38 protein-coding genes (1 of these 38 running past the window's edge) are annotated in these 57,671 nt (G+C 74.1%); 19 read left to right on the top strand and 19 right to left on the bottom strand.

Translation table 11 applies throughout. The features are described 5' to 3' along the window. Positions 1-1,979 carry the 3' portion of a SpoIIE family protein phosphatase gene (locus ACH4S9_RS20045; RefSeq protein WP_398373360.1) on the top strand. Its footprint begins 1,474 nt before the window's first position, so only the last 1,979 of its 3,453 coding nucleotides appear in the window; its start codon lies beyond the left edge, outside the window; it ends in the stop codon at positions 1,977-1,979. A gap of 622 nt (positions 1,980-2,601) precedes the next feature. On the opposite strand, the gene ACH4S9_RS20040 is transcribed toward ACH4S9_RS20045, so the two are convergent. From ACH4S9_RS20040 to ACH4S9_RS20030, 3 genes are read right to left on the bottom strand one after another with little or no spacing between them, the layout of a single operon-like run. Continuing rightward, positions 2,602-3,606, bottom strand: coding sequence for a MauE/DoxX family redox-associated membrane protein (locus ACH4S9_RS20040; RefSeq protein ID WP_398373358.1), 1,005 nt, complete (start codon positions 3,604-3,606; stop codon positions 2,602-2,604). Continuing rightward, complete coding sequence (locus tag ACH4S9_RS20035) at positions 3,603-4,250, bottom strand: cell wall protein (protein ID WP_311725432.1); 648 nt, start codon at positions 4,248-4,250, stop codon at positions 3,603-3,605. Before ACH4S9_RS20035 ends, ACH4S9_RS20040 begins: the two co-directional genes overlap by 4 nt. A gap of 13 nt (positions 4,251-4,263) precedes the next feature. Next, the gene (locus ACH4S9_RS20030; RefSeq protein ID WP_361188069.1) at positions 4,264-4,686 is read right to left on the bottom strand and encodes a septal ring lytic transglycosylase RlpA family protein; all 423 of its coding nucleotides are present in this window, start codon (positions 4,684-4,686) and stop codon (positions 4,264-4,266) included. 302 nt (positions 4,687-4,988) lie between these two features. On the opposite strand from ACH4S9_RS20030, the gene ACH4S9_RS20025 reads away from it, so the two are divergent. From ACH4S9_RS20025 to ACH4S9_RS20010, 4 genes are all read left to right on the top strand, one after another. Then, on the top strand, positions 4,989-6,482 hold the full coding sequence (locus ACH4S9_RS20025) for a glutamate synthase subunit beta (protein ID WP_398373355.1): 1,494 nt from the start codon (positions 4,989-4,991) through the stop codon (positions 6,480-6,482). 187 nt (positions 6,483-6,669) lie between these two features. Next, complete coding sequence (locus ACH4S9_RS20020) at positions 6,670-8,094, top strand: hypothetical protein (RefSeq protein ID WP_398373651.1); 1,425 nt, start codon at positions 6,670-6,672, stop codon at positions 8,092-8,094. A gap of 85 nt (positions 8,095-8,179) precedes the next feature. Continuing rightward, positions 8,180-10,090 carry an AAA family ATPase gene (locus ACH4S9_RS20015; protein ID WP_398373353.1) on the top strand — a complete coding sequence of 637 codons (1,911 nt, stop codon included), beginning with the start codon at positions 8,180-8,182 and terminating at the stop codon, positions 10,088-10,090. Positions 10,091-10,181: 91 nt separating this feature from the next. Then, a complete protein-coding gene (locus ACH4S9_RS20010) occupies positions 10,182-12,830 on the top strand; it encodes a hypothetical protein (protein WP_398373351.1) in 2,649 nt (882 codons plus the stop codon). Here ACH4S9_RS20010 and ACH4S9_RS20005 read toward each other — a convergent pair. Together ACH4S9_RS20005 and lpdA are read right to left on the bottom strand one after the other, a co-directional pair. Continuing rightward, the gene (locus ACH4S9_RS20005) at positions 12,823-15,372 is read right to left on the bottom strand and encodes a SpoIIE family protein phosphatase (RefSeq protein ID WP_311725427.1); all 2,550 of its coding nucleotides are present in this window, start codon (positions 15,370-15,372) and stop codon (positions 12,823-12,825) included. The genes ACH4S9_RS20010 and ACH4S9_RS20005 overlap by 8 nt on opposite strands. 71 nt (positions 15,373-15,443) lie before the next feature. Next, positions 15,444-16,844, bottom strand: coding sequence for a dihydrolipoyl dehydrogenase (gene lpdA / locus ACH4S9_RS20000; RefSeq protein ID WP_311725426.1), 1,401 nt, complete (start codon positions 16,842-16,844; stop codon positions 15,444-15,446). Between the two features lie 85 nt (positions 16,845-16,929). Between lpdA and ACH4S9_RS19995 the strand changes: the two genes are divergently transcribed. After that, a complete protein-coding gene (locus tag ACH4S9_RS19995) occupies positions 16,930-17,304 on the top strand; it encodes an RNA-binding S4 domain-containing protein (RefSeq protein ID WP_311725425.1) in 375 nt (124 codons plus the stop codon). Positions 17,305-17,356: 52 nt separating this feature from the next. On the opposite strand, the gene ACH4S9_RS19990 is transcribed toward ACH4S9_RS19995, so the two are convergent. After that, complete coding sequence (locus ACH4S9_RS19990) at positions 17,357-18,580, bottom strand: FAD-dependent oxidoreductase (protein ID WP_398373348.1); 1,224 nt, start codon at positions 18,578-18,580, stop codon at positions 17,357-17,359. Positions 18,581-18,819: 239 nt separating this feature from the next. Here ACH4S9_RS19990 and ACH4S9_RS19985 point away from each other — a divergent pair, with 239 nt between their 5' ends. Next, a complete protein-coding gene (locus ACH4S9_RS19985) occupies positions 18,820-19,545 on the top strand; it encodes a peptidoglycan-binding domain-containing protein (RefSeq protein WP_311725423.1) in 726 nt (241 codons plus the stop codon). 51 nt (positions 19,546-19,596) lie between these two features. On the opposite strand, the gene ACH4S9_RS19980 is transcribed toward ACH4S9_RS19985, so the two are convergent. The 7 genes from ACH4S9_RS19980 to ACH4S9_RS19950 form a co-directional block, all read right to left on the bottom strand. Next, complete coding sequence (locus ACH4S9_RS19980) at positions 19,597-20,352, bottom strand: LuxR C-terminal-related transcriptional regulator (RefSeq protein WP_385336800.1); 756 nt, start codon at positions 20,350-20,352, stop codon at positions 19,597-19,599. 305 nt (positions 20,353-20,657) lie between these two features. Further along, a complete protein-coding gene (locus ACH4S9_RS19975; protein WP_398373345.1) occupies positions 20,658-23,483 on the bottom strand; it encodes an AAA family ATPase in 2,826 nt (941 codons plus the stop codon). After that, positions 23,473-26,178: a helix-turn-helix transcriptional regulator gene (locus ACH4S9_RS19970; RefSeq protein WP_398373343.1), complete on the bottom strand. Its 2,706-nt coding sequence runs from the start codon at positions 26,176-26,178 to the stop codon at positions 23,473-23,475. The genes ACH4S9_RS19975 and ACH4S9_RS19970 overlap by 11 nt, the downstream gene beginning before the upstream one ends. A gap of 59 nt (positions 26,179-26,237) precedes the next feature. Next, positions 26,238-29,165: an AAA family ATPase gene (locus ACH4S9_RS19965; protein WP_398373341.1), complete on the bottom strand. Its 2,928-nt coding sequence runs from the start codon at positions 29,163-29,165 to the stop codon at positions 26,238-26,240. Between the two features lie 313 nt (positions 29,166-29,478). Next, complete coding sequence (locus ACH4S9_RS19960) at positions 29,479-29,967, bottom strand: ATP-binding protein (RefSeq protein WP_398373339.1); 489 nt, start codon at positions 29,965-29,967, stop codon at positions 29,479-29,481. Next, complete coding sequence (locus ACH4S9_RS19955) at positions 29,964-30,158, bottom strand: DUF5999 family protein (protein WP_311725417.1); 195 nt, start codon at positions 30,156-30,158, stop codon at positions 29,964-29,966. The genes ACH4S9_RS19960 and ACH4S9_RS19955 overlap by 4 nt, the downstream gene beginning before the upstream one ends. Positions 30,159-30,336: 178 nt before the next feature. After that, entirely contained in the window at positions 30,337-32,547 is a 2,211-nt protein-coding gene (locus tag ACH4S9_RS19950; RefSeq protein ID WP_398373336.1) for an ATP-binding protein, read from the bottom strand. Between the two features lie 303 nt (positions 32,548-32,850). Here ACH4S9_RS19950 and ACH4S9_RS19945 point away from each other — a divergent pair, with 303 nt between their 5' ends. Both ACH4S9_RS19945 and ACH4S9_RS19940 read left to right on the top strand, forming a co-directional pair. Continuing rightward, the gene (locus ACH4S9_RS19945) at positions 32,851-35,139 is read left to right on the top strand and encodes an ATP-binding protein (RefSeq protein WP_398373334.1); all 2,289 of its coding nucleotides are present in this window, start codon (positions 32,851-32,853) and stop codon (positions 35,137-35,139) included. 150 nt (positions 35,140-35,289) lie between these two features. Then, positions 35,290-37,230 carry an aminotransferase class I/II-fold pyridoxal phosphate-dependent enzyme gene (locus ACH4S9_RS19940; protein ID WP_398373332.1) on the top strand — a complete coding sequence of 647 codons (1,941 nt, stop codon included), beginning with the start codon at positions 35,290-35,292 and terminating at the stop codon, positions 37,228-37,230. A gap of 99 nt (positions 37,231-37,329) precedes the next feature. On the opposite strand, the gene ACH4S9_RS19935 is transcribed toward ACH4S9_RS19940, so the two are convergent. Beyond that, a complete protein-coding gene (locus ACH4S9_RS19935; protein ID WP_311725413.1) occupies positions 37,330-37,734 on the bottom strand; it encodes a hypothetical protein in 405 nt (134 codons plus the stop codon). 128 nt (positions 37,735-37,862) lie between these two features. Between ACH4S9_RS19935 and ACH4S9_RS19930 the strand changes: the two genes are divergently transcribed. The 4 genes from ACH4S9_RS19930 to ACH4S9_RS19915 all read left to right on the top strand — a co-directional run bounded on the left by ACH4S9_RS19930 (position 37,863) and on the right by ACH4S9_RS19915 (position 43,165). Beyond that, positions 37,863-38,723 (top strand): helix-turn-helix transcriptional regulator, encoded by an 861-nt coding sequence (locus ACH4S9_RS19930; RefSeq protein ID WP_311725412.1) that lies wholly within the window; start codon positions 37,863-37,865, stop codon positions 38,721-38,723. Then, positions 38,724-38,960, top strand: a complete 237-nt coding sequence (locus ACH4S9_RS19925; RefSeq protein ID WP_311725411.1) for a DUF397 domain-containing protein — start codon at positions 38,724-38,726, stop codon at positions 38,958-38,960. A 64-nt stretch (positions 38,961-39,024) separates the two neighbouring features. After that, positions 39,025-39,834, top strand: a complete 810-nt coding sequence (locus tag ACH4S9_RS19920) for an SAM-dependent methyltransferase (RefSeq protein ID WP_385337231.1) — start codon at positions 39,025-39,027, stop codon at positions 39,832-39,834. Positions 39,835-41,947: 2,113 nt separating this feature from the next. Then, entirely contained in the window at positions 41,948-43,165 is a 1,218-nt protein-coding gene (locus ACH4S9_RS19915; RefSeq protein ID WP_361188096.1) for a transglycosylase family protein, read from the top strand. A gap of 279 nt (positions 43,166-43,444) precedes the next feature. On the opposite strand, the gene ACH4S9_RS19910 is transcribed toward ACH4S9_RS19915, so the two are convergent. Further along, positions 43,445-44,191, bottom strand: coding sequence for a DUF429 domain-containing protein (locus ACH4S9_RS19910; RefSeq protein WP_398373329.1), 747 nt, complete (start codon positions 44,189-44,191; stop codon positions 43,445-43,447). 130 nt (positions 44,192-44,321) lie between these two features. Here ACH4S9_RS19910 and ACH4S9_RS19905 point away from each other — a divergent pair, with 130 nt between their 5' ends. After that, complete coding sequence (locus tag ACH4S9_RS19905) at positions 44,322-44,927, top strand: DUF4291 domain-containing protein (RefSeq protein ID WP_398373327.1); 606 nt, start codon at positions 44,322-44,324, stop codon at positions 44,925-44,927. Positions 44,928-45,015: 88 nt separating this feature from the next. Here ACH4S9_RS19905 and ACH4S9_RS19900 read toward each other — a convergent pair whose 3' ends face one another. The 3 genes from ACH4S9_RS19900 to ACH4S9_RS19890 all read right to left on the bottom strand — a co-directional run bounded on the left by ACH4S9_RS19900 (position 45,016) and on the right by ACH4S9_RS19890 (position 49,174). Beyond that, positions 45,016-46,734 (bottom strand): ABC transporter ATP-binding protein, encoded by a 1,719-nt coding sequence (locus tag ACH4S9_RS19900; RefSeq protein ID WP_398373325.1) that lies wholly within the window; start codon positions 46,732-46,734, stop codon positions 45,016-45,018. Continuing rightward, positions 46,731-48,449, bottom strand: coding sequence for an ABC transporter ATP-binding protein (locus tag ACH4S9_RS19895; protein ID WP_398373323.1), 1,719 nt, complete (start codon positions 48,447-48,449; stop codon positions 46,731-46,733). The genes ACH4S9_RS19900 and ACH4S9_RS19895 overlap by 4 nt, the downstream gene beginning before the upstream one ends. A 131-nt stretch (positions 48,450-48,580) precedes the next feature. After that, positions 48,581-49,174 (bottom strand): XRE family transcriptional regulator, encoded by a 594-nt coding sequence (locus ACH4S9_RS19890; protein WP_358845748.1) that lies wholly within the window; start codon positions 49,172-49,174, stop codon positions 48,581-48,583. 50 nt (positions 49,175-49,224) lie between these two features. Here ACH4S9_RS19890 and ACH4S9_RS19885 point away from each other — a divergent pair, with 50 nt between their 5' ends. Next, a complete protein-coding gene (locus ACH4S9_RS19885) occupies positions 49,225-49,731 on the top strand; it encodes an N-acetyltransferase family protein (protein WP_361188110.1) in 507 nt (168 codons plus the stop codon). 48 nt (positions 49,732-49,779) lie between these two features. Here ACH4S9_RS19885 and ACH4S9_RS19880 read toward each other — a convergent pair whose 3' ends face one another. Further along, positions 49,780-50,538 carry a GntR family transcriptional regulator gene (locus tag ACH4S9_RS19880; RefSeq protein ID WP_398373320.1) on the bottom strand — a complete coding sequence of 253 codons (759 nt, stop codon included), beginning with the start codon at positions 50,536-50,538 and terminating at the stop codon, positions 49,780-49,782. 111 nt (positions 50,539-50,649) lie between these two features. Here ACH4S9_RS19880 and manD point away from each other — a divergent pair, with 111 nt between their 5' ends. The 4 genes from manD to ACH4S9_RS19860 all read left to right on the top strand — a co-directional run bounded on the left by manD (position 50,650) and on the right by ACH4S9_RS19860 (position 57,555). Continuing rightward, positions 50,650-51,858 (top strand): D-mannonate dehydratase ManD, encoded by a 1,209-nt coding sequence (gene manD / locus ACH4S9_RS19875; protein ID WP_385336758.1) that lies wholly within the window; start codon positions 50,650-50,652, stop codon positions 51,856-51,858. Continuing rightward, the gene (locus ACH4S9_RS19870) at positions 51,855-53,327 is read left to right on the top strand and encodes a mannitol dehydrogenase family protein (protein WP_398373318.1); all 1,473 of its coding nucleotides are present in this window, start codon (positions 51,855-51,857) and stop codon (positions 53,325-53,327) included. The genes manD and ACH4S9_RS19870 overlap by 4 nt, the downstream gene beginning before the upstream one ends. 64 nt (positions 53,328-53,391) lie before the next feature. Further along, positions 53,392-53,808, top strand: coding sequence for a YchJ family protein (locus ACH4S9_RS19865; protein WP_398373316.1), 417 nt, complete (start codon positions 53,392-53,394; stop codon positions 53,806-53,808). 201 nt (positions 53,809-54,009) lie between these two features. Next, complete coding sequence (locus tag ACH4S9_RS19860; protein ID WP_398373314.1) at positions 54,010-57,555, top strand: phosphodiester glycosidase family protein; 3,546 nt, start codon at positions 54,010-54,012, stop codon at positions 57,553-57,555. Positions 57,556-57,671: the final 116 nt, after the last annotated feature.

Genomic DNA, 57,671 nt, shown 5'->3' with positions numbered 1-57,671 from the left:
CGGCCGCCGGGGAGCGGGCCCGGCTGACCGTCACGGACACCGGCACCGGTGTCCCGCCGGAGGAGCTGCCGTATCTGTTCGACCGCTTTCACCAGGTGCGCGGGGCTCGCTCGCGCTCGCACGAGGGCAGCGGCATCGGCCTCGCGCTCGTCAAGGACCTGGTCGAGCTGCACGCGGGCACGGTCTCGGTGAGCAGCAGGCCGGGCGAGGGCACCACGTTCACCGTCGAGGTGCCGTTCGGCACGGCCCACCTGGCGGCGCGGGACGTCGCCACCGCCGCCACCTCCGCCGCCGACCGGGGCGCGTACGGCGGGCCCGTCCGGCAGAAGCGCACCGCCGCCTACGCCGGGGAGGCGCTGCACTGGCTACAGAACGACGCGACCGATGTGGGTGGCCTGGACGGCATGGACATGCCCGCGGCGCCACCGGAGGGCGACGGCGCCCACCGGCCGCTTCTGCTGGTCGCCGACGACAACGCCGATGTGCGCGGCTACCTCAAGGACCTGCTCGCCCCGGAGCACGATGTGCTGCTCGCCGGGGACGGCCGGGTGGCGCTGGAGACCGCCCTGTCACACCCGGTCGACCTGGTGCTGACCGATGTGATGATGCCCCGGCTGGACGGATTCGCGCTCGTACGGGCGCTGCGCCAGGATCCCCGGACCACCCGCCTGCCGATCATCGTGCTGACCGCCAGGGCCGGTGAGGAGGCGATGGTACGAGGGCTGCGGGCGGGCGCGGACGACTACCTCGCCAAGCCCTTCTCCGCCCGCCAGCTGCTCGCCCGGGTACGCGCCAACCTGGAGCTGTCCCGCCTGCGCGAGCAGGTGCTCACCGAGAGCCGCCGCCACGCGGCCACACTCACCTCGCTCGCCCAGGCGGGCATGCTGTTCTCCGACAGCCTCGACCCGCCGCAGGTGCTGGAGACGGCGAAGGACGTGCTGATTCCGTCCCTCGCCGACGAGATCCGGATCCGTGTCACCGACCCGCGCGCGGGCCGGTCCGAGTTCACCGCGGGCCAGCCGACGGCCGGGGAGGACGAGCTCGACCGCGCCCTCGGCGACTGCCTCGACCAGGACGACGGCACCGGGGTGACGGCACCCGGCACCGTGCTGTCCGTGCCGCTGGTCTCCCACGGCCGCACGCTGGGAGCCCTGGCCATCGCCCGGCGCGGGCGGGAGTACCGCGAGGAGGACCGGAGCTATCTCGACTCCCTCGCCGGCAGGCTGGCCCTCGCCTACGACAACGCCGCCCGGTTCCGCAACGAGCGGCGGCTGGCCCTCACCCTCCAGCGGGCGCTGCTGCCCCAGCACCTGCCCCAGGTGCCCGGGCTGCGCACCGCCTCCTACTACCGGGCCAGCACCACCGGCACGGAGATCGGCGGCGACTGGTACGACGTCATCGCACTGCCCGACGGCGCCATGGGGCTGGCGATCGGCGACGTCATGGGCCATGACGTCGCCGCCGCCACCGTGATGGGCCGGCTGCGGCCCGCCCTGCGCGGCTTCGCGCTCGACGGCGCCTCGCCGGGCTCGCTCCTCGCCAAGCTCGACGCGTATCTGCGGTCGCTGGACGTCGAACACTTCGCGACCTGTCTGTACGCGGTGTACGAGCCGGGGACCCGGCGGCTGCGGTACGCGTCCAGCGGACACCTGCCGCCGCTCGTGGTGGCCGGCGAGGCCACCGGCTTCCTGGAGACCCGGCCGGGCGCTCCGCTGGGGCTGGCGCAGGGCGCGCCCGAGGACCACGAGACACGGCTGCCGGCCGGCGCCGGGCTGCTGCTGTTCACGGACGGCCTGGTGGAGAACAGCAGACTCTCCCTCGACAACGGGCTGGCGGCCCTGCGGACGGCCTGCGCGGACTTGCCCGAGTCGGCGCGGCACGACCCGCAGCGGATCATCGACCGCGCCATGGAGCTGCTCGGCGCCCCCGGCCACGTCGACGACGACACCGCGCTCCTGGCCGCGTCGGCCGGCTCCTGAAGGCCGACGCGGCCCCGCCGGCTCCCTGGCCCCCGCCAGGTGCTGGGCTCAGGCCCGGATCCCAGACTCTGGCTGAGCGCCAGGCGCCGGGCTGCGGGTCGGGCGCAGAGCTCCCGCCGGCTGCCGTTTTCCCGCCAGGCCCCGAGCCCCGGCCGGACCCCGCGCTCAGCCCGGCCCCCGCGCTCAGCCCGGCCCCCGGACTCGGGCCGACGCCAGGCCCGGCCAGAACCCCGGACCCCGCCGGGTCCCAGGCTCGGGCCCGGCACCGGGCTCCCGCCGCGTGCTGGGCTGCGGGTCGGTCCAGGTTCCGGGCTCGGGCCGGGGCTGAGCTCCGTCCGAGCGCCGGACCTCGGCCGGGCGCCAGGCTAGGGCCAGTTCGCCAGGTCCCGAGCTCGAGCCCGGCGCCGAGCTCCTGCGGGGTCCCGGGCTGTCCGCAGGGGCCGGGCCAGGTGCCGGCTCCGCCGAGCACAGGGCTTCCGCCGGCTGCCGAGCTCCCGCCGGGCCCCGCGCTCAGCCCGGCCCCCGGACTCGGGCCGACGCCAGGCCCGGCCAGAACCCCGGACCCCGCCGGGTCCCAGGCTCGGGCCCGGCACCGGGCTCCCGCCGGGTCCCGGGCCGCGGGTCAAACCAGGTGCCGTCTCTCGCCAGGTGCCGGACTCGGGCCCGGCGCCAAGCTTCGGCCAGTCACCGGACTCCCGCCGGGTCTCGGACTCCCGCCCGGCACCGGGCTCCCGTCGGCTCCAGGGCGCCCGTCGGGGCTCGCGGGTGGGTGGGGTGGGAGCGGCACCGGGGTGCCGGTGTCCGCGTCCACGGCTCCGACTCGGACCGCGGGCTCGGCCACCGTGTCCAGGCTGGCCGTCGCGTCCAGGGCGAACATCACGAAGACCGGCCTGGCGCCCGCGCCCTCGCCGTACACCCCGGCGAACTGGAGAACCCGCCAGCCCCCGTCGTCCCAGTGGTCCAGCAGCGCGGAGCGCACCACCGGGGCGGCCGTCCGCCAGGCCAGCGAGCGCTCCAGCAGCTCGACCGTCGCGGCCACCGGAACCGCGCCACCGTCCGCGGGCCGGACGAGCGGAATCCCGCGCGGCCGTGGCCGCCACCGTAGGCCCACGCCGGCGTCGGCCGAGAGCGCCACCAGCGCCAGCGCGCCGACGCCGGCCAGGCCCAGCGAGGCGACCGGCCGCCGGGCCACCGCCGCCCACCAGGGCTCCGCCGCCGTCGCTGCCACGGCCGTCGTGGCGCCGCCTGCCGCCAGGGCGGCGGCGCGGGCGAAGGTGCGCCAGGTGACGGGGGCCGCGCCGTTCCCCGTACAGCCGCAGGGCGAACCCGGCGCGGCCCGGCGGGCGTAGGCCAGATAGCCGCTGAAGCCCGCGCCGAGAACGGCGGCCGCCACCCCCGGGACGACGGTGGCGGGCGGCGCCAGCAGCGCGACGGCGAGCAGCAGTTCAAGGGCGCCGAGCAGCCGCAGGGCGAACGCGGCCCGGCCCGCGCCGCGTACCAGCCGGACCAGCGCGGCGGGTGGCGGGGCCGGGCGGGCCGCGCGGCGGGGCCGCAGCTTGGCCGCGCCGGTCCGGCCGAGCAGCCCGGCGGTCAGCAACGTGGCCGCCCCGGCCGACGCGGCGATCACCGCCTCCTCCCCGGCGGGGGCCCGACCGAGACCCGTACGACGTCCACGGCTCGGTCGGCGGGCCGCCAGGCGCCGAGGACCTGCGCGCCGTCGCCCACCCGCAGCCGGGACAGGTCCGAGGTGGCGGCGGTGCCCGGGTACGAGGCGCTGGTGGTGACCGGGAGCAGATGGCCGACGATCCGGTGCGCCCCGTGCGTCAGATGGAGGCGGTCCTTGTCGATGCGGCGGACGGTGGCGTAGAGGTTCACGATGTTCACCCACACCGCGTCGGCGGCGACGGTGCCGTCGGGCATCGGGACACCGCGGGCGTAGAGCCCGTCACCGGCCTCGATCGCCTCGGCGGTGGCCACCCCCGCCTTCCAGACGCTGGTGGCGTTGGTCAGCCGCACCCGCGCCGCGTCGCCGTGGGACCCGGCGACCCACAGCACGCTGCCGTCGATCCGCAGGATCCGCCCTTCCACGAAGGCGCTCCGGGGGACGGCCGGGTCGAGGGGGGTGAGGGGCGCGGCGAAGGCGGCGTCCGCGTCGACGGCGCCCAGCGAGGTCGCGCCGACGATGGTGGCGCCGCTCAGGGCCACGGTGGTCAGAAACCGCCGTCTGCCGACGTCTTCGAGGCCGCCGGGGGCCGGTCGGGGCGAGGTCACGGCCGGTCCCCCGTCACTCGTGGATCAGCACCGGCAGGGTGCCGGAGCTGAGGCTGCCGAGGGCGGCGAAGGCCGCGGGCGTGAGGTCGATGACGCGGTTGGTCCGGCAGACCCCGTCGCAGCAGGTCGACTCGGAGCAGAAGCTCCTGGTGCGCGGTCCGCAGTCGGTGATCGTCACACACACCGACGCGCCGGAGCACTGGTGGCGGACGGTCAGGACGCTGCCGCAGCCGCGCCGCGGCATGTCCTCCCCGCACAGGTCCGGCCGGGTGATCTCCCAGCACTCCGGGGAGGCGTTCGGCCAGGCGGCCTGCGGCTCGCTCGACCGGCAGGTGCCGCAGGCGCCGCCGCCCTCGTCGGCGCACGGGCCCCAGGAGTTGCCGCAGCAGAACCAGCTGGCCTCGCCGGCCCACAGGGGCGTCGATCCACAGGCCATCATGTGCTCCCTTCGCTCCCTGTATCCGGTGCCCAGTACCCGGTACCCGGTTTCCTCCAGCCTGCCGGGAACATCACCGGGCGGCGATCGCTCGTCCGCCGACCGCGCGGTGGCCGCAGGTGGCGGCGCCGGGCGCCCTTGCACCCGGACGTACAGTGGGGGAAGGCGTGGTGTTCCGCGGGGCGCCCGCCACCACATGGCCCAGGCCGAGCCCCTGCCGAGACGCGAGCGCGGCCGCGTGGGGCGCCGCGTACGGGCAGAACACGGGCAGACACGGGCAGACACGGGTAAGGAACGCCGTCATGGCCGACCCGAAGGGCTTTCTCAACACACCTCGCCGGCTTCCGCCACGCCGCCCCGTGGCCGAGCGGGTGCGGGACTGGCACGAGGTCCAGGTGCCCGGCGGCCTGCTGCCGATCGTCGGGGCCCAGGCCGGGCGCTGCATGGACTGCGGCGTCCCGTTCTGCCACGAGGGCTGCCCGCTGGGAAACCTCATCCCCGAGTGGAACGAGCTGGTCTCGCGCGACGACTGGCGGCGGGCGAGCGAGCGGCTGCACGCCACCAACAACTTCCCCGAGTTCACCGGCCGTCTGTGCCCGGCGCCCTGTGAGAGCGCCTGCGTGCTGGCCATCAACCAGCCCGCGGTGACCATCGAGAACGTCGAGCGGGCCATCGCGGACCTGGCGTGGGAGAGCGGCCATGTGTCCCCCAAACCACCCGAGCGGCTGTCGGGGAAGACCGTCGCGGTCATCGGCTCGGGCCCGGCGGGCCTGGCCGCGGCCCAGCAGCTGACCCGCGCCGGACACACGGTGGCGGTGTACGAGCGCGCAGACCGCGTCGGCGGGCTGCTGCGCTACGGCATCCCCGAGTTCAAGATGGAGAAGCGCCACCTCGACCGCCGCCTGGCGCAGATGCGCGCGGAGGGCACCAAGTTCCGTACGGGCGTGGGCGTGGGCACCGACGTGGACGCCGCCGAGCTGCGGGCCCGCTACGACGCGCTGGTGATAGCGGTCGGGGCGACGGCCTGGCGGGAGTTGCCGGTGCCGGGGCGGGAGTTGGCCGGAATACATCAGGCGATGGAGTATCTGCCACTGGCCAACCGGGTCCAGGAGGGCGACTTCGCCCGGCCGCCGATCACCGCCGAGGGCAGGCATGTCGTGATCGTCGGCGGCGGGGACACCGGCGCGGACTGCCTGGGCACCGTGCTGCGCCAGGGCGCGGCCTCCGTCACCCAGCTGGACATCCATGCCCAGCCCGGGGCCGAGCGGCCCGAGAGCCAGCCCTGGCCGGTCTACCCCAAGATCTACCGGATGTCCGCTGCCCACGAGGAGGCCCAGGTGCTGGGCGCGTCCCCGGACGCCGACGCGGACGCGCGGGTCTTCTCGGCCGCGACGATCCGCTTCGAGGGGGACGAGCGGGGCGAGCGAACCGGCGTACAGGCGGTGCGGCTGGTCGGGGTCGACGCGGACGGGCGGCCCGAGCCGGGCCCGGAGCGGGTGCTGCGGGCCGACATGGTCCTGCTGGCGCTGGGCTTCTCGGGCCCGGAGCGGGACAGCGGCCTGCTCGGCCAGCTCGGCCTGGGACTCGACGACCGGGGCACCATCACCCGGGACGAGGGGTACGCCGCCGGCCACGAGGGCGTCTTCGTGGCGGGTGACGCGGGCCGCGGCCAGTCGCTGATCGTGTGGGCGATCGCCGAGGGGCGCTCCGCCGCCGCGGCCGTGGACCGCTATCTCTCGGGCTCCACCACGCTCCCCGCCCCCGTCACCCCGGCGGACCGGCCGCTGGTGGTCTGAGCGGCGGGCCGGCCACCGGCGCTCCCGCCCATCCGCCCCGGGGGCCCACTGTCGTACCCGGTGGATAACGTTCTTGGTAGCGGGCCGGGCACGAGCACCGGAAAGCCGCAGGTGTAACAGCCATGCGCAAGAGGGGGAGTCAGTGGCACGGGTGACGGGGGCGAGCCGGCATGCCGCGGCGCGGGGGGTGATCGACCTCGGCGACCGCCGGGCGCTGCTGGAGTGTCAGGTGGCCGACCCGGAGGTCGCCGAGGAGGGCCGTCGGCTCAAGGAGGCGGCGCTGCTGGACTTCGGGGTCAAGGACAGCGTGGTGGGCTCGTGGCTGTACGCCAAGTGCCACCACCAGATCGCCACCGCGGCGGTGGACACGGCGGCGGTGGTGGCCATGGGCGACGGCAGCTGCCTGTTGCTGTACAACCCGGAGTTTTTCGTCCGGATCGGGCCGAGTGGAGTGCGCTTCGTACTGTTCCACGAGGCGCGCCATCTGATCCACCGCCATCTGTACGTGGACGAGGACCTGCGCGCCGACCCCGTGTTCGAGCTGGCCGCCGAGGTGGCGATCAACCATGTGGCCATGGTCCGGCTGGGGCGTACGGAGTTGCCCACCCAGGAGGTGCCGGACGGCCTCGGGGGCACCTGCCGCGAGCCGGTGGGCGTCGATCCGCGCGAGGTGCACCAGCGGTATGTGGCCGACCTGACCGAGCAGGGCCTGACGCCGCTGTCCTACCAGGACTTCGTCGACACCGACCTGGGGGTGTACGGGGAGCTCAAGCGGATGCGCCGGCCCCCGGTGCCGCCCACGGTGTGTGTGCACATGCGGCCGGCCGGGGCGGGCGAGGGCGAAGGGGCGGGCCGGAAGCTGCCGATGGACGACGAGACGCTCTCCTCGGTCGTCGGGGCGACGCTGGCCGAGGCGATGCGCGCGGCGCTGCGCGGCGAGGGCATCGCCCGGGAGGAGATGCTGGGCCTGGCGGACCGCAGCGCGGGGGGCGGAAAGCGGGTGGAGCGCATGTGGGGCCGGATGGGCCTGGGCGCGCTGCGCGGGGAGACCCCGCGGACCCGGCGGGTGGAGTGGTGGCGGCGCTGGCTCTCCGATGTGCTGGCTTCCAAGCTGCGCGAGGGCGAGCGGCTGGTCTATCCGAAGAAGCACGGGGCCGTGCTGCTGGCGCTGGGCCATGACCCGATGCTCTCCCGGCGGGGCGCGGAGCGCACCAAGGTGGTGGTGGTCGCGCTGGACACCTCGGGGTCGATGCCGCAGGCCGTGGTCGACTGGATCACCTCGCTGGTGGGCCGGACGGACGGGGTGGAGAGCCACTGGCTGAGCTTCGACGGCGCGGTGATGCCCTTCGTCCCCGGGGAGCGGGTACTGGGCGGCGGCGGGACGAACTTCCAGCACGTCGTCGACTATGTCGAGGGCCGGCTGGCGGTGAACGGGCGGCGGTTCGAGGAGCGCGCCGACGCGGTGATCATGGTCACCGACGGATATGCGCCCAGGGTCACCCCCGCCCAGCCTGACCGCTGGATCTGGCTGATCACGGACGGCGGGGACGACTGGCCGGAGCGGCACGATCCGCCGATGGCCTGCCACCGCGTGGTCACCGGCGACAGCTGACCGTGGGCCGGTCGCCGGCCGGCCGTTTCGGACAACCGACAGACACACAACGAGGGAACAGGCCACTGTGAGCAGCGTGGAGACGATGGCACCGACCGCGGAAGACGCCTCCGCCGGGCGAGCGGGGCGGACGGCGCGGAAGACCCAGAGGATCCAGAAGCCCCAGAAGATCCAGCAGGCGCGGCAGGGGGCCGGGCCGGTCAGCGCTTCCCGGCTGGAGCAGTTCATCAGCGCGATGATCGCCATGGGACAGACCGGGCAGGTCTTCGGCGAGCACGGCATCGGCAAGACGTCGACGTTTCTCTCGTACGTGCCCGAGGCGCACCCCGGCACCGAGGTGATCCTGATCCCGGCGGCCAATCTCACCCCGGACGACCTGCTGGTCAACGCTCCGGTGCGGGACGACCGCAGCGGCGAGCTGGTCCTCACTCAGCTGATCATGCGTCAGCTCTCCCCCGGCAGGCCCTTTGTGCTGCTGATCGACGACTCGCTTCAGGCCGGGGAGACCATTCAGTCCCAGCTGATGCAGATCGCCTGCAACTGGACGCTCGGCGAGCACGATCTGCGCGCGCTCGGCTGCGTCGGGGTCTTCCTCGCCGACAACGAGTCGCTCGCCGAGACCAGCGCCCGGCGCAGCGATCTGGCCGTCCTGGACCGCATGGTCACCCTGCGGGTGACCGCCAATGACACGGCCTGGCGGCAGAAGCTGGCCGAGCGCTACGCGGACTGGGATGTGACCGAGGTGTTCCGGCTGTGGGCCGGGCTGACCCCGCGGCTGCGCTCGCTGCTGTCCCCGCGCACCCTCCAGCACGTCCTGGACTGCGCCCGCGCCGGATTTCCGCTCTCCTGGGGGCTCCCGCTGGTCGGTGGTCAGCGGCTGCGCCTGCGGGATGTGAAGTCGGACGGCAAGCCGGGCCCCGACCGCACGGCCGAGGTCCTGGACGGCATCGCGGCCGCCGTCGGCTGCCCGAACCCCTCGACCGTCGCGGATCCGGTGCGCGCCATTTTGCGCACCGCCGTCCGGGAGAACTGGTCCGTGCTGCTCCAGGGCCCGCCCGGGTGCGGCAAGACCGAGATCACCAAGGCGGTGGTCCGGGAGGAGACCGGCAGCGACCCGGTGTACTTCTCGCTGCCGGTGACCAATGTCGAGGACCTGTGTGTGCCGATCCCGACGCCGGACGGCACCTTGGACACGCTGCTCAGCCGCTCGCTCATGGGGCCCGAGTCCAAGGTGATCGTCTGGGACGAGTACAACCGGCCCAAGGACAAGGCGACCTTCGCCAAGCTGATGGAGATCACCCAGGAGTGGTCGCTGGCCGGCCGGCCGATTCCGGGGCTGTGCGCCCAGATAGCGCTCCAGAACCCGCCGTACCACCTCGGCCGCAAGCTGCTGGTCAGCAGCAACAACGTGGCGCAGGCGAGCCGCTTCACGGTCAGCTACGAGGTGAGCCCGCAGGACATCCCCGCCAATCAGTGGCTGATCGACACCTATGGCGAGGTGGCCGAGACGGTGCTGGAGTGGTGGAAGAGCGACATCGACGACGAGGGCCGGGAGTGGATCACCAAGCGGACCCTGGAGCGGCTGATCAAGCTGCATCGGGCCGGACAGCCGCTGGAGACCGGGCTGATCTACCTCGGCGACGGGGAGTACGCCCCGGTGCCGCTGTCCCAGCTCGAGGCGCGGCTGTCGGAGAGTTCCGGGCAGAAGGTCATCGGTCTGCGCGAGTTGGCGCGCGATGTGACGGAGTGGGAGGCCAGGCTGGCGGCGGCCTGTGAGAGCTCGGCCGAGGGCACCAATGACACCGATCTGGTGCACCAGGTGTTCGCCAACGCCGAGGTCTCCCAGCTGAAGCGCCATGCCGAGGTGGTGGCGCGGCTGCTGCGCCATATGCCGCCGAAGCTGCGCGCCGCGCATCTGGTGGGACAGACCCCGGAGCGGCAGCGGTTCTGGATCGGCGCCCTGTCCAAGATGGCCGAGCTGCCCGCCACTTCCTGAGCCCCGCTCTCACCGCTCCTCCCCTTTCCTTCCCCTTTCACTTCTTGAGCCGCTCTCTTCTGCTCTTCTCAACGATCGGAGAACACCCGGCGTGGCGATCCTCGACGAATCCCTGCTCTCGGCCACGTTCCGGCTGGCCGGACCCGCGCTCGCCCCGGAGCTGATGGCCCGGCTGCGCGAGGAGGCCATGGCGCTGATGGCCGGGCGGGAACCGCTGCCCGACTATCTGGTGGACGAGATGTTCGCCACCGGCGACGCCGAAATGATCTGGGTCCTGTCCGGATGCCCGGCGACGCCCGAGCGCCTGCCGGCGCTGCTGCGCCTGGCCGCGCTGGGCTACACGGCCCTGGGGCCACGGCTCTACCGGGGGTACGGCGATCGGGAGGAGCTGCGGGCCGCGGTGTTCGAGGGCGCGAAGCGGAGTCTGGACGATCCCGACTGGCATGAGCCGGACGGGCTGGTGGAGTATCTGCTGAACACCACCAATGTCCAGGAGCTCTTGCCGGCGCTGCGCGCGCCCTTCCCCCGCCTCGTACGCCACGCCCTGAAGTCCGTCGTCCACAAGGCAAACGTGGACGACCAGGTGGCGGCCTGCCGGGCGGTGCTCACCTACGGCGGCGTGGCCGAGCTGTCCGCCCTCACCGAACTGGCCGCGTTGCGCCCGGCGGTGGTGGAGCTGGTGCGCCGGGCGGTGGCCGCACCGGACCCGGCCGCCGTACTGCTGGGGGGCGCCCCGGTGGCCGAGGACTCCGCGAACACCGCGAACACCGCAGACCTCGCCGCCCCCGCAGACCTCGCCGCCCCCGCGGACCCCGCCGCTGCCGAGCCCGCCCCGAGCATCCCGGCCTTGTCCGGAGCGGCGCTGGTGGACCGGCTGCGCGAGGCGAGGTGGGCGCGCGAGGACATCCCGCTGGACGGCGTGGACTGGGATCTGTTGCTGGCCGAGCACGGGCGCGAGCCCCTGCCGAACGGCGCGCTGCTCATCCTGGCGGCCCGCCGGGACTGCCCGGACGACCTCGTGCTGGCGGCCTACAAGAAGTCGCCCCAGCATCTTCCCGCCACCTCCCGGCTGCCGTGGCGGCTGCTGGGGGACTCCGATTGGGGTGACAGCTACTCCCGCTTCAACCTGTCCAAACTGTTGCGGCGGGGTGCCAAGGAGGGCGCCTACCCGGTCGAACGGGTGCTGACCGAGATCCGGCCCGCCCGTGCGGTGCTCGGCTCGCTGCCGTGCGAAGAGCCTTCGGTCCGCGAGGCGCTGACCGGTCTGGTGGCCGAGCTGGGCGAGGACTTCGCCACGTGGCGCGCCCTGTACTCGCTGATGCCCCGCTTCGCCGGGACGAGCACGGAGCTGTTCGCCGCGGCCCGCGAGCAGTCGGCCAAGCACCGGCGCAAGACCTGGCCCCGGCCGCTGGCCCCGGAGTACCCGGTCAGCGCGCCGGAAGGTGCCCGCGCGGTGTTTCTCCAGCTGTACGGTCTGGCCACCGAGGACGTCCAGTTGGCGCTGGCCGAGCACCTGGACCTCCGCACCGTCCAGCATCTGCTGGTCCATCGCCGGCCCTCGGCGGCGCTGCGCGACCGCTTCATCGCGCTGCACGGGGTCTCCGTGCTGGCCGGTATCGCCTCCAGCTGGGAGCTTCCGGAGACCACCATCGCGGAGCTGCTGCGCCACGACGACCCGGAGATCAACGCCAAGCTGTACATCCACACCCCGCTCAGCCCCGAGCAGCGCCGGCAGATCCTGTCCGGGCGGCGGACCGACCCCGACAGCGGGGAGGGGCCGCTGCCGCTCACCGAGGAGGTGTTCGCCGAGCTGCGGGACAGCGGGCGCCGTCACTGGCTGCTGCCGGCCTGCGAGGCCGGCGATCCGCGCCTCGCCCGCATCCTGCTCGGAAAGGTCAAGCTGCATACGCTCGCCGGCCAGCTGCGGCTGCTGGAGCGGCTGTGGGCGCAGCACGGCGCGGAGGAGGTGCGCGCGCTCCTCGACGAGACCGAGTTCCCCGAGCGGCGCAGCAAGAAGCACCCGCTGCCGGCGGCCACCCACAAGATCGCCCGATCCGCCCTGGAGTCGGCGGACGGCCTGGCCGAGCTGCGCGAGCAGCTCGCGCGGGCGCAGTCGCCCGCGAGCCGGGCGGCGTTCCTGCGCGCCGCGGGCGAGGGGCGGCGCGACCAGCTCGCCGCGGCGATGGAGCGGCTGGCCGAGGAGACCGGCCCGGGGCTCCCCTGGGAGGAGCTGATGGCCGAGCACGGCCGCGAACCGCTGCCCGACGCCCTCCTGGTCGAGCTGGCGAAGCGGGACGACTTCCCGGGGGAGCTGCGCGTCGACGTGCAGCTGGCGGAGGTGCGGCTGGAGCACAACGCCCATCCGCACCGCCTCACCGGCCCGCGCCCCACCGCGCTGGAGCTGCTGCGCCACCACCAGCTCCCCCGGTACTTCCGGCAGGAGTGGCTGGACAAGGCGGTGTCCTATGGGCAGCTGTCCTTGTCGGAGGTCCTGCACGAGGCCCGGCCCGCCATCGTGGCCGCGACCTACCTGTCGAAATATCCGGCGAACCGCCCCCAGGAGGCCGGGGCCGGCGGCACGGACGAGCAGTTCCGCCGGGCCCGCCGGGAAGCCGTGGATCTGATCGCCTCCCATCTCGGCAAGGATCCGGAGGCCTGGGCGGTGGCCCTGCGGCTGATGCCCGAGTTCACCGGCACCCTCCCCGAGCTGCTGACCACCACGGCGGCGGTGATCAGCTGAAGGCGAGCGCGGCCGAGAGGGGCCACGGGGACGACTCGGACGGCAGTGTCTGCTCCGTCCAGATGACCTTGCCGCTCCTGGTGTAGCGGGTGCCCCAGCGCTGGACCATCTGGGCCACCAGGAACAGCCCGCGCCCGCCCTCGTCGGTGCTGGCGGCCCGGCGCAGATGGGGCGCGGTGGTGCTGCCGTCGGCGACCTCACAGATCAGGGACCGGTCGCGGAGCAGGCGCAGCCGGATGGGGCCGGAGGCGTGGCGGATGGCGTTGCCGAGCAGTTCGCTGACCACCAGCTCGGTGGTGAAGGCCGCCTCGTCCAGGCCCCAGTCGCCGAGGGTCCGGGCCACCGCGGCCCGCATGCCGGAGACGACCGCGGGGTCCGCCGGGAGGTCCCAGGAGGCGACGTGGTCCTGGGCCAGGCCGGTGGTTCCGGCGACGAGCAGCGCCATGTCGTCGGTGGGGTGGTCCGGCGGCAGGGCCTCCATCACCGCCCGGCAGGTCTGCTCGGGGTCGGCGCCGGCGCCCGCGAGGGCGCCGAGCAGGCGCTCGAGACCGATGTCGACGTCGACGTCGCCGGCCTGGAGGAGCCCGTTGGTGTACAGCACCAGCCGGCTGCCGTCGGGGAGGTCGATGTCGGCGGCCTCGAAGGGCAGCCCGACGAGGCCGAGCGGCGGTCCGGCGGGCAGGTCCAGGAGGGTCGCCGTGCCGTCCGGGCGCACCAGGGCGGGCGGCGGGTGGCCGGCCCGCGCCAGGCCGCAGCGCCGGGCCACGGGGTCGTAGACCGCGTACAGGCAGGTGGCCCCGGCGACCCCGGGCCCGCTCGCGCCGTTCGCGGCGGTCTCCTCCCGGTCCAGGCGCTCCACCACCTCGTCGAGGTAGGTCAGCAGCTCGTCGGGGGGCAGGTCGAGCGCGGCGAAGTTGTGCACCGCGGTGCGCAGGCGGCCCATGGTGGCGGCGGCGTGCAGGCCGTGGCCGACGACGTCGCCGACGACGAAGGCGATGCGGGCGCCGGAGAGGGGGATGACGTCGAACCAGTCGCCGCCCACCCCGGCGTGCCCGGGCACATAGCGGTGGGCGACCTCGACGGCCTCGTGCTCGGGCAGCTCGCGGGGGAGCAGGCTGCGCTGGAGGGCCAGGGCGACGGCGTGCTCGCGCGCGTAGCGGCGGGCGTTGTCGATGTACGCGGCCGCCTGGCTGACCAGTTCCTCGGCGAGGGTGAGATCGTCGTCCTCGAAGGGCGCGGCGCGCGCCGAGCGCCAGAACTCGGCCTGCCCGAGGATGACGCCGCGCGCGGTGAGCGGCACCGCCACCGAGCCGATCGGCTCGCCCATCAGCCGCAGCGACGAGTCCTCGCGGACGCCGCTGACCGCGACGCGGCGCATCCGGGTATCGGCGGGGTCCGGCTCCTCATAGCGCAGGACCGACTCCATCAGGTCGACGGTGACGAAGTCGGCGAAGCGCGGTACGGCGACCTGGGCCAGCTCCTGGGCGGTGCGCACCATGTCGAGCGTGGTGCCGACCTCGACCCCGGCGTAGTACAGCAGCTCCAGGCGCTCCCGCGCCCGGTCGGCCTTGTCCGTCAGGGCTTGCAGTTCGGTGGTGTCGCGCAGCGTGGCCACGCTGCCCCAGGGCTGTCCGCGCCGGCTGGCGGGGCGCTGGTTGACGGCCAGCAGCCGCTCCCCCACCCGGTGGACCTCGTCGGTGGCCGGCCGGCCGGAGGCGAGCAGGCCGGCGGTGTCCGGCGGGAGCCCGGCGTCGGCCACCTGCTTCCCCTGGGCGCCGGGCGGAAGGGCGAGCAGCCTGCACGCCTCGTCGTTGGCGAGCAGCATCCTGCCGTCGCGGTCGACGATCAGCACGCCCTCCCGTACGGCGCGCAGCACGGCGTCGTGGTGCTCGTACATCCGGGCGATCTCGGCGGGCCCGAGGCCACGGGTCTGGTGCCGCAGCCGCCGGTTCACGAGCGCCGCCCCGCCCGCGCCGAGCGCGAGGGCCACGCCCAGGGAGCCGAGCATGAAGGGCAGCTGGCGGTCGACCGAGCGGCGCACGTTGGGGATGGTGACCCCGGCGTTGACGATGCCGATCACCTTTCCGCTCGCGTCGGTGACCGGGACCGCCGCGCGGATGGAGGGGGCGGAGAGGGTCACGCCCGGGACCCTGCTGGTGAAGGCGCGGCCGACCGTGGCCGGGTACAGGGATTGGTCGACGCGCTTGCCGATCTGGTGGGGGTTGGGGTGGGTGTAGCGGATGCCGCTCGGGCTCGTCACCACGATGTAGTCGATGCCGGCGTCGCGTGTGACCCGCTGTGCGAAGGGCTGGAGCGTGGCGGTGGGGTGGCGGGACTCCAGGGCGGCGAGCACCCCCGGGGCGCGGGCGAACGAGTGGGCGACGGCGAGCGCGCGGCCCCGGGCCTGGTTCTCGCCGCTGCTCCGGGCCTGGAGGAACAGCGCGGCGCCCGTGGCGACCAGGAGCAGGGCCGTGATCACCAGCATCAGGGCGAGCGCCTGTCCGGCGACACTGCGGGAGCGTAGCGCCGAACCCACCTTCATCTGGTCTTTTTAGCACATTTAGGGCATTTGCACCCCGTCGACGCCCGAGGCCACGGTCCGCCGGGGCCGGGTCACATGTTGACCATGTGGCCCGCGAGGCCGTGCACGGCCTCCTTGACCGCCTCGGAGAGCGTGGGGTGGGCATGGACATTGCGCGCCACCTCGTGGGCGGTCAGATCCCAGCGCTGCGCCAGCGTCAGCTCCGGCAGCAGCTCGGTGACCTCCGGGCCGATCAGATGGCCGCCCAGCAGCTCGCCGTGGCGGCCGTCCGCGATCAGCTTCACAAAGCCGGCCGGGTCCCCGAGGCCCTGCGCCTTCCCGTTCGCGGTGAACGGGAACTTCGCCACCCGCACATCGAAGCCCAGCTCCCGGGCCTGAGCCTCGGTCCAGCCGAAGCTGGCGATCTGAGGCTGACAGAAGGTCGCCCGCGGGATCATCACATAGTCCAGCGCCATGGTCTCCGCGCCCGCGATCGTCTCGGCGGCGACGACCCCCATCGCCTCGGCCGCATGGGCGAGCATCAGCATCGCGGTGACGTCCCCGACCGCGAAGATGTGCGGCACGTTGGTGCGGCAGTAGGCGTCGACGGCGATGGCACCCCGCTCGGTCAGCCCGACGCCGGCATTCTCCAGGCCGTAGCCGGTGACCCGCGGCCGGAACCCGATGGCCTGGAGAACCGCCTGGGCCTGGAGCGTCTGCCGCTGGCCGCCCGTGGTCACCATGACCTTCACCGAGGGGCCCGCGTCGTTGATCGCCTCGACCCGGGTGGAGGTGAGGACGTCGATGCCGAGCCTGCGGTAGCGGCGGGCGAGCTCCGCGGAGACCTCCTCGTCCTCCAGCGGGACGATCCGGTCCAGGAACTCCACGAGCGTCACCCGCACCCCGTAGCTGCGCATGATGTACGCGAACTCGACGCCGATGGCGCCCGCACCCGCGATGATCACGCTCTCGGGCAGCTCCGGACTGAGGATCTGCTCCTCGTACGTCACCACGCGCTCGCTGAGCGAGGTGCCGGGCAGCAGATTGGTGACCGCGCCCGTGGCGATCACACAGTGGCCGAAGGTGAGCACCTCCGTTCCCCCGGCGGCCAGGTCGATCCGCAGCGTACGGTCGTCGAGGAAGGTGCCCCGGCCGTCGTACTCCGCGATCTCGTTCTTCTTCATCAGGTAGTGGACGCCCCTGACCCGCCCGTCCGCGACCTTGCGGCTGCGCTCATAGGCCGCCCGGTAGTCCGGGATCACCTGCCCGTCCACCCGGATGCCGAAGGTCTGGGCCTCCTCGGTGAACAGATGGACCAGCTCGGCGTTCCGCAGCAGGGCCTTGGAGGGAATGCAGCCCACGTTCAGACACACCCCTCCCCAGAACCGCTCCTCCACGACGGCCACGGACAGCCCGAGTTGCGCGGCGCGGATCGCCGCCACATAGCCGCCCGAGCCCGCCCCCAGGACCACGACGTCAAAGTGTGCGCTCATGCGTCGCACCTTAGACAGCAATCCCGGATAAAGCAGAACGTACCGACCAGGGCGGAGCCGATAGAGTCAGAGCATGGCTTCAGGGATGGCTTCAGATGAGGGGCCCGTGCGGGTCGACAGCTGGATCTGGTCCGTACGGCTGACGAAGACGCGGTCGCTGGCCGCCACGGCCTGCCGCGGCGGCCACGTCCGCGTCAACGGGGATCGCGTCAAGGCGGCCCAGGCCGTGCGGCCGGGGGACGAGGTGCGGATCTTCCACGCCGGGCGGGAGCGGATCGTCGTCGTGAAACGCCTGGTGCGCAAGCGGGTCGGGGCGGCCGTGGCGGCCGAGTGCTTTGTCGACAACTCCCCTCCCCCGCCGCCGCGCGAGGAGCTCGCCGCGGTCGGCCATCGCGACCGCGGCACCGGCCGGCCGACCAAGCGGGACCGCCGCGACATGGATCGGCTGCGCGGCCACTGAGCGACCGCGCCGCAGCACCCCGGCCCGCGCCGTCCTGCGCGCCGGCCACGGCTCAGCGCAGGGCGGCGGCGGGCGGGCGCTCGCGCTGCGCGCCGTAGGCCAGGAAGTACGCCGGGACCCGCTTCAGCCAGGGCACCGCGTTCAGCACCCGCACCACCCGGGCCCCGCCCCCGCGCGGGATGCGGCCGGCCAGCAGCGGCTCGATGACGCGGGCATGGGCGATCCGCTGGAGCGCCTGCGTCCCCGCAGCGGTCGGCCATCGGCGGCGCTGCACCTCGCGCACCTCCCGCAGCCCCACCGTGCCCTTCCCCAGCGGCCCGGCGAGGATCCGGGCGGCGGCCACGGCGTCCTCGACGGCCAGGTTGATGCCGATCCCGAACACCGGCGACATCGCGTGCGCCGCGTCCCCGATGCACAACAGCCCGGGGCGGTGCCAGCGCCGGAGCCGGTCCATCCGTACGTCGAGCAGCTTGACCTCGTCCCACGACCGCAGCGCATGGGTGCGGTCCGCCAGCCACGGGGCGATCTCCGCGAACTCGGCCATGAACGGGTCCAGGCCCGCGGCGCGCCGGGCCGCGTCGGTGCCCTTGGGGATCAGCACGGCGCACTGCCAGTACTCCCCCCGGTCGATCATTGCGGTCAGAAAGCGGTCGCCCGCGTTCCCGACCAGGCCCCGCGGGTCGCCCTCGTGCCGGGGCAGCCGGAACCACCAGGCGTCCATCGGGCAGAGGAACTCCCGCAGCCCCAGCTCGGGCAGGCGCCTGGCCAGCGACCCGCGGCCGTCGCAGGCCACGGTCAGGGTGGCCCGCAGCTCGCCGACGCTCCCGTCCTCGGTGCGGTAGCGCACCCCCATGACCCGGCCGCGCTCCATGAGAAAGGAGGTCGCCTCGGTGTTCATCCGCAACCGGAAGGAGGGCTCCCGCTCGCCCTCGTCGGCCAGCAGGTTCAGCAGGTCCCACTGCGGGACCATGGCGACGTAGTTGTACTTGCCCGGCAGCGAGCCGATGTCGCCGACGGTGAACAGCGAGCGGCCCGGGCCGATCGGCAGTTGGACGGTGCGCACATGACGCTGCGGCAGCGCGGCGAACCGCTCGGCGAGACCCAGCTCGTCCAGGAGCGTCAGCGTGCTCGGATGCACGGTGTCGCCGCGGAAGTCCCGCAGGAAGTCGCCGTGCTTCTCCAGGACGGTGACCTCAACCCCGGCGCGGGCCAGCAGCAGCCCGAGCACCATCCCGGCCGGCCCGCCGCCCACCACACAACAGGTGGTGCGCTCCATGGCATCCACTCCCTTCGGCTCCCGGCCGCGGCCATTAGGGGGAACGGAGCGGCCGGTCAGGAGCCTTCCCCCTTGAGCTTCGTCAGCCGGACATCGACAGGCATCCGCAACAGAACCAGACGGAGGTACCCGGATTTCTCCCGTTGAGTCGTCCGGCCCTCCCGTCCGTATCTCCTCGTGACGTCTCGACACTGTCGACGCTATCGACGGAATCGACGGTCTCGACAGAGGAGGTCTGTATGGCTGCTGCCGGAACCGATCCCGAACAGCCCACCGGACGGCAGGTGATCGAGCCGACCCGGATCTTCCGCGCGGGCGTCAAGTCAGGCAAGGACGACGACCCGCCGGTCGATCCCTGGATGGAGGATCTGGACCTCTTCCGCCCGCTGATCGCGTCGGCGCCGCCCCGCGTGTACAACAGCGCCGACGCGGACACCGAGGAGTTCGAGCCGGGGCTGGGGACGGCCACCGAGCCGACGGCCACCGCCGCCGAGCCCGAGCCCGAGGCGCCGTCCCGGAACCGGCCGCGCACCGCCGCCCTGGCCGTCGCGGGGGCGGCCGGCGCGGCCGTCGCGCTCGCGCTCGTCCTGCTCCTGTCCGGCTCCGAGGGATCCACCGCGGCACCGTCGGACCCGGGGCGCGGTACCTCGGCCCCCGCCGCGCCCACCGAGTCCGCCGAGCCCACCGCCCCTACCGAGTCCGCCGCGCCCGCCTCGCCGGGCGGGGACGACCCGCAGGGCCAGGCCCCGGTGCTGTCCCTGGGGGACAGCGGCCCGGAGGTCTCCGAGCTCCAGTCCCGGCTGCTGCGGATCCCGGACGTCTACACCGGCGGGGCGGTCAACGGCCAGTACGACCAGAGCCTCGCCTCCGCCGTGGCACGCTTCCAGCTGTGGTACGGGATCCGCGGCGACGAGGACGGCGTGTACGGCGACGACACCCGGCGCGATCTGGAGTCCCGCACCTGAGCCCGGCAGCCGCCGTGCCCGACGTACCGTGGCCGGCGTGCCGCGACCGGTTCACTTGACGAAGTCCCGGACGACCCTCGGAGGCCAGGAGCCGACTTCGAGCACGCCCATCGAGTAGGCGCGGGAGACCAGCGCGGCCCGGTTGGGGACCCGCAGCTTACGGAGCAACCGCGTCACGTGGTATTCGACGCCCTGGCGGCTGAGGTAGAGCCGGGACGCCAGGGGGATGGTCGAGATCCCGGCGGCGATGCCTTCGAGAATGCGTGCCTCGATCTCGGTGATGACCTTCTTGTGCTGGGTGACGACGTCGGCGTCCTCGAAGCCGTCAGCGGAGCGCATCACCACCAGGATGGAGGCGACGCGGGAGGTCTCCCCGCGCACCGCGACCGCCGTGAGCGCGCTGGTGAACGCGGCGCCCTCGGCCGAGACGGCGACGACGTGGGTGGCGAACCGGCGGCGGCTGCCGTCGACGAGCCGGGCGAACTGGTGTCTGAGCGGGTGTCGCAGGCTGGGGTGTGTCAGGTCGCAGAAGCCCCGGCCGCAGACGTCCGCGGAGGAGCCCCCGAACTGGCGGAAGAACTCCTGGTTCGCCTGCTGGACGAGCAGGCTCGCGTCGAGGCGGGCCACACACGCGCCGGGCTGGTCGAACTGCCCGAGGAGGTCGGCGTAGTCGAGCTGATCGCGTCCTGCGTCATGGGAGGTTGGCTGAACTGTGCCTGCCGGTGCGGGGGTCGCCAATGGCCTGCCGCCCTTCGTGGACCGTTCCCCGGAAATAACGGGAACGAAATAGTTGTCGTGCATTTTCATATTCCGGTTCGGAGACTAGGTAGCCCCGGCCAGGGGAGTCAACGTCCACCGGAGCGGGTCGGCAAATCCTGTGGTGGGTACGGCGGATGGTTCGGTCCGCGGGCCGCGGTTTCGGTGCCTCGGTACGGTGTCGCCGCTGGGCGCACCGTCCCCATGGTCAACGCTCTGACCTGCTCGGCAGGTTGCCCCGTCGAGAGACGGACAGGGTGTGGCGCCCGGTGCGGGAGCGGGGACCGAACCCCCGGGCCCGGCATGCCGAGGGGACCCGTTGAGTACCGGGCCCGACCGGCGGCGCATTAGCGGCGTTAACTCCCTTTGACCGCCTGGAGCCTGGGCAGTGCGGCGATGAGTTCACGCCGCCCGGAAACGGCCAGCTTGCGATAGGAATTCGTCAGGTGCTTCTCGATGGCACGAGATGACACGCCCAGCTCTCCGGCGATCTCCGTATTGGTCAGCCCCCGGCCAGCGAGGGCGACCACCCGGCGCTCGGTGCGGGTCAGCACCCGCTCCGGCCGGACCGCGGCGCCCGGGCCGTCGCTGCGGGCCCGTTCGACCAGCCATGGCGCCTCGCACTCGGCGGCCAGCGCCGCGGCCTCCCGCAGCAGTTCCCCGGACTCGGCGCGGCCTTCGAGGCGCCGGCCCAGCACCAGCAGGGCGCGGGCGAGTTCGAGTTCGTTGGCCGAGCGGCGCAGCACGCCGACCGCCTCGCGCAGCAGGGCCTCCCCCTGATCGCCGCCCAGCAGCGAGCCCTTGAGCCGCAGGGCCCGGCCGATGGCCACGGGGGCGCCCCACTCCTCGGCCCGCAGCCGCTCCTCCTCGGCGAGCGCGAGCGCCGAACGGATGTCGCCGAGCCGCTGGTAGAGCCCGGCCGCGCGGGGCCGCCACGGGAACAGCACCGGGTTGCGCCAGCCCGCCGCCTCCAGCCTTCGGCCGCTGGCCATCAGGATCTCCACGGCGGCGGCCCAGTGGCCGCGGTGGGCGTCCACGGCCGCGCCCAGGAACTGAAGGCCTGCCGTCAGGGTCAGGCAGGAGGACCGGTGTTGTGAGGCGCGGTCCAGCATCCGCTCGATCAGCGCGGGATCGCCCATCTCCAGGGCTGTGAAGATGAGGGCGACGGTGGAGGTGACGCCCAGTTCGTGCCAGTGGGCCTCGGACAGCCGCAGCGCGCGCTCGGCGTGCGCGTGGGCCCGGGCGGCCCGGCCGCGCGCCATGAACACCATCGCCCGCTCGAGGTGGCCGAATCCGTCGGCGACCGTGGCGGCCGCGTGCGGCCGGCCGATCCGCTGCTCGACGGACAGCCAGGTGCCGAGGGCGTCGACGGAGTCGGCGGCGACCAGGGTGACGGTGGTCAGCGGCAGCGCGGAGTACACCCGCGCGGTCGCGGCCGGCTCGCGCTCCAGGAGGCGCCCGGCCAGCCGGGTGAGCTCGGCCGCGGGCAGCCGGCAGGCGAGCATGGCGGCGTAGAGCAGCACCGCGACCAGTTCGCGCTCGGCGGCCGTGGCCGTCGGCGGCTCCGCCCCCATCCCGCCGAGCCGCTCCACCGCCGAGGCCAGCTCCGCCGGGTCCTCGATGGCGCCCTGGCGCAGCCGCGCCTCCAGCCGCAGGGCCACCTCGCGCGACGCCCCCTCCAGCGCGTCCGGCGGGCCGAGCTCCTCGGCGACCTGGCGCAGCAGGTCGCGCGCGGAGAAGGTGGTCGGGCCCATGACGGCCGGGGAGAGCCGCAGCGCCGCGGCGGCGCGGTGGGCGGCGGTGGGGAGCAGCGGGATCGCCTGGGAGATGTGGCGTTCGCAGGCCGCCGGGTCCGGGCCGCGCTCCGCGGTGGCCAGGTCGATCAGCAGCCGCGCCCGGCCCTCCCCCGACAGGGAGCCGTCCAGCAGCGCGCGCCGCAGATAGCGCATCGCGACCTCGGGGGCGCCCCGGCGCAGCGCCACGTCCGCGGCGGCCCGCAGCACGCCCACCGACCACGGGTGGCGGGAGGTGACGCCCAGCATCAGCTGTGCGGCGACCTGTTCGTCGGAGCGCCCGCCCCGGTACAGCAGCTCCGCCGCGCGGTCGTGCAGCCGCTCCCGCTCCGCCACGGACAGGGTGGACTGGACGGCGTCCGCCACGACGGGGTGGACGAAGCGGGGTTCCCGTTCGTCGGCCGCCAGCCCCAGTGCGTGGAGGGCGCGCAGCGCCGCCGCGAACCCGATCGGGTCCAGGCCGGCCAGCAGCGCGACGAGTTGAGGGGCGCCCTGGTCGCCGAGGGCCGCGATCGCGGCGGCCAGGTCGCGGATGGGGCGCGGTTGGAGGCCCACGCATCGGGCGAGCCGCTCGCGCAGGTGCGGGGGCCGGGACGCGCGGGCCGCGGCGGCCCGGTCGGCGGTCGGCCGGGGGCCGGTGTCCGCGAGGTCCGGCAGCACGGAGGTCAGCAGCAGCGGGTTGCCGGCGCAGGTCTCGTGGCAGGCGCGGATGAACTCCTCGTCGCCCGGCTCGCCGAAGTGGTCGCGGATCAGCTCCGCGGTGGCCCGGGACGACAGCGGGCGGGGGCGCAGCCGGTGTGTCGCGGCCTCGACGACCTCGCACAGCAGGGGGTCCCGGGCGCGCGGCTCCCCGTCCCGCAGGGTGCACACCAAGACGGCCCGCAGCCCCCGCAGCCGCTTGGCCAGATAGGCCAGCCAGCGCAGCGAGGGGGTGTCCACCCACTGGAGGTCGTCCACCAGGATCAGCAGCGGGCCGTCGGCGCAGACGCCTTCCAGCAGCGAGCGCAAGGCCCGCAGCACCGGTTCGAAGGCGGCGGTGGGTGCGTCGTCCGCGGGCATGGCCTCGTCGGCGGGGAACAGCCGGGCGACGTCGGCGACGTCGGCGAACTCGCGCGTCCAGCGCTCACGCAGCTCCCGGGGCGCACCCGCCAGCAGGCTGTCGAACAGCTGGCGCACCACTCCGAAGGCGAACTCCGCCTCCACAGGGGCCGCGTTGGCGCGCAGCACGCGCACGTCGTCGTCCGCGGCCCGCGCGGGCAGCCGCTGGAGCAGCGCGGACCGGCCGATGCCGAGCGGGCCGGTCAGCAGGACGAGGGACGGACGGCCCTCGCGGGCGTCCCGTAACGCCGCGCTGATCTGCGCCAGTTCGTCGTCCCGCTCATGCAACATCCGTGTCGTAGCCCTCCATCGAGCGCACCAGCGCACGCAGTTCGGCCCGGCCGCTGATCCGCAGCTTCCGGTACGCGCCGCTCAGCCGCAGCTCCACCGTACGGGTGGTGACGGAGAGCGTGTCGGCGATGTCCCGGTTGCCGTGGCCGAGACCCGCGAGGGTGGCGGTCCGCCGCTCGGCCTCGGACAGCGCGGCCCAGGCGGCGGGCCGGTCGTGGCCCGTGAAGCTGGGCGGCCTGCCCAGGCGCTGGGCGAGCGCGCGGGCCCGGGTGGCCGGTCTGCTGCCGGGGTGGGCCGCGGTGAGCCGGGTCAGCTCGGCCACCAGGGGCGCCGCGATCTGCCGCCGCCCCGCGTCCAGCTCCGCCGTGGCCAGCTCGATCAGCGCCCCGGTGTAGGCCATCGTGGCCGGGGTGGCCCGGAGGAGGCGCACGGCCTCGCGCAGCCTGGCCGTCCGCTCCTCGCGGACGGCCCGCCCGACGCCCAGCTCGGCCCAGCCGACGGCGCTCGGCGCGCCCCAGCGCCGGGCCAGGGCCAGCTCGTCGTGGCTGAGCCGCTGTGCCTCCTGGTGGTGGCCCAACGCGTGACAGGCCCGGGCGGCCATGGAACGCCAGGGCACCAGGGCCGGGTTGTCGTACTGGAGGCGCAGCAGCCGCCGGCCGGCGGCCAGCAGCAGGTCGACCGCCTCGACCGGCCTGCCGTCGGCGATGGCCACCAGCCCTCTGGCAAACAGCAGATGGGCCCCGGCCATGCTGTTCCACGAGGCGTCGGGGTCGGGCAGGGCCGCGAGCGACTGGGCCCGCTCGCGGTCTCCGCTCTCCAGCGCGACGAGGATCCGCACGGCCCGCGCGTAGGGGGCGTAGAGGGGGTGCCAGTGGCCCTGCGGCAGGGCCCGCTCGGCGGCGGCGACATCCCGCTCGGCCAGGTCGGACCGGCCCCGGCGCAGGCTGAGTTCGCCGCGCGCGGTGAGGACGAGCGCGGCGGCGGCGCGGGCCGGGCCGCGCCGGACCTCGGCGAGCAGGACGTCCAGCCGCTGCGCGGCCTCGTCCAGGTCGTCGGTCAGGCACAGCGCCCGGCACGCCACCAGCCGGGGCAGCAGCAGCGCACCCTCGTCACCGCGGTCGGCGAAGGCGCCGCGGGCCAGCGCCCTGGTGGTGAGCAGGTCCTCGCCGCGCAGGGCCAGCTCCCAGGCGCGCACCCCCGACTGGGCGGGCGAGGCCGGGTGGCCGGGCAGCGCGGGAACCTCGTGCAGCAGCAGGTCGGTGTCGTCGTGGCGGCCCATTTCGGCGAGCCAGAACAGGGCGGTCAGGGCGTCTCGTTCGCCATCCCGCGCGACCGGCAGCGCGTCCGCAAGCGCCCGGCGTACGACATCGTTGCCGCCGCGGGCCAGCGCCAGGTCGGCGGCGCGCATCCGCGCCCCGGCGAGTTCGGGGCCCGGCGAGCGGAGGATCCGGGCGAACCGGCGGTCGCCGGCCTCCGGCGCCTCCACGACCTCGAGGGAGGCCAGCTCAAGGCTCAGCCGGGCCCGCTGCTCGCGGTCCAGCGGCTCTTCCAGCGCGCGGGTCAGACAAGCGATCGCGCGACCGTGGTCGGCGGCGCGCAGCGCGTCCGCGCAGGCGCGGCGCAGCGCGTGGACGGCCCAGTGCGCGCCGACCGGGCGGGCGGCGAGCAGCAGCGCGGCGATGGCCGCGTCGTCCACCGCGGCCCGGTGGGCCAGCTCCGCGGCGCGCGCGTACAGATCGGCCCGCTCGCCGGCGGGCATCTCCTCCAGCACCCGGGCCCGGACCTCCGGGCCGGGGAGCCGCAGCGCCGCCCCGGTGCCGGGGGCGGTGAGGCCGGTCGCCTCCAGCGTCTCGCGCAGCCCGGCCTCGTGCTCCGGACGCGGGTCGAGGAGCGTGCACACCAGGGGGAAGTCCAGCAGGTCGCCGCAGACGGCCAGGGCGCGCAGGGCCGCGACCGCCGGGGCGGGCAGGCCGCGCAGCGCGCGGGTGGCGTGGTCGGCGGTGACGGCGGCGGTGATCGCGCGCAGTCGGGGCACTTGGGCGTCGACCGGTTGGTGTCCGGCGTCGGTGAAGCGGCGCAGCGCGTCGTGGAGGACGGCCGGGTGGCCCGCGGTGGCGTCGGCCGCCGCCGCGGTGAACCGTTCCTGCCCCGGGCCGCCGCACACCAGGGCCACCGCCGCCGCGACCTCGGCCGAGTCCAGCGGGCGAAGCACCAGCCGGGTCACGGGGAGGGGCCCCGGGGCCCCGGGGTCGACCAGGTGGGCGGGGCCACTGGCACCGGCGAGCACCGCGACCGGCGCGCCGGGCAGCCGCCGTACGAGCGCCTGGAGCCAGCGCAGCGAGTGCGGGTCCAGCCACTGCACGTCCGCGACGGTCAGCAGCGTCGGCCGGTCCCGGGCCGTGCGCAGCAGCCCGGCCGGGTCCTCGGGTGTGATGTCGGCTGCGGGGCCCACCAGTTGGTTCACCGCTCCGTACGCGAGATCGGTCTCGCCGGGGGTGCCCCGGGCGCGCAGCACGCGCAGGCCGCGGTCCTCGGCGAGCCCGGCGGCCCAGCGCAGCAGCGCGTCTTGTCCGAAGCCCGCCGCGCCGGTCAGGGTGACGACCGCCGGGTGGTGTGCGCTCAGGCCGGCCACGGCCCGGGCCAGGACCGCCCGCTCACGTTCACGCCCGATGAGGGGGAGCCCGGAGAGCTGCATGCGGTTCACTATACACTGAGATTATAGTCGGGGCGGGTCCGAGCTGCGGGGCGCACCGCTCAACTCCGCCCGCGGGACGCGGAAACCCAGGCCGGCGCCCGTGGATCGGGGGCGCTCCGGGTGTGCAGCACGGCGCCGAGCTCGGCCCGGTGACCGACGCTCAACTTGCGGTAGACGCCGGTCAGATGCATCTCGACGGTGCGCACCGTGATGAACAGCGACTCCGCTATCTCGCGGTTGCCCGCCCCGGCCGCGGCGAGGTTCGCGACCGTGCGCTCCATGCCGGTCAGCAGATCCAGCGGCGAGGCGGTGATCTCCCGCATCCGCCCGCCGGAGGCGACCAGCCGCCGCCGGGCCTCCTTGGCGAGCGCGAGCGCCCCGCAGCGCCAGGCGAGGTCGGCGGCGGTCCGCAGATGCTCACGGGCGCCGCGCGGGTCGCCCGCCTCCAGCAACGCCCCGCCCAGCAGATACTCGGCCCTGGCGTGTTCGGCCCTGGCGGGCGACCGGGACAGCGACTCGACCGACTCGGCGAGAAGCTCGACGCCCCGGCTTCCCCCGGTGGTCACACCACGGGCGAGCGCGGCCAGCCCGAGCGCCCGGGACGTCCCCCACCGCTCGGCGAGGCCGGCGCCCCACTCGACGATGTCCCCGGCCTCCTCCGGACGCTTCAACTCCGCCAGCAGACAGGCCGCCTCGACCCACCAGGGCGCGAACGCCGGGTTGGTGAACCCCGTCTCCTCCAGGGACCTGCCGCAGTCCAGCAGCAGGCCGAGCGCCGTCTCGCCGTCGCCCAGCGCCCAGCGGGCCCGCGCCCGCGCCATCAGATAGAAGTGGTACTCCAGCACGAAGCCGTCCAGGTTCGGCCGGTCGATCTTCTCCAGCAGCGCCTCGGCCCGCTCCGGCTCGCCGCGGTCGACGAGCGCCGTGGCCAGCGCCGTCTGAGGCATGGTCACATGGCCGCTCCAGCGCTCCCCGGCGATGATCTCCACCGCGGTCTGGGCGTCCGCCAGCGCGTCCGGGATCTCGCCCATCGCGTGCAGCATCAGGGCGCGGGAGGACAGGGCGAGCACATACGTCCACACCGCCGCGTTCTCCTGGCTGTAGCGCAGCGAGCGGTCCAGCGCCTCCAGCGAGCCCTGGACCTCGTCGGCGAGGGAGAGCGCCAGCGAGGAGAAGATCAGCGGCAGGGTGCCGGTCGCGGCGTCCGACCCCCGCTGCGCGCGCCGCGCCTGCCGCACCGCCCGCTCCGCCGAGCGGCCGTCCATCGCCGTCAGCACGCTCATCATGGCCAATATCTGACGCTGCGCCGGGGTGTCCCCGGCCGGGGCGGCCATCCGCGCGAAGCGGGCGCGGACGGCGGTGATCGTCGCCTTCTCGTCGCACCCCGTGATCAGCAGCACCGACTGGACGAGGGCGCGCAGCTCGCGGTCGGCGGGATCGGGGTGGGGGCCGGACCCCAGCTCGGCCTCCAGCGCGTCCAGGACCTCGCCGAGCACCCGCACGGCGGCGGGCGCCCGCTGCACGGTCAGACAGGCCATCCCCAGCTGGACGGCGATGGTCGCCCGGACGCGTATGTCCAGGGCCAGCTCCAGCGCCTCCTCCAGCAGCCCGATGGCCTCGCGCGGGTTGATCTCCGCCAGCGACCTGGCCAGTTGGGCGCGCGCCGACACGCTGTCCGGCTCCGCCTCCAGGACCCGGTACAGATAGCGGACCGCGGCCTCGGGGGCGCCCCGGGTCTCGGCCAGCGCGGCCGCGTCCCGCAGGACCCGCGTCATCCACGGCTGGTCCACGGCGGGCACCAGCAGCAGCTGGCCCGCGACCTCCTCGGCCGGCCGCCCGGCGTCGCTGAGCAACAGGGCCGCCCTGACCCGCAGCTCGCCCAGTTCCTCGGCGGCGGCCGAGTCCAGCAGCGCCGAGCGCACCACGTCATGCGCCGGCTCCAGCCGGTCGGGGGCGACCACCTCCGCGCGCCGCAGCGCCGCCACGGCCTCCTCGACCAGCGCGGCGGGCACTCCGGCCAGCGCCCCGACGTGCTCGGCCCGCTCCGACTCCACCTCGCCGAGCACCGCGATCGACGTGGCCACATCGCGCGCCCAGGCGGGCAGGCGGTCCAGCAGGGCGCGCACGGACAGCGCGACCACGCCCTGGCCCACTTCGGCGACCGCGCCCAGGCTCTTCTCGTCCGGCGACGCACCCCTGGACCGCAACTCGCCCAGCAGCCTGGCGAGCTTCAGCGGGTTGCCCCCGGAGACGGCCGCGGCGCGCTCGACGAAGGAGGGGTCCACGGGCGCCGGGAAGACCCGCCCGACCATCTCCCCCACCCCGTCCTCGGTCAGCGGCTCCAGACGCAGCGCCGTGGAGCGGGGGTGGGCGGCGATGTCCGTGAGGGCGCCGGGGGCGGCGGGCTCGGCCTCGGTGCGCCGGGCCAGCACCACCAGCAGCGGCAGGTCGTCCGCGCGGCGCAGCAGAAAGTCGATCCAGCGCAGCGACCGCTCGTCGCACCAGTGCGCGTCGTCCAGGACGAGCACCAGCGGGCCGCGCGCCGTCAGATTGACCGTGAGCCAGTAGAGCCCGTGCAGCACGGGGTAGACGGTCGCGGCCGTGCCCGGCCCCTCCTCGCCGGGGCGGGGCCGCAGGGCGGGCAACGCGCGGCGGGCGCTGCCCCGCAGCAGCGGGGATTCCTCGGCGCCGTCGGCTGTGTCGGCTTCGGACAGCCCCAAGCGGCCGAACAGGGCCCGTACGCCGCCGTAGCCCGCGTTGGTGACGACCTCGCCGCATCTGCCGTGGAGCACCGTCATGTCCCGGCACGCCCCGCCGTTCACAAAGGCGTGCAGCAGACTGGTCTTGCCGATACCGGCCGGGCCGGACAGGATGACCAACCCGGCGCGCCCGGAGCGCGCCGCCTCGGCGTGCTCACCCAGGGCCGCCAGCTCGCGGGAGCGCCCGATCAGGGAGCCGGATAACCAGGATTCGCCGGTCCGGTCCATCACAAGCCCCCTCGCGCCCCAACCCGCTGCGATAAGCCGGACAAAATATGCTACTCAATGCGATCACAAGGCTACACGAGTGATACGAAGGTGATCAACCGATGCGTCAGTGATCGGTGATGCCCTACGGAATCGGTGTTCGCGCCACCGCCGCGGCGGCCCGCCGGGCGGGCGTGGCGAGGCCCGGGGCCGGAAGTCGCGGTGGAGGGCACTCACCTTCCGGTCCCCGGGCCATTCGGCATCACGGAGTGCGTGTTTGCGCTGTACCGTCCGATGGCATCTCCTTTCGTCGAGGGTCACATGTCGTTGTTGATCAGGGGGCGTCGGGGTGTCCCTCGGCGCCGGGACGGATGTGCAGCTCGAACCACACCGTCTTACCCGAGCCCGTCCGCTGGCTGCCCCAGCAGCGGGCCAGCAGGTCGATCATGTAGAGGCCCCGGCCCCCCTCGTCGTCCTCGCAGGCCTCACGGGCACACGGGGGCGTGGGGTCGGCGTCCTCCACCTCACAGCGCAGCGCGTCCTCCGCGGGGCACAGGCACAGCGTCAGCCGCACCGGCCCCCCGGTGTAGCGCAGCGCGTTGGTGACGACCTCGCTCACCAGCAGTTCCGCATCGTCCGTCGGGCCTGCCAGCGCCCATACGGCCAGCTGCGACAGCACCAGCCGCCGGGCGGTGGACACCGAGGAGGGATGGGGCGGCAGCACCCAGGACACCCCCCGGTCGGCGGCGCGGGCTCCACGCCGCGCCGGCCGCCGGAGGGTGCCGGGCGGTGGCGCGAGGGCCACGGTGGGTGCATTCGTCATGCGGTCTGGTCCGGGGAGGTACGGGGGGCGGGGACGACGCGTCCGTCGGGGAGCAGCTCACCCGTGTCCGCGAAGATCACCACACCGTTGCACAGGAGGCTCCACCCCTGCTCGGGGTGGGTTGCCACGAGACGCGCCGAATCGTGATCGGTGGCTTCGGCGGGCGGGCAGGGAGGCTGGTGGTCACACATGGCTCGGGCCTTCGATCTTCCGCCGACTTCCGGCGGAATCCGGAATCGAGGCATTCAGCATGCGTCCGGGGACATCCCCCGGGGAGGGGAGAAATCCCCGCATGGGTACCTGAGTGGTCTTTCGGGGCTCACTCGCCTCCTTATTTAGGGCTCGGTTCGCCTCCGCCCGCCGCTGGGCTCACGCGCCGGCCGAGGCCGCGCGGCGGCCGCGGGGGCGGGGCCGGTGGGGGGCGTGGAGCGCGGCGGCCGCGGCCTCGTCGTCCGTCAGCCGCGTCCCTGCCCGGTACGCGGCGGCGTACGCGGCGCCGCCCAGGTCGGCGCGCAGCCGGGCGGCGACCTCGTCGTGCACGGCGGCCAGGTGCCGGAACCCCGAGGGCGAGGCGCCCAGGGAGCTCCACATCGCGTCCGCCGCGCCGAGCAGCCGCGCGCCGTGCCCGGACTGTCCGCCGGAGGCCGCGGTCCAGGCCAGCACCTCCAGGCACAGCGCCATCCCCCACCTGTCGCGCACCGCCCACCGGGTGCGCAGGGCGTCCCGCACCAGGGTGGTGGCGCGCCGCCGGTCGCCGCGGCGCCAGGTGTGCAGGCCCAGCGCCCACAGCGCGTAGGAGCGGGCCCACTGGGCCCCGCCGGCCTCGCACAGCGCCAGGCACTCCTCGCCGAAGGCCGAGGCCCGGGCGTCGCCGTACAGGGAGCAGGCCATGGTCAGCTGGTAGAGGGCGCTCATGACGCCGTTGCGGTCACCGGCCGCGCGGTGGCCCTCCAGCGCCTTCTCGATGAGGCGGATCGACCGGGGGAAGTCGCCCTCGTACAGCGCGAGGCCGCCCCGGTGCTGGGTGGCGCGGATCAGGGTGGGCTCGTGCCCGAGCCGGAGGGCCAGCTCCCGGCACTCGTCGAGCCGGGGCAGCGCCGCGGCCGTGTCCCCCTGGAGCGTCGCGAGCCACGCGTCCACCCACAGGGCCTTGCCCCGGGCCTCGCTGCTCTCGGGCGCGAGCCACAGCGCCTGGCCGAGCCAGTGGCGGCCCTCGCCGAGGCTGCCGCCGCAGATCCAGTGGGGCCACAGCCCTGCGGCGATCTCCAGACCGGCGCGGGCCTCGCCGGGCTCGGCGCAGCAGAACTCCAGGGCCGCGCGGAGATTCGCGATCTCGCCGCGCAGCCGGGTGAGCCACTCCTCCTGGCGCGGGGTGAGCCACTCCTCCTCGGCCTCGCGCACCAGGTCGCGGTACCAGTCGCGGTGGCGCCGCCGCGCCGCCGCGGCCTGCCCGTATCCGGCCAGCCGCGCCCGGCCGTACTTGCGGATCGTCTCCAGCAGCCGGTAGCGGACCCGGCCGCCCCGCTCCTCCCGCACCAGAACCGACTTGTCGACCAGCCCGGTCACCAGGTCGAGCACGTCCTCGCGGGCCAGGCCGTCGCCGGAGCAGATCTCCTCCGCCGCCCGCAGGTCGAAGTCCCCGGCGAACACCGACACCCGGGCCCACAGGGCCCGCTCGCCCGGGGAGCACAGGTCGAAGCTCCAGTCGACGGCCGCGCCCAGGGTCTCGTGGCGGGCCCGGGCAGGGGCGGCTTCCCCCGCCGCGGGCTCCGCTACCCCGGCCTCCCCCGCCGCGGGCTCCAGGCACCGGTCCATCCGGTCCAGCACCTGCTCGGGGTCGAGAGTCCGCAGTACGGCGGCGGCCAGCTCGATGGCCAGCGGGAGTCCGTCCAGCCGCTCGCACAGCAGGGCCACGGTGTCGGCGTTGTGCGGGCCGAGGGTGAACGAGGGCGAGGCCCGCACCGCGCGGGCCACGAAGAGCTCCACCGCCGGGCAGCGGGCCAGCGCCTCCGGGTGGTGCCGCCGGTGCGGCTCGGGCACGGGCAGGGAGGGCACCCACAGGACCGTCTCCCCCTGCACCCGCAGCGGCTCACGGCTGGTGGCCAGCACGCACAGCCGGGGGGCGCGCCGCAGCAGGCTGTCGGCGAGCCGCGCGCAGGATTCCACCAGGTGCTCGCAGTTGTCGAGGACCAGCAGCGCCCGCTTGCCGCTCAGATGATCCCCGAGCAGCTCCACCGCCGACCGCGCGGCCTGGTCCCGCAGCCCCACCGCGCCGGCGACGGTCTGCGGGAGCAGGCTCCGGTCCTCCAGCGCGGCGAGCTCGACCGTCCACACGCCGTCCGGGAACTCCCCGCGCATCAGATCGGCCACGCCGAACGCCAGCCGGGTCTTGCCGACCCCCGCGACGCCGGTGAGGGTGAGCAGCCGCGTACGCCCGAGCAGCTGCCGGGCCTCGGACAGCTCGCCCGCCCGGCCGACCAGCCCGGACGCACCGGCCGACACCGCCGCACCGGCCGCTCCCGGCCCGCGGGCGGGCCCGGCCCCGCCGCGGCGCCCGCCCTCGTCACGCGTCGCCGTCATGCGATGTCCTTCGCTTCCGTCCTGCCACCGCCTCCGGCCGCCGGCCTGCACTCCCCACACGGCCCCAAACGGCGCATTACCACCATTCTCCCTGTGTCTCCCCCGCCCCGCCCGCCCGGCGCCTCCCCGGACCCGCGCGCCCCCAAGAGGCCAGGCATAGCCTGGAAGCGTCGGGCCCGGCCCGATGGCCCGAGAAGGAGACCCGGCGGCCGGGACTGGTTCGAGGCATCCATGAGCGCGGTGGCATCAGGCACCTCGAACGGTCGGCACACCGGAAGGCTGCCGGCCGAGGTGACGAGTTTTGTGGGGCGTCGGCACGAGGCGGCCGAGGTCAAACGGCTGCTGTCCGCCTCACGGCTGGTGACCCTGACCGGCGTGGGCGGGGTCGGCAAGACCCGGCTGGCGCTGCGGGTGGCCGAGGACGCGCGCCGCGCGTTCCCGGACGGCGTGTGGCTGGTCGAGCTGGCCGCGCTGGCCGACCCCGGGCTGCTGCCGCAGAGCGTCAGCGAGGCCCTGGAGCTGCGGGACCACTCCTCCCGGCCCGCGGTCGAGGCCCTGGTCGACCACCTGCGGGACAAGCAGGCACTGATCCTCCTGGACAACTGCGAGCAGCTGATAGAGGCCTGCGCCCTGCTCACCGGCCGGCTGCTGCGCGAGGCCCCCCGGCTGCGCGTCCTGGCCACCAGCCGGCAGGCGCTGGGCACCGCGGGCGAGCAGACCCTGTCCGTCCCGACGCTGGCACTGCCGGACGCCAGGGGCCCCCGGCTGTCCACCGCGGCACTGGCACAGTGCGACGCGGTGCGGCTGTTCGTGGAGCGGGCCGGCGCCATCCTGCCCGGGTTCTCCGTCACCGAGACCAACCGGGACGCGGTGGAGCGGGTCTGCCGCCAGCTGGACGGCATCCCGCTGGGCATCGAGCTGGCGGCGGTACGGCTGCGGGCGCTGTCCGTACAGCAGCTGCTCGACCGGCTGGACGACCGGTTCCGGCTGCTCACCACGGGCTCGCGGGCCGTCCTGCCGCGCCATCAGACGCTGCGGGCGCTCGTCGACTGGAGCTACGACCTGTGCACCGGGAAAGAACAGCTGCTGTGGGCCCGGGTCTCGGTGTTCGCCGGGAGCCTGGACTTGGACGCGGCCGAGGCGGTGTGCGGCGGGGACGGCATCCACCGCGAGGACGTGCTGGATCTGGTGGCCGGGCTGGTGGACAAGTCGGTGCTGATCCGGGAGGACCACCCGGAGGCGGTCCGCTACCGGATGCTGGACACGCTGCGCCACTACGGCCGGGAACGGCTCTCGGCGGCCGGGGAGGAGGCGGTGCGGCTGCGCCGCCACCGGGACTACTACCAGCGGCTGGCGGCCACGGCCCGCGCGGAGCTGTTCGGCCCCACCCAGGTGTCGTGGTTCGCCCGGCTCCAGCGGGAGCACGCCAATCTGCGCACCGCGCTGGAGTACAGCTTCACCGAGCCCGGGCAGGCCGCGGCCGGGCTCGGCATCGCGACCGACCTGCTCTACCACTGGATCACCAGCTACTACCTCGCCGAGGGGCGCGGCTGGTTGGACCGGGGCCTGGCCCTGTGCGCCGAGCCCACCGAGACGCGCGCCCGCGCGTTGTGGACCGACAGCTGGCTGGCCATCATCCAGACCGACATCGAGGCGGCCGCCGCCATGCTGGAGGAGTGCCGGGCGCTCGGTGTCCGGCTGGGGCGCGACGCGGTCCTCGGCTATGTGGCGCTCTACTCCGGGATGATCGCCATGTGCCGGGACGACCCCGAGTCGGCGATCGGGCTCTACGAGGAGGCGGTGGTGCGCCATCGCGCCGCCGACGACCCGGTGGGGCTGGCGCTCGCGCTCATCCGGCTCTCCCTGACCCACTCCTTCCTGGGCGACTCGCCGCGCGCCATCGCGCTGGGCGAGGAGTCGCTGGCGGTGTGCGACGCGTACGGGGAGGGCTGGCACCGCGCGTACGCGACGATGGCGCTCGGCGTCGAGGTGTGGCGCCAGGGCGACCACGAACGCGCGGCCGCCCTGGAGCGGGAGAGCCTGACCTTCAACCGCTCACTGGACGACCCGCTGGGAGTCGGGGTCAACCTGGAGGTGCTGGCCTGGATCTCGGCCTCGCAGAAGGGATACCAGCGGGCCGCCAGGATATTGGGCGCCCTGCGGAACATCTGGCAGAGCATCGGCGCCCCGCTGTCGGGGTACGGACATCTCATCCGTTACCACGAGGCCTGCGCGGCGGACACCCAGCGGGCCCTGGGCAAGCAGGCGTTCCAGGCGGCGGTCAAGGAGGGCGTCCGGCTCTCCTACGACGAGGCGCTCACGTACGCGCTCCTGGATCAGCTGCCCGCCCGGGCCCCGGTCGCGGAGGCCGAGCAGCCCTCGCCGCTGACGCCGCGCGAGACCGAGATCGCGCGACTGGTCGCCCAGGGGTTGAGCAACAAGGAGATCGCGGCCGCGCTGGTGATCGCCCAGCGCACCGCCGAGGGCCATATCGAGCGCATTCTGAGCAAACTCGGGTTCAACTCCCGGGCTCAAGTGGCAGTCTGGGTGGCCGGACAGCATCGAACCGAACACGATTTTGAGGCGGAATGATAACCGCCCACTTGTTCCCCTGTCCCGAACTTCTCAAACACCCCACGAAAATCCTCAGCAGAGTGACGATTGAGGGATCATGCAGCAGGCTCTGGAGACAGAGCAGCAACGGTCGTGTCCGCACGGCCCCGTGACCGAGGAGGTCCTGCTGTGACTGTTGCCGCAGTCGGCAATTCCGGTAATGCCACGGAACTGTTCCGTGGCACCAACCACAGCCCGTCCTACTTCTCCCTCTCCCGCGCGGGAGTGGGCCAGGACGTCGTCGACTTCTGCATCCCCTGCAACCCGTACTTCCCCACGCCCGCCATGTTCGCGGTGCTGGCGGTCCGGCTGCGGGACATCCTCACGTACTACCCGAGCTCGGCGGACACCATCACCGCCGAACTGGCCAGTCTGCTGGGGCTCCAGCCGCAGACCATGGCGATGGGCAACGGCTCGACCGAGCTCATCACCTGGATCGACCACCTGCTGGTCAAGGAGAGCCTGGCGGTGCCGATACCCACCTTCGGCCGGTGGACCGACCAGCCGATGGAGACCGGCAAGCGGGTCGACATGTTCCAGCTCCCGGAGATGGACGGCTTCCGGCTCGACCCGGACGCCTTCGTCTCCTTCGTCAGGGCCCGGGGCTCGCGGGTCGCGGTGATCTGCAACCCGAACAACCCCGACGGCGGGCTGCTGTCCCGGCAGGCCGTCGTCTCCATGATGGACGCGCTCGCCGACCTCGATCTGGTCGTCATCGACGAGTCCTTCCTGGAGTTCGCCGACGCCGAGGCGTATCCGAGCGTCGTGGACGAGGCGGTACTGCGGCCCAATGTCATCGTGCTGCGCAGCCTCGGCAAGAACTTCGGCCTGCACGGGGTCCGTTTCGGCTACCTGGTCGCCAATCCGGCGCTCGCCGTCCAGATCCGCTCCCGGTTGCCGAAATGGAATCTCAATTCCTTCGCCGAGGTCATCGTCTTCATGCTGAAGCGATACCAGCCGGAGTACGCGCAGAGCCTGCGCATGCTCAGCCGCGACCGACACGATATGACCGCCCAGCTGGCCAACCTGCCCGGGCTGACGGTCTACCCGTCCCAGGGCAACTTCGTGTTCGTCAAGCTCCCGGAGGGCGCCGACGGCGCCCAGGTGCGCGACCGGCTGCTGTCCGAACACGGCGTACTGGTCCGCGAATGCGGCAACAAGCTCGGCAGCAGCAGCCAGTTCATGCGGCTGGTGGTGCGCTCCCAGCCTGATGTGCAGCGGCTGCTGACCGGGCTGAGCACGGTGCTGTACGGCACGGCCTGGTACGCCCCGCAGCCCTCCCTGGACCAGCAGCCCTCCTACCTGCTGGAGCAGCCGTCCTACATGGTGGAGCAGCAGCCGTCGTACGCCCTGCCGCAGCAGCCCTCGTACGCGCTGCCGCAGCAGACGTCGTACGCGCTGCCGCAGCCGCAGTCCGAGCTTCAGCAGCTTCTCCAGTCCGTGCAGACGCCGCAGCCCGCGCTCTACCCAGCCACCCCGCTCCAGCCCGTCCAGGACGGCTATGGGCTGTACGCGGGGCAGCAGGCGATGCCCGCGGCCTATCCCCAGCCCCAGGCGCAGCCGATGGCCGAGCTGGCCCCCGCCGCGTACACCCCCGCCGGCCAGGTGCCGTCCTGGCAGGCCCTCCAGCCCACGCCGCAGCCACAGCTCACCCAGACCTTCCAGGCAGCCCCTCAGGCCCAGCAGCAGGCGACGGGCGCGTACGCCCGGCTCCAGGCCATGCAGCAGGCCCTCCAGCAGCCGGCCCAGCAGAGCGCGCCGCAGCCCGCCCAGACCGTGCAGCCTGCCCAGCCCGCGCAGGCCGCCCAACAGCCGCCCACGGGTGGGCGGATGACGGTGTACGCGCCGGACCCGGCGGCCGTCGCGGCGGACCGCTCGTCGATGGACGACACCCTCATCTACATGCCGACGGTGGTCGCGGACCCGGCCCCCGCCCCGGATCCGGCTCCGGCTCCGGCCACTCCGGCCCCGGCGCGTCCGTCCATGGACAGCGACGACCCGCCCGGCGGGGGCGCCCTGCGCCGCTATCCCCGCCCGGCCGCGTATCTCCAGACCGACAGCGGGGCATGACGGCGGACGCGGCCCCGGGATCCGTCCCGGGGCCCGTCGGGGCCGACAGAAGCTAGCCGACAGAACCTGGCCTGGCCCAGCCGGGCCGGCCAGGCGGGCCTAGCCGGGCCAGGTCGGGGGGATCCCGGCGACCGCGCACACGGCGATGTGCAGCACCAGCGGGTGGGTGTACGGCACGGTGCCCTCGGGCCGGTGGATCAGCCGGGGCGCCTCGTCCGCCGGATCCGCTCGCCACGATCCGCCGGTCACCACCGCGCCGACCGAATACAGGGCCATCGCGGGCCAGTTGAGCCCGCAGTCCGACCGTGGCGGGACGATCCACCACCACCGTCCGGCGGCGGAATACACACAGCCCGACCGGGGCAGCAGCTCCATGACTTGACGCCCATGCCGCTCCGGCAGGGCGACGGCGTCGTATCCGGCGTCGGCGAACAGCGTGGGCGGCAGCTCCAGACGCCGTCGGCAGCGGGGCCTGGGCGGCGCCGCGTGAGTTGACGGGATCACGACGCCACTATGCGTAACGCCTTGTGCACTTGGCAAGAGGCACTCTGAAAAGTGCAGAGTCGCAAGTGCAGTGTGTCCGCTCCATTCAGGGCATGACACACTTCGGGCATCAGCTGCGGGAGGTAGAAGTGAGTGAACCGCGGTCCGCCCCGACCGTGGGCCAGGTCGTCCTGGGCAAGCGTCTGCGGGATCTGCGGGAGAGAGCGGGCCTGCGGCGCGAGGAGGCCGCCCAGGTGCTGCACGTGGCCGCCGCCACCATCCGCAGGATGGAGACCGCCGAGGTCGCCCTGAAGATCCCGTATGTGCGGATGCTGTTGGACGCCTACGGCGTCACCGGCGACGAGGCCCAGTCGTTCATCACCCTGACCGAGGAGGCCAACCGGCCCGGCTGGTGGCAGCGGTTCCACGACATCCTGCCGGACTGGTTCAGCGTGCATGTCAGCCTGGAAGGCGCGGCCGCGGTCATCCGCGCCTATGAGCCGCACTTCGTCCCCGGCCTGCTCCAGACCGAGGACTACGCCCGGGCCATCATGCGCACCGGCGCCGTCGGCCAGGTCGACACCGAGGAGGCCGAGCGGCACGTCGCCCTGCGCATGGAGCGCCAGGCGCTGCTCACCCGCGAGGACGCCCCGCATCTGTGGGTGGTGATGGACGAGACCGTGCTGCGCCGGCCCGTCGGCACCCCCGAGATCATGCGGCGGCAGGTCGAGCGGCTGCTGGCGGCCACCGAGCGGCCGAACGTCACGCTACAGATCGCGGAGTTCGCCTCGGGCCACCACCCGGGCACCTACGGGCCCTTCGTCCTGTTCCGCTTCGCTGTACCCGAACTGCCGGACATGGTCTATGTCGAGTACCTGACCGGCGCCGTTTACCTCGACGAACGTGTCGAGGTGGCCTCGCACCTGGAGGTCCTGGACCGCATGGCGGCCCAGGCGGCAACCGCACGACGCACAAAGGAAATCCTCCGCGATTTCCGCAAGGAGCTCTGAATGGATCGCATTTACAACGGCATGCGCGCGGCCGACCTCGGCAACGAGGGCTGGCACAAGCCGTGGAGCGGTGGCAACGGCGGCAACTGCGTCGAGGCCAGGAAGCTGGACGACGGCCGGGTCGCACTCCGTCAGTCCACCGATCCGGAGGGCCCGGCGCTGATCTACACCCGCAGCGAGATCATCGCCTTCATCCAGGGCGCCAAGGCCGGCAAGGCCGACTTCCTGGTCTCCTGACGCACCCGCATCTCCCGACCCACCCGCGCCGACCCCCATGGAGCGCCCGATGTCAGCACCGTCAGTGCCCGGGCCCGAATCCGGGCTCACCAGAATCGACACCAGCAGGCCGCATCCGGCCCGTGTCTACGACTACATCCTCGGCGGCAAGAACAACTACCCGGTCGATGAGCAACTGGCCGTACAGATCCTGGACATCGACCCCACCGTCGCCACCTCCGCCAAAGTCAACCGCCTGTTCATGCACCGCGCCACCGAGTGGCTCGCCCGCGCCGGCACCCGCCAGTTCCTCGACATCGGCACCGGAATCCCCACCGAGCCCAACCTCCACCAGGTGGCTCAGCGGATAGCCCCCGACTCCCGCGTGGTCTACACGGACAACGACCCGATCGTGCTGCGCCACGCCGAGGCCCTGCTGCGCAGCACACCGGAGGGCGCCACCCACTACCTCGAGGCCGATGTGCGCGAGCCGGGGAAGATCATCGACCTCGCCGCCGAGGTGCTCGATCTGAACCGGCCGGTGGCCCTGTCGCTCATCTCGCTCATGCACTTCATCCCGGACGAGCAGGGCGCCTACGACCTGGTGCGCGGCCTGATCGACGCGCTCGCCCCGGGCAGCCACCTCGTGTTCTCGCACGCCACCGCCGACGGCAGCGAGGAGGAGGCGGAGCGGGTCGTGGCCCTGTACCGCGAGGGCGGGGTGACCCTGCGGCCACGCACCCGGGCGGAGGTCGCCAGGTTCTTCCACGGCCTGGAGCCCGTCGGCCCGGCGCCCGTCCTGGTGTCGCACTGGCGGCCGGACGCCGAGACGGAGGAGCTGGCGCCCGACGACCCGCCGGTCACGGTCTACGCGGGCGTGGCTCGCAAACCCTGAGCCGGGGCCGGTGGCGGCCCCCGAGGCGACACCTGCCCGCCGCCCCGCGAGGTGGCGGGCGAGTGTCCGCGGTGGCCCCGGGCCGGCCTTCGGTGGTGGTCGCCGCTTCGCCAAGTAGCGCTGGTATACGGCGTGTTCGGCGGCCGGAGAGGTCAGGAACGGGGCGTGAATCGCGGAGACAGCCGCCCCGCCCGGTGCCCGACGGGCGGTCGGCGGCACGCCCCGGCGCACCGTGCGCCCCCGGGTGAGGCGTCCAGCGGCATGGCGTAGGCACGCATACGACACTTCACGTACGGCGCCGCGCGGCGGCGACCACCGTACGTCGTAGGCACGCTGCGCTCTCCCGGCGGTGCGGGCCCGGTTACGGGCCCTTCCCGCTCACCGGCGGACGGGGCCCGGATAAAGAGGGCGGTGATGCCCTCCAGGGTCCCGACTGGCCGACGGGGAGAGTTGATTATTCACAAGCCGCCCCGGCGGGCGGTCTGCGGAGGAAGTCGATGTGATTGCCATGGTATGCGCGGCGGCACGCATCCCGCTATACATGGACCGCCTGATTCTCCGCCAGTTTCCCACACCCCCGGCGACGGACGCCTTTTCGGGAGAAGCGCGGCCGTACAGCGGATCTTTCCCTATCCCGACTCTCGCGGACGGCCTCGTTTTGCGACCACGCCGCACGGCGGCGGGCTTCGGACCGTCGCCGGTCCGGGCCGCAGGCGCAGCGGGCGCGGCGGATATCACCGCGGCCGAGAAGAGACGGTTCAGGGACAAGGTCGATTTTACGGCTCGGCCGCGCAGCCGCGGGTTCCGTCTCCGTAGCATGCCCGGTCCGGGGGCCGAACCCCGCACCAGGAGCCGCAAATCCATACGGGCGGTAAGGAACCGGTCGGCCGGACGCTCCATCCCACGTCGGGGACCGGGGCTCCGCGTCTGCGTCTGCCTCTGCATCTGCGTCCGCACTCGACGAAGTCGCAAATCGATACGGATGAGAAGGGACGGACCACGGACAACGCCGAAATCGGGCCCCGCCGCTCCGGCCACAGCCCCACCTGGGCGCCCGGACCCGTGACGGCAGCCCCGTACGGCGTGGCGCGCGTCCATACCCCCAGGAAGGAGCGGGTCCGAGCACGGCGTCCAGACACGTCCGGCCCTGCGAGAGGCACAGCCCCACGCCCTTCGACCGGACGAAGCACCTCCGCACCACGGCTTCGTACCGGGATAGTTCAGGAAGGGACGGTTCCGGACCGCTTCGATATACGACCCGCCTCGTACCGGAACCGCGTGCCAAGGTCCGGGCCTCGGTTCGAACCCCGCGCCCAGGACCGCAAATGCATCCGCCCGGGACGACACGAGTGAGCGCCGGACCCGATCTCGATATACCCTCCGCCGCGACTCGATGACACCGCGTCAAAACAGGGCCAAGGCCCGATCTCGCGTGCGGCGTCGTCCGAGGATCACGGCCGGGGCGAGGACCCGGGCCGGACCGCCGCCGGCCTCATGGCCCATCCGTTCTTCTTCTCCCCTTCTCCCCCCGTTCTTCTCTGTCCCGCTTCTCTCCCGCCCCCAACAGACGGACCCGGCCAGGGCGTTCGCGCTTTTCCGCCGACCTCCCGGCCGGACCCCCTACGGCTGGGCCGGTGACCGGGGGCGGCCCGCGGGCCGGCGGATTCCGGGCGGCGGCCGGGTCCCGGCCCGGCATCGCCCCAACCCCCTCACCGGGCGTATTTCGCCTCTCCCCGAGGCCGGCGGTACCGATGGGGCCGGGAAAGGGCAATCGCGCGGATTAGCCGGCCCGGTGCGCTCCGGGAAAGAATCATTTCCCGCCGGGCCCCGGACGGTCCGGGCCTCCACCGCCGCGCCGGGCACGGCCCGCCCCGGCCCCCTCGGCGTCCAGGCCGCGGCCCGCGCCGGCCCGAGCCGTGCGCCCCCCGGCCTCCACGCGCCTTGCGGCTCACGCCTGACGGGGCATCAGCTTCCGCGGGGGTGGCACTCGACGGCGTGCGGCGGTCCGTGCGGCCCCCTGCGCCTTGTGACCTGCGGCCCCCGGCTGCGGTACTCGTACAGCCCGCCGGGGCAGCCGGTGGGCGAGTGAAAGCTCGTGGAGAGGAACAGGCCCATGGCCCAACGACGAAGTCACCGCCGTTCCGCACCAACCAGCCGGGTCTCGCCCCTCTGCGCCGCCCTCACCGTGGGCAGCGTGGGACTCGTCCTGCCGTTCCTGGGCGCCGAAGTGGCCACCGCGGCCCCCTCGGACACCTGGGACAAGGTCGCCGAATGCGAGAGCGGCGGCGACTGGGACATCAACACCGGCAACGGCTACTACGGCGGTCTCCAGTTCTCCCAGCACACCTGGGAGGCGTTCGGCGGAGCCAAGTACGCCTCCCGGGCCGACCTCGCCACCCGGGCCCAGCAGATCGCCGTGGCCGAGGCGGTGCTGCGCCACCAGGGCCCCGGCGCCTGGCCGGTCTGCTCGGTCCGGGGGCGGCTGACCCGCGACAGCCGGCCCGCGGCCGGCACCGGCCGCGGCAGCTCCGGCCACTCCGGCCACTCCGCCGGGTCCCGCAAATCCACCGGCTCCCGCCACCACTCGGCCGCCCCGCGGCGGCACGCCACCGGCTCCGGCCCGTACCGGGTGAGGGCCGGGGACACGCTGTCCCGCATCGCGCTGCGCGAGTCCGTGAGTGGCGGCTGGAAGGCGCTCTACCGCGCCAACCGGCGCACTGTCGGCCCCGACCCGGACATGATCTTCCCCGGGCAGCGGCTCGCCTTCCCCTCCCGCTCCGGCCAGGCGCGCACGGCGGCGGCCCACGGAAAGCGGCCGCAGGCGAAGCAGCCGCGTCCGGCGTCGAACAGCCACCACAAGACCGGCAAGGCAGGGGCCACGGCGTCCGGCACCTCGGCCCACGGCGCCCGGCGGCCCGCCGCCCGGCGCGCCCATGTGGCCCCGGTCAGCGGGCCGCTCGGCACCTCCTACGGCGTCCGCGGACCGCGCTGGGCAGGCGGCCACCACACCGGGGTGGACTTCGTGGTGCCCCTCGGCACCGGGGTGCGCTCCGCCGCCCCGGGCGTCGTGGTGACCGCGGGCTGGGGCGGCTCCTACGGCTACGAGGTGGTGATCCGGCACCACGACGGCCTCTACACCCAGTACGCGCACCTGTCCTCGCTGGCGGTGCGCCCCGGACAGACGGTGGACACCGGCCGGCGGATCGGCCGCTCCGGAGCCACCGGCAACGCCACCGGACCGCACCTCCACTTCGAGGTGCGCACCGGTCCGCGCTACGGCTCGGACGTCGACCCCGTCGCCTATCTGCGCTCGCGCGGAGTCATCGTCTGACGACCGGCCGGACCGGCGATCGGGGAGGCCGCCCGGCGGAGGGGGCCGGGCGGCCCCTTCTTCTCGAGCTCGGTTCCCCTCCGGGGCGCTACAGCCCCTGTCGACGGTCGACCACGCGGCGGTAGCCGACCGCGTCGATCTGCGGCTCCGCCGCGTGGCGACCGCAGCCTCGGGGCCTGTGCGCGCTCTCCCTTTCACAGTGCACATCAGCGCCTCCGGCGCGGGCGGCGCGCCCTGGCTCACTCGCCGCCGCGCTTCGCCCCCATACCGACCGGCTCCTCAATACCAGATGGCGACCGGCAGCCCGTCGCGCGTCGTCTCGGGCGGGTCGGGCAGGCTCACCGCGGTGCCGAGGGCGATCCGGTGGGCGCTCCAGGCCGCCGCCGCGGCGTCCATAACGTCGTCCGGCGGGACCCGGCCCGCCGGGCCGAGCTCCTCGGGCAGGGCGATGTCCTGCCCGAGGAGCAGCCGCCGCCGCTGGACCTGGCCGTTCCAGCTCTTCTTGGACCAGGCGACCGGGCGGCCGCCGTTCATGGCCGCGAAGGAGACCTCCGGATGCACCTCGTACAGGCGCCGGTCGCCGCCCTCGCGGCAGGCGTTGGCCTCCCGCAGCTTCACCGCCAGGCCCCAGGACTGGCGGGGCAGCCCCGAGCCGGTGAGGTGGCGGCAGCGCTCGTTCGCCGCGTCGTAGCCGGACTCCTCCCATACCACGCGCGGCGGCACCGGGAACACCCGCGCGCGGTGCGGGGCCACCTGACGTATGGCCAGCTCCTCCGCGCGGCGCCACCCGGTCTCCAGCAGCCCCAGCGGCATGTCGACCGCCACCACGGCCGCCGCCGGCACCCGTGCCAGCAGCGCGGCGAGCGCCGCGTCCCGGTCGGCGCCCGCGAACCGGCCCTCGCGCAGGGTCACCGCCACCCAGCCACCCGGACAGGCGTCCACCCCCACGGCGTCCGTGGCCGCGGCCCGCGGGCCCGCGTCTTCGGCGGCGGGAGAGGGGCGGGGAGAAGCGCTTGGGGAACCCATGGGCCGTATCCGACCACGCGTCCCGGCCGCGCCGCGAGAGCGCACCTCCGTGGGCGCGCCAGGACGGGAGGGGACCGCGCCCCCGTAATTCGCTGGCCGCCCGCCGCGTACGCCCGCCACCCTGGTGGCCATGCAAGAACCGCGACATCGCATCCGCGCGCTCCACACGAGGTCCACGGTCACCGTCTACCAGGCGTACGCTCCGCACCTCGGCCTGCCCGCGGCGCGCGACGGCCGCTTCCCGGCGGCCTGGAAGCGCGACCGGATGACCTGGATCAAGCCGTCGTTCCTGTGGATGATGTACCGCTGCGGCTGGGGCGCCAAGGAGGGCCAGGAGACCGTCCTGGCCGTCGAGATCACCCGTGCGGGATTCGAGTGGGCGCTGGGCCGGTCGTGCCTGTCCCACTACGAACCCGGGCTCCACCCCGACCGGGCCGCCTGGCAGCGCGCGCTGAAGGCCGCCCCCGCGCGCGTCCAGTGGGACCCGGAGCGCGATCCGCGGCTGCGGCCGCTGCCGTACCGCTCGCTTCAGCTGGGCCTGTCGGGCGAGGCGGCGCGCCGGTACGCGGACGAGTGGACGGTCTCGATCACCGATGTGACCGCGCTGGCTCACGAGATCCACGCGCTGGTGCGCCGGGACGAGTTGGACGCGGCCGCGAAGCTGCTGCCCGAGGAGCGCCCGTACCCGGCCGGGGACGAACTGCTGGGCCATCTGCGCGAGCCCGTGGCCTCCTGAGCGGTGTTCCGTTCGGTGCCGGGGGCCACGGGCGCGGCCCGGGGCGCGGCGCCGACGCGCCACGCCCCGGGCCCTCACGCCGGTCTGGCTATTCAGCCGCTCCTTCCAGGGATTCCCGCGCCCACAGACGCCGCATCTCCGGGCAGCTCTCCAGCAGTTCGTCCAGCGTCCCCCGCCCGGCCACCCGGCCCCGGTCCAGGACGACGACCTGGTCGGCGCGGGCCAGTACGGCCGGCCGGTGGGAGACGACCAGCAGCGTGGCGAGGCCGGTGATCCGCTCCCACAGCAGCTGTTCGGTCTCCATGTCCAGCGCCGAGGACAGGTCGTCCACGACGAGCAGGTCGGGTGAGCGGACCAGGGCCCGGGCGACGGTCACCCGCTGGGCCTGGCCGCCGGACAGCCGTACGCCCCGGGGGCCGACCAGGGTGTCCAGACCCTCGGGCAGCGCGGCCAGGTCGCGGTCGAACGCCGCGGCGGCCACCGCCTGCTCGATGCGGCCGGGATCCCGGCCGAGCAACAGGTTCTCCCGCAGCGTGGCGGAGAACAGCCGCGGCACCTGGCCGACGTACGCGGCCCGGCCGGGCACCAGGAAGGCGCCGGGGTCGGCGACCGGCCCGCCGTTCCAGCGGATCGTGCCGGCCACCGGCGGTTCCAGTCCGAGGAGGGTGCGCAGCAGCGTCGTCTTGCCCGAACCCACCGCCCCGGTGATCACGGTGAGGGTGCCCCGTTCGATCTCCAGGTCCACCCCGTGCAGGCCGTGGCGGGCGGCCAGCCCCCGCGCCTGGAGTGTCTCCAGCGGATCGTCGTGGGCCGCCGCGGCCGCGACGGGGTAGTCCTGGTGGAACCAGACGCCGGAGTCGTGGGACAGGCTGTTGTCCGGGCCGGTCATCCGGGTGAGCCGCTCGGTGGAGACCGCGGACTGGGGCATCCGGGCGAGGATCGACCCGACGGTCCGCGGCAGCGCGGTGAGCCAGCCGATGTAGGTGGTGAACAGCGCCAGGTCGCCCGCGGTGAACTCGCCGCGGCGCATGGCCGGGGCGGCCAGCAGCAGCACCAGGCCGACGCTGATCTCGACGCTCGCGCCGGTCGCGGTGGTCAGCAGGTCGGTGGCGAGCCGGTCCTTGACCGCCGCGTCGCGGCGCAGCCGGTTGTGCGCCCGCAGACGGTCCAGCGCCGCCTTCTCGGCCCCGGCGGTCTTGATCGCGAGCACTCCGGTGAAGACCTCGCCGAGGTGGCCGGTGACGGCCGCGCCGCGCACGGCGGCCTCCCGGTGCAGCCGTCCGGTCACGCGGTTCAGCAGCCGGCTCGCCACCCCGATCGCGAGCGTGGGCACGATCAGGGCCAGCGTGGCGGCCGGGTGGATGGACACCATGATGGCCAGCGCGGCGGTGCTGAACAGCACGGCTCCGGCCAGCGGCACCGACTCGTCCACGAACTCCACCACTTCGGCGCCGTCGTCACGCAGCCGGGAGAGCGCCTCCCCGGACGAGTGCGGCACCCGCCCCTTCCCACTCAGGATCGAGCGCAGCACATTGCCCCGCAGCAGGGCGGCCGCCGCGCTCCACCAGTAGTCGCCGTACGTCCAGGCGATGGCGATGGTCAGGCCGCGGACCAGCTCCACCCCCACGAAGGCCGCGCACAGCATCAGCGGCACCCTGCCGAGGGTGAGGTGGTCGAACATCCGCTGGAGGATCAGCCCGCCGACCAGCGGCAGGACGCTGGCCGGCATCCACAGGAGGCCACCGATGAGGAAGCGGCGCAGATCGAACCGGACCAGGGTGGCGGTCACCGCCGCGAGGGGGCTCATCGGCGCACCCCCGCGAGCATCCGCGCGAACCGGCCGGCGGGGTCGGCGAGAAGCTCCTCCCGGGTGCCGTGCTCGACGACCTTTCCGTCGGACAGGACGGCGATCCGGTCCACGCGGGACAGCGATTCGAGCCGGTGTGCGATGAGCACCCCGGTCCGGCCGGTCAGCAGCCGGGCCGTGCTGTCGCCGATGTGGCGCTCGGTGGCCGGATCGAGCCGGCTGGACACCTCGTCGAGCACCACGAGCCCGGGGTCCGCCAGCAGGGCCCGGGCGAACGCCAGCAGTTGGGCCTGGCCCGCGGAGATCTTGCCGAGTGGGGCGTCGAGGTCCCAGGCGGGGAGCCCTACTTCGGCCAGGACGGCCCGCAGCCGCTCGTCGTCGTGGCCGGGGCGGAACAGGGTGAGGTTGTCCCGGACATCGGCGGCGAACAGCTGCACGTCCTGGGTGACCACGGCGATCCGGTCGCGGAGCGAGGCGGGGTCCACCTCGCGCAGATCCAGGCCGCCGACCCGGACGGCGCCCGCCGTCGGGTCGTACAGCCGGGCCACCAGGCGGGCGATAGTGGTCTTGCCGCTGCCGCTGCGGCCGACCAGGCCGAGCGTCTCGCCCGGGGCGAGGGCGAGGCTGATGTCGCGCAGCACCGGCCCGCCGTCTTCGCCGCCGTAGGAGAAGCCGACACCGTCCAGCTCCAGACGCAGCGGTCCGGTGGCGGGCAGCTCCTCGGCGGTGGCCGGGACGGTCAGCGTGCGGCGCTCGGCCAGCAGCTCGCCGATGCGGGCCACTCCGGCGAGGGCGGTCTGGTAGTGGCGCAGCTGGTCGATCAGCCGCTCGAACGGTGTGCGGACCATGAGGGTGTACTGGAACAGCAGTACCGCGGTGCCGATGCTGAGGGCGCCCGACAGGCCGGCCATGAGCGCGGTGCCGGCCGCGAACGCCACGCTGGTGGCGGCCAGGACGACACTGCCCACCGCGCTGGCGCGCCGTCCGACGCGCCACAGGTGAGCGCAGGCCTGGTGGAAGCGGCGGACGGTGTGCTCGCCCGCCCCGTTGGCACGCAGGTCCTCGGCTCCGGCCAGCCGCTCCTCCAGGAAGCCGAAGAGCGTGGCGTCGGCCGCCCGGGCACGGGTGGCGGAGGGCACGGCCAGGCGCTGCGCGTGGACCATGCCGAGGCCGATCAGCGCGCAGTAGACCAGCAGGGCGAGGCCGATGCGCGGGTCGACCACGGCCACCACCGCGATCACCCCGCACAGCAGCAGCACCCCGGCCACGACGTCCAGCAGGAACGCCACGACGAAGTCGGCGATAGCGGACACATCGCCGTCCACCCGCTCGATCAGCTCGCCGGGGGTGTGTTCGCCGTGGAAGGCGAGGTCCAGGCCGAGGGTGTGCTCGGCCAGGTGTTCGCGCAGCCGGTTGGTGCCGTCCCAGGCTGCCTTGCCGGCCAGCCAGGCGGTGACGGTACGGGCGCCCTGCCCGGCGACGGCCAGGACGAGGTAGGCCAGCGCGATGAGGGTGAGCCGGCGGGCGTCCTCGCCGGCGTTGGCGCCGTCGACGAGCCGACGGGTGAACTGGGGTGCCGCCAGCGGCAGGGCGGTGGCGGCGGTGATGGTGAGGGCCAGGAGTGCGGCGGCGCCGCGGCCCGGCAGGAGGAAGCGGAGGACGTGCCTACCGGAGGTCGTCCTCCTTGCGGCGGGCAGGGTCGATGAGGTCGACAAACGTCATGTCCTTTGCGCGGATGGCAGGGGTGGGGTGGATGGACATGAACGTGTTCCTCATTGCGCCTCCTCGGTCGGCGGGGGTGCCGCGGTGAGTAGAGCAGGGGGCTCGGCTGCCGGACAACCGAATTTCACCGGGCCCCATCAGGCTTCCGGGGCTGTGCCGCGCGGGGCCGCATGATGAGCGCGGCGACATGGTAAGTGCACGGCACGCTCGCGGGGTTGGCGTAGGCGTGGGTGACGTCGGCGGCGAAGTACACCGAGTCCCCCGCGCCGAGCTCCACCGTCCTGTCCGCGAGGGTCAGCCGCAGGGTCCCCGACTCCACGGCCACGAACTCATGGGAGCCCGGGGCGTACGCGGGGAAGCGGCCCGCGTCGCAGCCGGGCGGCAGGGTGGTGCGGATCCACTCGAAGTTCACGCCGGGCACCACGGGGGTGAGGACGGTCCGCCGCCACCCTCCCGGCTCCTCGACGGTGTCCTGGTCGACCGCTCTGCGCACGATGACGCGGCTGTCCTCGGGCTGGGCGACGAGCTCGGCGAGCGGCACGCCGAGCCCGTCGGCGATGCGGGCGAGGACGAGAACCGTGGGCGCCTTCTGGCCGCGTTCGACCGAGGAGAGCATGCTCACGCTCACCTCGGCCGCGCCCGCCAACTGCTGAAGGGTCAGGCCGCGTTCATGGCGCAGTCCCTGCACACGGGTGCCCAGGGTCAGGAGATCCAGCATTCCTCTATAATAACAACAACTTCCTCTATAGCGAAAAGAGCAGCACGATCATGACGCCCCCGGGAGCGACCATCCGGCCGGCGGTCCACGCCGACCTGAAGGCCGTGGCCGACATCTACGCCCACTACGTCCTGCACACCGTGACCACCTTCGACGAGACCCCCCGCTCCACCGCCGAATGGGAGCGGCGCCTCGACGAGCTCAGCGGCAGCGGCCTGCCCTTCCTGGTGGCCGAACTGTCCGGCGCCGTGGCCGGGTTCGCGTACGCCGGGCCGTGGCGGCCCAAGCCCGCCTACCAGTACACGGTGGAGGACACGGTCTACCTCGCCCCCGACGCCACCGGCCGGGGGCTGGGCACCGCCCTGCTCGGCCCCCTGATCGCCGAGACCGCCCGGGCCGGACGGCGGCAGATGATCGCGGTCATCGCGGACACCGGCAGCGACGCCTCGGCCGCCCTGCACCGCCGCTTCGGCTTCACCGACGCCGGCCGGCTGACGGCCGTGGGCCGCAAGCACGACCGCTGGATCGACACGCTGCTCATGCAACGGGCCCTTTGACGCCAGGCCCTGGCCTCCAGCCGGCCACGGGCCGGGACGGCCGTCCCCTCAGGCCTCCTCCCGGGAGCCGCCGCGCCGGGCGGTGTCGCGGCGCGGCCGGACGGGCGCGTCCTCGTCGCTGAACAGCTCGGGGTGGCGGGCCCGGATCTTCTCCACGTCGCTGAAGACCAGCCGCAGATGCGAGCGCAGCGCGTCGTCGGCCCGGTCCAGATCGCCCGCCTCCAACAGGTCGACGACCGCGCGGTGCTGGCCGACCAGCAGGGTCATCTGCTGGGTCAGCGCATGTGACAGCCGCCGCGCCCGGTCGAGCTGGGCCTTCGCCTCGCTGACCACCCGCCACGCGGAGCCGTGTCCGCTGACAGCCATCAGCCGGGCGTGGAACTGCTCGTCCAGCTGGAAGAAGCCCTCCCTGTCGGTCCGCCGGTCGGCCTCCTCCTGGGCGGCGAGCAGCGCCCTGAGGTCGGCGATGTCGCGCTCGGTGGCCTTGCCCACGGCGTCCCGCAGGGCCGCGCACTCCAGCGCCTCCCGGACGAACTGGGCCGAGGCGACATCGCGCTCGCGGATCCGCGAGACGAACGTCCCCATCTGCGGGTAGATGTCGACGAGCCCCTCGTCGGCGAGCAGGATCAGGCTCTCGCGCACGGGCGTGCGGCTGACGCCGAGCTCGGCCGCCAGATCGTTCTCGGAGACGGCCGCCCCGGGCGCCAGCTCCAGGCTCACAATGCGCGAGCGCAGTACCTCATGGACCAGTTGCCGGGTGTTGCGCCCCCGGGAACGTGCCGTGTGAAGCCCTTCCACCGGTGCCATCGAGCCCCTTCCCATCCCTTGACCCACTCGACTGCAATACTTGTATGGTAGTCGACCAGCGCCCTCCTCACCACGGCATCCCGCTTTCTCCTCCCCCTCTAGGAGCAGCACATGGCCACCATCACCGAGGCGACGGTCATCGTCACCTCGCCCGGCCGCAACTTCGTGACGCTGAAGATCACCACGTCCGACGGCGTCACCGGACTGGGTGACGCCACCCTGAACGGCCGCGAGCTCTCGGTCGCCTCCTATCTGCGCGACCACCTCGTACCGCTGCTGATCGGCCGGGACCCCGCCCGGATCGAGGACATGTGGCAGTACCTCTACAAGGGCGCGTACTGGCGCCGCGGCCCGGTGACCATGACCGCCATCGCGGCCGTCGACACCGCGCTGTGGGACATCAAGGGCAAGGTCGCGGGCATGCCCCTGTACGACCTGCTGGGCGGCCGGGCCCGCGACGGGGCCATGGTCTACGGCCACGCCAGCGGCGGGGACATCCCCGAACTCCTCGACGACGTCGCCCGCTTCCGGGACCTGGGCTACCGCGCGATCCGCGCCCAGGCCGCCGTCCCCGGCTCGCCCGGCAGCTACGGGGTGCGCAAGGGCGTGGTCTACGAGCCCGCCGCCGCCTCCCTCCCCGACGAACAGACCTGGTCCACCGAGGACTACCTGGACTTCGCGCCCCGCCTGCTCACCGCGGTCCGCGAGCGGTACGGCTTCGACTTCCACCTGCTGCACGACGTCCACCACCGGCTGACCCCCACCGAGGCCGGCCGGCTCGGCCACCGGCTGGAGGAGCTGCGGCTGTTCTGGATGGAGGACCCCACCCCCGCCGAACTCCAGGAGTCCTTCCGCCAGATCCGCCAGGCCACCACCACCCCCATCGCCGTCGGCGAGGTCTTCAACTCCATCTGGGACTGCCAGCAGCTCATCACCGAGCGGCTCATCGACTACATCCGCGCCACCGTCGTCCACGCCGGCGGCATCACCCACCTGCGGCGGATCTTCCACCTCGCCGAGCTGTACCAGGTGCGCACCGGCTCCCACGGGGCCACCGACCTGTCCCCGGTGTCCCTGTCCGCCAACGTCCACCTGGACGTCACCGTCCCCAACTTCGGCATCCAGGAGTACATGGGCCACGACCCGCTCGCCCACGAGGTCTTCCGCCCCACCTACGAGCTGCGCGACGGCGCCCTGTACCCCTCGGACGCCCCCGGCCTCGGCGTCGAACTCGACGAGGAAGCGGCCGCCCGCTTCCCCTACGACCCCAAATACCTGCCGGTCAACCGCCGCACCGACGGATCGGTGCACGACTGGTGAGCGCCACACCCCGCCACCAGGCCACCCCCGCCCCCGCCGGGGGACGGCTGTCCGCCGCCACCCTGCGCGCCGTCCCCGCCGGGAGCCGGCCCGCGACCGACCGCGGCGCGCTGCGGCCGCGCATCGTCCACCTGGGCATCGGCGCCTTCCACCGGGCCCACCAGGCCGTCTGCACCGAGCTCGCCGAGGTGTCCGCGGCCGGCGGGTGGGGGATCGCCGGTGTCACCCAGCGCAGCAGGGCCGTCGTGGACGCCCTGCGCCCCCAGGACGGGCTGTACTCGCTCACCGAGCGCCACCCCGACGGGCCGGTCACCCGGGTGATCGGCACGGTGACCGAGGTGCTGCACGCGGCCGACGACGGCGCCCGCCTGACCGAGCTGCTCGCCTCCCCCGACGTCACCGTCGTCACCCTCACCGTGACCGAGAAGGGCTACCGCCGGGACCCCGCGACCGGCGGCCTCGACCCGGCCGACCCGCTGATACGAGGCGATCTCGCGGGCGCGACCGCCCCCGCGAGCGCCGTCGGACAACTGGCGTACGGCCTGCGCGCCCGGCTGCGCTCCGGCGGCGCGCCCCTGTCGGTGGTCTCCTGCGACAACATGGCCGGCAACGGCGCGGTCCTGCGCCGCCTGGTACGGGAGTTCCTCGCCGCCACCGGATGGGCGGAGCGCGAGCGCCTGCTGGAGTGGACGGCCGCCTCGGTCGCCTTCCCCTCCACCGTCGTCGACCGCATCGTCCCCGCCACCACCGAGGGCGATCTGCGGACCGCCGCCCGCGCACTGACCCTGCGCGACGAGGGCGCGGTGACCGCGGAACCCTTCACCCAGTGGGTGCTCGAGGACGCCTTCGCCGCCGACCGGCCGCGGTGGGAGGCCGGGGGCGCCCGCTTCGTCGCCGACGTCGCCCCGTACCAGCTCACCAAGCTCCGGCTGCTCAACGGCTCGCACTCGCTCCTCGCCTATCTGGGCCTGGCGGCCGGCTGCGGGACCGTGGCCGACGCCATGGCCACCGAATGGGGCGAGGACGCCGTCCGCGCCTTCTGCGCCGAGGCCGCCGCGAGCCTGCCCCCGGCCGACGGCCTGGACATCCCCGGCTACGTCGACAGCCTCGTACGCCGCTTCGCCAACCCCGCGATGCACCACCGGATCCGGCAGATCGCCGCCGACGGATCGCTGAAGATCCCCGAGCGCTGGCTGGCCCCGCTGCGCGAACTGCGCGCCACCGGCCACGACACCCCCCACCTCACCGCCGCGCTCGCCGCCTGGGCCCGCGCCACCCGGGACACCCCCGCCGAGGACCCGGCCGCCGACGAGCTGCGCCGCGCCTGGGAGCGGCCGGGCCCGGACGCCGTGCGCACCCTGCTGCTCCTGCTGGGCGCCGAGGATCTCGCGGAGGACACCGCCCTGGTCAAGGCGGTGGACCGGGAACTGCGCTCCCCCACCACCCCGGTCGCCCCTCGCCGTCACTGAGCGCGCCGATCCACGGCCCGGGCCCCGGGGCGGGCCCGGGAGCGCGCCCCGTCACAATGGGGCCATGTCCCGACGCGCACGACGCCCGCAGCCGCCCCGCCCGGCGCCCTGCCCCTGCGGGCTGCCCGCCGCCTACGACGACTGCTGCGGCAGACTGCACCGCGGCCAGGCCCGGGCGGCCACCCCCGAACAGCTGATGCGCTCCCGCTACAGCGCATTCGTCCGCCAGGACGAGGCGTATCTGCTGCGCAGCTGGCACCCCGACACCAGGCCGCCGCGCGTCGACTTCGACCCCGCGCTGCGCTGGCGCGGCCTCGACGTCCTCGCCACCACCGAGGGCAGCGCCTTCCACACCACCGGCACCGTCGAGTTCCGCGCCCGCTACACCGAGCGCGGGCACGCCGGTGAACTCCACGAGAACAGCCGCTTCGTGCGCCACGACGGCGAGTGGGTCTACGTCGACGGCGACGTCGACGCCTGAGCGGCCCCCGCGAACCCTCGGCGCCCGCGAACCTCGAACGCCCGCAGCGGGTGCTGCCTCTCCCGGGGGATAAATCCCGCTCCAGGCTGCGAAGTTTCCCAGGATGTTGCCGAGGACTTCTGGCGCAAGGTCAACTCCCCCCGGGATGCTGGGGCGCTGTGCGTGTGAACCACGCGAAGCCGAGGGTTCCCTGGAGTTGCCGTGCCACCTCTCACTCTCGCCAGACCCGTGGCGGCCCTGGCCGCGGTGTCCGCCCTGTTGCTCGGCGCCGCCGGTCAGGCCGCCGCCGACAGCACCCCCTCCCCCGCCCCCGAGCCGCTGCCCCGCTCCTCCGCCGAGATGCTGCGGCCCGTCGCGCCGCCGGCCGCCAGCGGGCACGGCGACGCTTCGGAGCGGTCCGTCGTCGACGGCGACGGGATCGAGACCGCCCGCAGCTCGCGGCCGGTCGCCCCCGGGGTGAAGCTGACCTCGTACGACCGGCTGGAGTCCGACAAGTGGCTGCGGGTCGACTCGCTGTCGGTCGACCTGGGAGGCAGCGCAAAGGTCGACTATCTCCACCCGGACAAGGTCGCCGCCCGCGAGCCCGTCTCCGAGCTCGCCGCCGAACACGACCCGGGGCCGGGGCGCCGCACGGTCGCCGCCATCAACGGCGACTTCTTCGACATCAACCAGACCGGCGCGCCCGAGGGCAACGGCATCAGCGGCGGCCGGGTGGTCAGCTCGGCCTCCTCCGGTGCGGCCGGGAGCCGCGCGGTCGGCGTCGGGCCCGGTGACGCGGGCCGGGTCCTTCAGCTGTACTTCGACGGCACGCTCACCCTCCCCGACGGCCCGCACCCGCTCGCCGCGCTCAACTCCGCCAATGTGCCGGCCCAGGGCATCGGCGCGTACACCGCCCAGTGGGGCGAGGCTGACCGCGCCCAAACGGTCGACGGGGCCGGCACCAAGCGCACCGCCGAAGTCGCCGTCGTGGACGGCAAGGTCGCCTCCGTGACCACCGCGCCCGGCAAGGGCGCCATACCCGCCGGCACCACCCTGCTGATCGGCCGCGACGCCGGGGCCGACGCGCTGACCGGCCTCGCCGTCGGCGACCCGGTCTCCTGGGAGTACCGCCCGCGCCCCGACAGCGGCGAGGTCCCGGACACGGCCGTCAGCGGCCGGGAGTTGCTCGTCGTGGACGGCGAGGCGGTCGGCCACGACGGCGAGGGCAACAACACCGCCGCCCCGCGCACCGCGGTCGGCTTCTCCCGTGACGGCCGTACGATGCAGGTCCTCACCGTGGACGGGCGGCAGGCCGACAGCGGCGGCGTCACGCTCACCGAACTCGGCGTGATGATGAAGGACGCGGGCTCCTACAGCGCCCTCAACCTCGACGGCGGCGGCTCCTCCACGCTGGTCGCCCGCGCGCCCGGCAGCGATACGGCGCGGGTGGAGAACAGCCCGTCCGACGGCAGCGAGCGCACCGTCCCCAACGGCCTGGCCTTCACCGCCCCCGACGGCAGCGGCCGGCTCAAGGGCTTCTGGGTGGAGACCGCGGCCGCCGCCGGAGCCGCCCCCACCGTCGACCCCGTCAAGGGCGGCCACCCCGAGCGCGTCTTCCCGGGGCTGACCAGGCGGCTGACCGCCGCCGGATACGACGAGACGTACGGCCCCGCCGAGGGCGCCGCGACCTGGCACTCGGCCGACCCCCGCATCGGGCGGGTGAGCGCCGACGGCACCTTCACCGCCCGGCACAGCGGCGATGCAAAGGTCTCGGCCCGCCATGGAGCCGCGCGGGGCGACATCCAACTGAGCGTGCTCGACGACCTGGACCGGATCCAGCCCACCGCCCGGCTGATCGGTCTCAAGGACACCGAGGCCACCGGCCGCTTCGGGGTGGTGGGCCTGGACGCGCACGGCACGAGCGCGCCCGTCGAACCGTCCGACGTCCGGCTCGACTACGACCACGACCTCTTCGACATCACCCCGGACCAGCGCTCGGGCGACTTCACCGTCAAGGCCCACGGCGGACAGGGCTCGGGACAGATCAAGGTCACCGTGGCGGGCACCACCACCCGGCTCGCGGTCACCGTGGGGCTGACCGAGCAGCAGGAGGCCGCCTTCGACGACGCGGGCGACTGGAAGTTCAGCCAGGCCCGCGCCTCCGGCTCGCTCGCGGCCACGCCCGACGGCCACACCGGCACCGGGCTTGAGCTGACCTACGACTTCAGCCAGTCCACCGCCACCCGCGCCGCATACGTCAGCCCGCCGCAGCAGATCGACGTGGCGGGCCAGCCGCAGTCGTTCGGCCTGTGGATCAAGGGTGACGGCAAGGGCGCGTGGCCCACGCTCCACCTCAAGGACGCGGCGGGCTCCGACCAGTTGCTGCGCGGCCCGTACGTCACCTGGACCGGCTGGCGACATGTCGACTTCGCTGTCCCGGCCGGGGTCTCGTATCCGCTGAAGGTCAACCGCTTCTACCTCGCCGAGACCGGCGCCACCCGCCAGTACACCGGCCGCATCACCATCGACGACCTCACCGCGCAGGTCCCGCCCGCCGTGGACCTGCCGACCCAGACGGCCTATCCGGACCCGCTGATCACCACCGCCGCGCGCGCCGAGGGCCGGGACTGGCGGTTCGCGGTGATGTCGGACGCCCAGTTCGTGGCCCGCGACCCGGACAGCGCGATCGTCACCCAGGCCCGCCGTACCCTGCGGGAGATCAAGGCGGCGCGCCCCGACTTCCTGGTCATCGACGGCGACCTGGTCGACGAGGGCTCCCCCGCCGACCTCGCCTTCGCCCGCAAGGTCCTCACCGAGGAGCTCGGCGACGCCGTGCCCTGGACTTACGTGCCGGGCAACCACGAGGTGATGGGTGGGAAGATCGACAACTTCGAGGCCGAATTCGGCCCCGCGCACCGCGTCTTCGACCACCGCGGCACCCGCTTCATCACCCTGGACACCTCCAGCCTCAACCTGCGCGGCGGCGGCTTCGACCAGATCCGGGAGTTGCGCGCCCAGCTCGACGCGGCCGCGAAGGACCCGGCGGTCGGCTCGGTGATGGTGATCGAGCATGTGCCCCCGCGCGACCCCACCCCGCAGCAGGGCAGCCAGCTCGGCGACCGCAAGGAGGCCGCGCTGCTGGAGGGCTGGCTCGCCCGGTTCCGCCGTACGAGCGGCAAGGGCGCGGCGTTCATCGGCGGCCACGTGGGCACCTTCCACGCCTCGCGGGTCGACGGCGTGCCGTACCTGATCAACGGCAACTCGGGCAAGAACCCGGCCACCCCGCCCGACCAGGGCGGCTTCACCGGCTGGTCGATGGTCGGCGTCGACCGGGTCTCCAAGCACGAGCAGGCCGAGGCCCGGCAGGCGCCGTGGGCCGGCGGGCCCGACTGGGTGTCGGTCCAGACCCGGCCACACGTCGAAGGCAATGACGGGCTGACGGTGACCGCCCCGGCCGAACTGCCCGCCGGGCAGGGCGCCGAGGTCACCGCGACCGTGCTCCAGGGCGAGGGCGCCACCCTCCGCCGGGTGCCGGTCCGCTTCCCGATGAGCGCGGACTGGACCGGCTCGCCGAACCTCTTCATCGGCGACCCGGACGACGCCCGCCACCGCCCGCGCTACGTCGCCGCGTACGACCCGGCCACGGGCCGGCTCACCGCGCTGCGCCCGGGGTCCGTCACCCTCGCGGTGACGGTGAACGGCGTGACGGCGAAGGCGAGCCTCGGCATCACGGCCCGCGCCACCGGAGGATCCGCCACGGCGGCATGACCGGCCGGCGGGCCGAGGGGCCGCGGGGGGGGGGCCCCCCCCCGCCCCCCCCCCCCCCCCCCCCCCCCCCCCCCCCCCCCCCCCCCCCCCCCCCCCGGCTGGTCGCCCCCCCCCCC

Source organism: Streptomyces sp. NPDC021225, from assembly GCF_044332865.1.
In the GTDB taxonomy this organism is placed as follows: domain Bacteria; phylum Actinomycetota; class Actinomycetes; order Streptomycetales; family Streptomycetaceae; genus Streptomyces.
Note: the sequence above shows the minus strand (reverse complement) of the source record. Positions and strands in the feature narration are given on the sequence as shown.

What these genes read in the sequence shown, in the direction of transcription:
- ACH4S9_RS20030 (WP_361188069.1), bottom strand. Translation starts at nt 4,686, where the DNA reads ATGGCCTGTGGATCGACGCCCCTGTGGGCCGGCGAGGCCAGCTGGTTC.
- ACH4S9_RS20025 (WP_398373355.1), top strand. Translation starts at nt 4,989, where the DNA reads ATGGCCGACCCGAAGGGCTTTCTCAACACACCTCGCCGGCTTCCGCCA.
- ACH4S9_RS20015 (WP_398373353.1), top strand. Translation starts at nt 8,180, where the DNA reads ATGGCACCGACCGCGGAAGACGCCTCCGCCGGGCGAGCGGGGCGGACG.
- ACH4S9_RS20005 (WP_311725427.1), bottom strand. Translation starts at nt 15,372, where the DNA reads ATGAAGGTGGGTTCGGCGCTACGCTCCCGCAGTGTCGCCGGACAGGCG.
- lpdA (WP_311725426.1), bottom strand. Translation starts at nt 16,844, where the DNA reads ATGAGCGCACACTTTGACGTCGTGGTCCTGGGGGCGGGCTCGGGCGGC.
- ACH4S9_RS19995 (WP_311725425.1), top strand. Translation starts at nt 16,930, where the DNA reads ATGGCTTCAGATGAGGGGCCCGTGCGGGTCGACAGCTGGATCTGGTCC.
- ACH4S9_RS19990 (WP_398373348.1), bottom strand. Translation starts at nt 18,580, where the DNA reads ATGGAGCGCACCACCTGTTGTGTGGTGGGCGGCGGGCCGGCCGGGATG.
- ACH4S9_RS19985 (WP_311725423.1), top strand. Translation starts at nt 18,820, where the DNA reads ATGGCTGCTGCCGGAACCGATCCCGAACAGCCCACCGGACGGCAGGTG.
- ACH4S9_RS19980 (WP_385336800.1), bottom strand. Translation starts at nt 20,352, where the DNA reads ATGAAAATGCACGACAACTATTTCGTTCCCGTTATTTCCGGGGAACGG.
- ACH4S9_RS19975 (WP_398373345.1), bottom strand. Translation starts at nt 23,483, where the DNA reads ATGTTGCATGAGCGGGACGACGAACTGGCGCAGATCAGCGCGGCGTTA.
- ACH4S9_RS19970 (WP_398373343.1), bottom strand. Translation starts at nt 26,178, where the DNA reads ATGCAGCTCTCCGGGCTCCCCCTCATCGGGCGTGAACGTGAGCGGGCG.
- ACH4S9_RS19965 (WP_398373341.1), bottom strand. Translation starts at nt 29,165, where the DNA reads ATGGACCGGACCGGCGAATCCTGGTTATCCGGCTCCCTGATCGGGCGC.
- ACH4S9_RS19960 (WP_398373339.1), bottom strand. Translation starts at nt 29,967, where the DNA reads ATGACGAATGCACCCACCGTGGCCCTCGCGCCACCGCCCGGCACCCTC.
- ACH4S9_RS19955 (WP_311725417.1), bottom strand. Translation starts at nt 30,158, where the DNA reads ATGTGTGACCACCAGCCTCCCTGCCCGCCCGCCGAAGCCACCGATCAC.
- ACH4S9_RS19950 (WP_398373336.1), bottom strand. Translation starts at nt 32,547, where the DNA reads ATGACGGCGACGCGTGACGAGGGCGGGCGCCGCGGCGGGGCCGGGCCC.
- ACH4S9_RS19925 (WP_311725411.1), top strand. Translation starts at nt 38,724, where the DNA reads ATGGATCGCATTTACAACGGCATGCGCGCGGCCGACCTCGGCAACGAG.
- ACH4S9_RS19915 (WP_361188096.1), top strand. Translation starts at nt 41,948, where the DNA reads ATGGCCCAACGACGAAGTCACCGCCGTTCCGCACCAACCAGCCGGGTC.
- ACH4S9_RS19910 (WP_398373329.1), bottom strand. Translation starts at nt 44,191, where the DNA reads ATGGGTTCCCCAAGCGCTTCTCCCCGCCCCTCTCCCGCCGCCGAAGAC.
- ACH4S9_RS19905 (WP_398373327.1), top strand. Translation starts at nt 44,322, where the DNA reads ATGCAAGAACCGCGACATCGCATCCGCGCGCTCCACACGAGGTCCACG.
- ACH4S9_RS19900 (WP_398373325.1), bottom strand. Translation starts at nt 46,734, where the DNA reads ATGAGCCCCCTCGCGGCGGTGACCGCCACCCTGGTCCGGTTCGATCTG.
- ACH4S9_RS19890 (WP_358845748.1), bottom strand. Translation starts at nt 49,174, where the DNA reads ATGCTGGATCTCCTGACCCTGGGCACCCGTGTGCAGGGACTGCGCCAT.
- ACH4S9_RS19885 (WP_361188110.1), top strand. Translation starts at nt 49,225, where the DNA reads ATGACGCCCCCGGGAGCGACCATCCGGCCGGCGGTCCACGCCGACCTG.
- ACH4S9_RS19880 (WP_398373320.1), bottom strand. Translation starts at nt 50,538, where the DNA reads ATGGCACCGGTGGAAGGGCTTCACACGGCACGTTCCCGGGGGCGCAAC.
- manD (WP_385336758.1), top strand. Translation starts at nt 50,650, where the DNA reads ATGGCCACCATCACCGAGGCGACGGTCATCGTCACCTCGCCCGGCCGC.
- ACH4S9_RS19865 (WP_398373316.1), top strand. Translation starts at nt 53,392, where the DNA reads ATGTCCCGACGCGCACGACGCCCGCAGCCGCCCCGCCCGGCGCCCTGC.